Source organism: Roseibaca sp. Y0-43 (genome assembly GCF_020667835.1).
Lineage (GTDB): Bacteria > Pseudomonadota > Alphaproteobacteria > Rhodobacterales > Rhodobacteraceae > Roseinatronobacter.
Genome location: NZ_JAFMPR010000002.1, coordinates 109651 through 165357, shown reverse-complemented (window position 1 = coordinate 165357; position 55707 = coordinate 109651). Strand labels below are relative to the sequence as shown.

Here is a 55707-nt window from a genome sequence, read left to right as displayed (position 1 = left end):
GGCGAACGAGACGCTGATCGCCACCATCGAGGACAGTTTGCAGATTGCCGATGCGGGCCGCGCGAAGCGGGCCGCCGCCGAGGAAGAACTGGGCAAGATGGAAGAAGAGCTGCGCAAATCGCTGTCTTCGGCAACCGCGCGCGCCAATGCAGACGGCGCGGCAGATACGCAAGGGTGATGCATCATGGGCGGCGTGGCCGGCAAATTTGGTGTGACCGGGCTGGCCTGCTGCATGGCGCTGGCGCTGGCCGGGTGCACCCTTGTCGCGCCGCCCGCGCCCGCGCCTGCCCCTGACCAGAAGGCGGAAACAGCGCCCCCGGCGCGGCCCGACAGTGCCCCAAGCGCGGTCGCTGCGCATTTCGCGGCGACAGAGGCGCGCCGCATAGCCCAAGGCCTGTTGCGGATGGAACGCGCGCCGCGCGATCTGCCGATCTCGGCCAGCCTGATCGAACGTGCCTTTGTCGAGGTGGCGTTGCGCGACGAATACCAGATCGGGGCGGACCGGATCTTGCAGCAAAGCAGCCCCGCCGCGCTGCGCCGCTGGGAGGCACCGGTGCGTCTATCGCTGGAATTCGGCGCCTCGGTGCCCGCGGCCACGCGCGAGCGCGACAGCGGCATGGTGGCGCGCTTTGCCGCGCGCCTGTCGCGCGTGTCCGAACATCCGATCGCCGTCACCAACGGGCGGGGCAATTTCACCGTGCTGGTGCTGTCAGAGGACGAGCGCCGCGCCATCGCGCCGCGCCTGCGCGCGCTGGTGCCAGGCATAGATGCTGCCAGCCAAGCCTTGGTCGAAGACCTGCCGCTGAGCGTGTCCTGCCTTGTTCTGGCATTTTCACGCGATGGCACGAATACCTATTCCGACGCCGTCGCCATCATCCGCGCCGAACTGCCAGAGCGGACCCGCGACATGTGCTATTTCGAGGAAATCACCCAAGGCCTTGGGCTGGCCAATGACAGCCCCGTTGCGCGCCCCTCATTGTTCAATGACAGCGCCGAATTCGCGGTCATGACGGTGCTGGACGAGCAGCTTCTGCGCGTCCTCTACGACCCGCGCCTGCGTCCGGGAATGCGCGAGGCGCAGGCGCGCCCGATCGTGCGGATGATCGCGGCAGAGTTGATGGGCGGGCAGTCTTAGGCAATACTCAGCCACAGCAGACAGCCCCGGCAGATCGGGGCCAAGGAGAATTCATATGGTTTTCAGCTTCCTGAAGGGTCAGTTCATCGATGTCATCGAATGGACCGACGATTCCCGCGATACGATGGTCTATCGCTTCGAGCGCTACGGCAACGAGATCAAGTATGGCGCGAAGCTGACCGTGCGCGAGGGCCAGATCGCCGTTTTCGTGCATGAGGGGCAGTTGGCCGATGTGTTCGGGCCGGGCTTGTATATGTTGGAAACCAACAACATGCCCATCCTGACCAGTTTGCAGCACTGGGATCATGGGTTTTCCTCGCCCTTCAAATCGGAAATCTATTTCGTCAACACCCGGCGTTTTCCCGGCCTGAAATGGGGCACGCAGAACCCCGTCATGCTGCGCGACCCGGAATTCGGGCCGCTGCGCCTGCGCGCCTTTGGGTCGTATACCATCCGCGTAACCGATGCGCCGCGCTTCATGACCGAGATCGTCGGCACAGATGGCGAGTTCACCCAAGATGAGATCGCGGGCCAGATCCGCAATATCGTGGTGCAAAAGGTCAGCCGCGTACTGGCGGCCAGCGGCATTCCGGCGCTGGACATGGCCGCGAACACGGCCGATCTGTCGCGCATGGTGACAGAGGCGATTGCCCCCACCATCGGCGCTTACGGGCTGGAGATGCCCGAGCTTTACATCGAGAATATCTCGCTGCCGCAAGAGGTGGAAAAGGTTCTGGATCAGCGCACGGGCATGGGGATCGTGGGCGATCTGAACAAATACAGCCAGTTCTCTGCGGCGCAGGCCATGCAGAAAGCGGCAGAGGCCGGCGATGGCGGCATGGGCCAAGGGCTTGGCGCGGGTCTGGGCATGGCGATGGGCATGGGCATGGCGCAGGGCTTTGGCCAACCCGCACAAGCGGCGAGCGCCCCGCCCCCGCCGCCCCCTTCGGAAGCGATGTGGCACATTGCCGAGAATGGCCAGACGCGCGGCCCCATCCCGCAAAGCCAGCTTGCCGCGCAGATCACCCGCGACACGCTGGTCTGGACCGACGGGCAAAGCGGCTGGATGAAGGCCGGCGATGTCGCCGCCTTGCGCGGGCTGTTTGGCGCAACACCACCCCCGCCCCCGCCGCCTGTGCTGTAACTGAACGGCAGACTTGGGTATTTCTGACAAGATGAAGCCATGTAACGGCTTCCCTCGCCTGTAGCGGCAGCACGGACGCCATGACCACACTCGAAACCGAAAACCGCTTTCCTTGCGGCCAATGCGGGGCGTCGCTGCGCTTCACCCCCGGTCAGGGCAGCTTGACCTGCGAATATTGTGGCTTCGTGCAAGACGTGCCCGAAGTGTCGGACGACGCGCGCGCGCAAGCCTTGGCCACGCTCGACCTGCACACGGCGCTGGCCGAACGCCTGTCGCCCGAAGCGATGGAGGTTACGCGCGTGTCGCATTGCGACACCTGCGGCGCCGAGGTGCAGTTCGACCCCAATATCCACGCCGCCGAATGCCCGTTCTGCGCCAGCCCCGTGGTGGCCGATACCGGCACGCACCGGCATATCAAGCCGCAAGCGCTGCTGCCCTTCAAACTGGGACGCGACGCCGCGCAAGCCAAGATGCGCGACTGGCTGAAGGGCTTGTGGTTCGCGCCCAACGGGCTTGCCAAATACGCGCGCGAAACGGGCAAGCTGAACGGGCTATACCTGCCCTATTGGGCTTTCGATGCCGATACGAAAACCCGCTACACCGGCCAGCGCGGCACGCATTACTACGTCACCGTCGGCAGCGGCAAGAACAAGCGCACCGAACGGCGCACGCGCTGGACCCGCGCCTCTGGCCGGGTGGCGCGCGATTTCACAGATGTGCTGGTTGTCGCCAGCGAAGCCCTGCCCCGCCAGAACCTGCGCGCGCTCGAACCTTGGACCCTGTCCGATCTGACCCCCTATGCCGCCGATTACCTGTCGGGCTTTCGCGCCGAGGGCTACACGGTCGATCTTGGCCCCGGCTACACGATCGGCCAAGAGCGTATGGCCGATGTCATCCGGGGTGACATCCGCCGCGATATTGGCGGCGACGAGCAGCGCATCGACACGATGCACACCGATTACGCCGATGAGCGCTTCAAGCATATCCTGCTGCCGATCTGGATGGCCGCCTATCGCTACAAGGGGAAAAGCTACCGCTTCATCGTCAACGGCCAGTCGGGCCGCGTGCAGGGCGAGCGGCCCTATTCAGTCTGGAAGATCATGTTTGCGGTAACATTGGCGCTGGCTTTTGCCGCGGGCGTGTATTACGTCGCTGAGATGGGCGGATAACAGACGCGAGGAATGCCATGATCCTGTGCTGTGGCGAAGCTTTGATCGACATGCTGCCGCGCGAAACCGGCGCGGGCGAAGCCGCCTTTGCCCCCTATCCCGGCGGTGCGGTGTTCAACACCGCCATCGCCTTGGGGCGGTTGGGGGTGAAGGCGGGGTTCTTCTGCCCGCTCTCGGACGATCTGTTCGGGCAACGGCTGCGCGCGGCGCTTGACAGCTCTGGCGTGGATCATGCGCTCAGCCCCGCCGTGGACCGCCCCTGCACGCTGGCCTTTGTCACGCTGACCAATGGGCAGGCGCAATACGCGTTTTACGACACGGGCACCGCGCTGCGTGACATGGCGCTCGCGGAATTGCCGGTGCTGGATGACAGCGTGCGCGCGCTGTTTTTCGGTGGCATCTCGCTGGTGGGGGAACCCTGCGGCACGGGTTTTGCCACGCTCTGCGCCCATGCGGGCGAGCGCGTGGTCATGCTGGACCCCAATATCCGCCCCGGTTTCATCCGGGACGAGGCCGCCTATCGCGCGCGGCTGGATGCGATGCTGGCGCGCGCCGACATCGTCAAGGTGTCGGACGAAGACCTGCATTGGCTGATGGGCGCGGGCGATGTGGCCGATCTGGCGGGCGGCTTGCGCGCACGCGGCCCGCGCGTGGTGGTCGTGACCGAAGGGGCCGAGGGGGCGCGCGCCTTTCATGCGGGCGGCGTGGCCCATGCGGCGGCAAACCGGGTCGAGGTGGTCGATACCGTCGGCGCGGGCGATACGTTCAACGCGGGCTTTCTGGCGGCGCTGGATGACGCGGGGCTGCTCAGCCGTGACGCGGTGGCCCGGCTTGACCCTAGCGCACTGGAACAGGCCCTTGCCCTTGGCGCACAAACCGCCGCTGTGACCGTGTCGCGCGCGGGCGCAAACCCGCCTTGGCGGCACGAGCTGTAACATGCGCGCACTTGTGCAACGCGTGACCCATGCTCGGGTCGAGGTGGATGGCCAGATCATCGGCCAGACCGGGCCGGGCTTGCTGATCCTTGTCTGCGCCATGCAGGGCGACACGCAGGCGCAGGCCGAAACGCTGGCTGCGAAAATCCACAAGCTGCGCATTTTCCGCGATGACGCGGGCAAAATGAACCTTGCGCTGAAGGACACGGGCGGCGGCGCGCTTGTGGTCAGCCAGTTCACACTGGCCGCCGATACCCGCAGCGGCAACCGCCCCGGCTTTTCCAGCGCCGCGCCGCCCGCCGAGGGTGAGAGGCTCTATCAACATTTCGCCCAATGCCTGGGCGATCTGGGTGTTCAGGTCGAAACCGGTCAATTCGGGGCCGAGATGGCGGTGCATCTGGTCAATGATGGCCCGGTCACGATCTGGCTGGATACCGACACCTGGTCATGAATGACGATGGGTGATCTGCGCGTCGCCCGTGATCTCGCCCTCCACGGCCCCGACAATCCCGGCGGCATTGGCCTCGTCCGTGTCGATATGCATTTCGGTCGTGGCCTTGTCAGAGACGCGCAGCAGTACATGGGTAAAGGTCAGCCCCCGCGCGGTTTGGTCCAGCGTCACATCGACCATGTCGCCATTCTGCAAGCCCCATGCGCGGGCATCCTCGGTGGACATATGGATGTGGCGCGCGGCCACGATCAGGCCGTGCACATCGCATGACCCGGCAGGCCCGTGCAGGCGAATGCGCGCGGCACCTGCCAGATCGCCTGACTGGCGCACGGGCGCATCCACCCCCAGCGCGAAACTGTCGGTGCGCGACACCTCGACCTGGGTGTGCGGGCGCAAGGGGCCAAGGATGGCGACATGTTCCAGCCGCCCTTTCGGCCCTTCAACGCTGACACGCTCCACTGCCGCCCAATGCCCCTTCTGGCGCAAGGGGCGCGCCGGGGTCAGCGCATATCCGGGGCCGAACAGCGCATCGACCGCCGCGCGGTCCAGATGCACATGCCGGGCCGACACCGCGACAGGCATCTTGCGCGCGACCGGCGGCGCGCTTGCGCGCAGGGCTTGGGCCACCTCTTGCGCGATCATCAACTGCTCTGCGGTTTGGGTCACGATCACGGCCACGCGCGCGCCATGGGCCTGAATTTGCGGGGCGGCGCGGCCATCGAGCGTAACGGTCGCGTTCAGGTCATCATCCAGCCGCAAGCCCAGAAATTCCAGACCGTCGCAGATGCGCCGCCGCATAGAGGCCGAGTTCTCGCCAATCCCGCCTGTGAAGACCAGCGCATCCAGCCCGCCCATCGCCGCCGCATAGGCACCCACGTATTTGCGGGCGCGGTAGGCATAAAGGTTGATGGCAAGCTGCGCCTCGGCATCGCCCGCCGCCGCGCGCGCCTCAACCTCGCGCATATCGGCTTGGCCGGTCAATGCCAGAAGGCCGCTCTCGCGATACAGCGCATCCTCGATCTGCGCGATGCTCAGGCCCATCTGGCGGCCAAGAAAACCGAACAGCCCCGGATCCACATCGCCAGAGCGGGTGCCCATGACCAGCCCCTCCAAGGGCGTCAGGCCCATGGAACTGTCCAGCGATTTCCCGCCCGCGATGGCGCAGGCGCTGGCCCCATTGCCCAGATGCAGGCTGACCAGCCGCAACGCGCGCAAGGGGGTCTGCAAGGCTTCTGCCGCGCGCAGCGCCACGTATTTATGCGAGGTGCCGTGGAACCCGTAGCGCCGCAGCCCCGCCTTGCGCCACGCCTCTGGCACGGCATAGGTGGTCGCGCGGGGCGGGTTCGTCAGGTGAAAGGCCGTGTCGAACACACCCCATTGCGGCAGATCGGGCCAAAGCTGCGCGGCCATCTGGACCGCCGCCAGATTGGCGGGGTTGTGCAAGGGGGCAAGCGGGGTCAGCGCCCGGATTTGATCGAGCGTCGCAGGGTCCAGACGGGTCGCGCGGTCAAACCGGTCGCCGCCATGGGCGATGCGATGCGCGATCGCGTCGAACCCGCGCAGGCCGGCACGCTCCAACAGCTCTGGCACATGCGCCGTGGCCTCTGCCAGATCGCGCGGGGCGGCGCGGCGCTTGGCCTGCCCCGACAGTTTCAGATCGCACCCTTCGGCAGAGAAGCGGTCGAGCGTGCCGCGCAAAAGCTCTTGCGCCTTTGCCACAGACGCGTCGGACAGGTCGAACACCCCGAATTTCAAGGACGAACTGCCCGCGTTGAACACCAGAATCCGCATTCCCTGCCCCTTTTTGTCGACCGCCTGCACCGCGTTACACCGCAAAGACTTCAACAATTTGACACAAAGCCACAATAGGCGATGATACCACAAAGCGATAATCCCGAGGGCAGCATGATCCAGACCATCCCCACCACCCCGATTGACGGCCAGAAACCCGGCACTTCGGGCCTGCGCAAGAAAACTGCCATCTTTCGTCAGAAGCACTACCTGGAAAACTTCGTCCAGAGCATCTGGGACGGGATCGGCGGGGTCGCGGGCAAGGTGCTGGTGCTGGGCGGCGACGGGCGAGCCTTTAACCGCGAGGCGGTGCAGACCATTCTGAAAATGGCCGCCGCAAGTGGCGCGGCCAAGGTAATCGTGGGGCAAGACGGGCTTCTCTCGACCCCCGCCGCGTCGAACCTGATCCGCATTCGGCAGGCGGATGGCGGCGTCATCCTGTCGGCCAGCCACAACCCCGGCGGCGATGACGGCGATTTCGGGGTGAAGTTCAACACCGCCAATGGCGGCCCCGCGCCCGAAGGTGTGACCAACGCGATCTTCGACGCCAGCACCCGGATCACCGAGTTTCACATCATGGACGCGCCGGATCTGGACCTTGGCACCGTGGGTGACGTGCAGCTTGGGCAAATGGTTGTCGAAGTGGTGGACCCCGTTGCCGATTACGCGGCATTGATGGAAAAGCTGTTCGATTTCACCGCGATCCGCGCGCTTTTTAACAGCGGTTTCACCCTGCGCTTCGACGCGATGCACGCCATTACCGGCCCCTATGCGCGCGAAATCCTCGTCAACCGCCTGGGCGCGCCGGCTGAATCGGTGATGAATGCCGTGCCGCTGCCCGATTTCGGCGGTGGCCACCCAGACCCGAACCCGGTCTGGGCGCATGAGCTGATGGGGATCATGATGGGCGAAAACGCCCCAGATTTCGGCGCCGCATCCGATGGCGATGGCGACCGCAACATGATCGTGGGGCGCGGAGCCTATGTCACGCCGTCGGATTCGCTGGCGGTGATCGCGGCGAATGCGCATCTGGCACCGGGCTATGCGCAAGGGCTGGCGGGTGTCGCGCGGTCCATGCCCACAAGCGCCGCGCTCGACCGCGTGGCCGAAGCGCGTGGCCTGCCCTGCTATGCCACGCCCACGGGCTGGAAGTTTTTTGGCAACCTGCTGGATGCGGGCCGCGCCACGCTCTGCGGCGAGGAATCGGCAGGGACCGGATCGGACCATGTGCGCGAGAAAGACGGGCTTTGGGCGGTGCTGATGTGGTTGAACATCTTGGCCGCGAAGCGCCAGTCGGTGGCCGAGGTCATGGCCGCGCATTGGGCCGAATTCGGGCGCAACTACTACTCGCGCCACGATTATGAGGGCGTGGACGCCGCCGCGGCCGAAACCCTGATGGACGATCTGCGCGCGCGGCTGGACAAGCTGGCGGGCGAAGCTGCCGGCCCCTTGACCGTGACCACGGCCGAGGATTTTTCCTATACCGACCCGGTCGACGGGTCCGTGACCACACGCCAAGGCTTGCAAATCATGTTCGACGGCGGCGCGCGGCTGGTGCTGCGCCTGTCGGGCACAGGCACCGAAGGGGCGACGCTGCGTGTTTACATGGAAAGTTTTTCTGGCGAGCGTTTCGATCAAGACCCGCAAGCGGCGCTGGCCGATGTCATCGCCGCCGCAGAGGCGCTGGCCGGGATCAAGGCCCGTCTGGGCCGTGATGCGCCGGATGTGGTGACTTGAGGGGCTTTGCCCCGTTGGGGTGATTTGAGGGGCTTTGCCCCTCTGGTCCCTGCGGGACCATTCACCCCAGGATATTTCTGCAAGGATGAAATCAGCTTGCGGCTTGGGCGCTCAGCGTTTGCGCGGCTTCGACCGTCGCATCCAGCGCAAGCAGGATAGAGGCGTGGCGGTTGCGGTAATCGCGCGCGGGGATCAGCACCTCGTAGCCTTGGAAGGGCGCATCGGGGACGGGGCCGTTTTCCGTCAGCATGGCGTGAAGCTGGGCGCGGGCCTGCGCCAGTTCCCCGGCGCTGCGCCCGATCACGACCTGCCCAAGGATCGCCGCCGCCGCCTGCCCCAGCGCGCAGGCCTTCACCTCTTGCGCGAAGCGGCTGACGCGGCCGTCCTCCATGTCCAGATCCACCGTCACGGTCGAGCCGCAAAGCGGCGAGCGGCGTTTGACGCTGCTTTGCGGCGCGTCAAGCCGGCCCTGATGCGGAATGTCGGCGGCGAGCGCCAGGATGCGCGCGGAATAGAGTTTCATCATCTGGGCATTGTCGCTCATGGCTTTCCCCTGCCGGTCGCTCGGGCTATTGCTGTCACGAGACAAGGACATAGCCCATGAATTTCGATCCGCAAACCCTACGATATGATGACAAAGGCTTGATCCCCGCCATTGCGCAGGACGCTGTGACCCGCGAGGTGCTGATGGTGGCGTGGATGAATGCCGAAGCGGTCGCGCGCACGCTTGAAACCCGCCGCGTGACCTATTGGAGCCGCTCGCGGCAATCCTTCTGGGTCAAGGGCGAGAGTTCGGGCCATGTGCAGGAACTGGTCGATTTCCGGGTGGATTGCGACCGCGATTGCCTGCTGGTCATGGTCAAGCAGACCGGGCCCGCCTGCCACACCAATCGGCGCTCGTGTTTTTATACCGCCATTCGCGGCGGGTCCGAGGTGGAGTTGATGGCACCAGAGGCCGATTAAAGTCCGATCATGCGGCGGATGTCCTGCGGCGTCGCGCCGTCATCGCGGTAAGTGCGGATGGCGCGCGCATCGTCGCGTTTGGCCAGCCGTTTGCCTGCCGCGTCGCGGATCAGCCTGTGGTGGTGATAGATCGGTGCGGGCAGGCCCAACTGCTGTTGCAAGAAGCTTTGCAGGAAGGTCGCCTCGAACAGGTCTTCGCCCCGAATGACATGGGTGATGCCACAGGCCGCGTCATCCAGCACGACGGAAAAATGATAGCTCGCCGCCATGCCGGGCCGCGCCAGAACCGGGTCGCCCACATGGGCCAGCAGTTCATCGCGCGTAACCGTATGGGTGCCCGCATGGGCGGGGCCGGTTTCGGTGAAGCTGAGCGGCCCGTCCAGATTGGCCTTGGTCAGGTCATAGCGCAGCGCGTCGGTGGGGCGGCGGTCTGCATAAGGGCGGCCCCGGCAGGTGCCGGGATAGATGCGGCCGTCGGGACCGTAAGTGGGCACACCTTCCTGTGGGGCCGATGCGGCCGCGTCGATATCGGCGCGCGAGCAGCGGCAGGGGTAAACCGCACCGCGCGCCGCCACTGTCGCAAGGGCCGCGCGGTAGTCGTCGAAATGGTCGGACTGGCGGCGCACGGGTCCGTCCCATGTCAGGCCAAGCCAGCGCAAATCCTCGTAGATCAGCTCTTCCCATTCGGGCCGCGCGCGGGACTGGTCCAGATCATCTATGCGCAACAGGAACGCGCCGCCCTCGGCGCGCGCCATGTCATGTGCCAGAATGGCGGAATAGGCGTGACCCAAGTGCAGCGGCCCCGTTGGCGATGGCGCGAAGCGAGTCCGGAATGTCATGGTTTCAAACCCTTGCAAGCCATTCCTGACGTAACGCTTTAGGTCAGGCCGCTTGCGCCGGCATCTGCCCCAACCACATCTGCCAAGCGGTTTTCGCGCGGTCGGTATAGGCCTTGTAGCGGTCCTTGCGCCCGCGCCGACCGCCTTTCACACCGCCCACGGGCGGGAACAGCCCGAAATTCACGTTCATGGGCTGGAAGGTCTTAGCCTCTGCCCCGCCGGTGATATGATGAACAAGCGCGCCCATCGCGGTGTCTTGCGGCACGACCGGCAGCGTCTGGCCCAACAATTCCGCCGCGGCCATGCGCCCGGCCAGCAAGCCCATTGCCGCGGATTCGACATAGCCCTCGACCCCGGTGATCTGACCCGCAAAGCGGATATTCGGCCGTGAGCGCAAGCGCATTTGCGCATCCAGCAGCGTCGGAGAGTTCAGGAACGTGTTGCGGTGAATGCCGCCCAGACGCGCGAAGCTGGCATCCTCTAACCCCGGAATCATACGGAAAACAGAGGTTTGCGCACCATACTTCATCTTGGTCTGAAAGCCCACGATGTTGTAAAGCGTGCCCAGGGCATTGTCGCGGCGCAGCTGCACAACGGCATAGGGTTTTACATCGGGCGCGTGCGGGTTGGTCAGGCCCACGGGCTTCATCGGGCCATGGCGCAGCGTCTCGCGGCCGCGTTCTGCCATCACCTCGATCGGCAGGCAGCCGTCGAAATAGCCCGCCGTTTCGCCCTCGTGGAACTCGGTTTTCTCCGCCGCCAGAAGCGCGTCGATGAAGGCCTCGTATTGGTCGCGGTCCATCGGGCAGTTCAGATAGGCCTTGCGTTCTTCCTCGGTCTCGCCCTTGTCATAGCGGGACTGGAACCACGCTTTCGACAGGTCGATGCTGTCGAAATAGACAATCGGCGCGATGGCGTCGAAAAAGGCGAGCGCCTCGGCCCCCGTCTCTGCGGCGATGGCCTGCCCCAAGGCGCTGGAGGTCAACGGCCCGGTCGCGATGATCCACTGGCCCTGATCGGGCAGCGCCGTGATTTCTTCGCGCGCCACCGAGATGCGCGGATGCGCCAGCAAACGCTCGGTGACGGCTGCGGAAAACGCGTCGCGGTCCACGGCCAACGCGCCGCCCGCGGGCAGCGCATGGGCATCGGCCATTTCCATGATAAGCCCGCCCGCCGCGCGCATTTCCCAGTGCAGCAGGCCCACAGCGTTATTCTCATCATCATCCGAGCGGAAAGAGTTGGAACACACCATTTCCGCAAGGTTCTGGGTCTGGTGCGCAAAGGTGCCGACCTTGGGGCGCATTTCGTGGATGACCACGTCAATGCCCATATTCGCGGCTTGCCACGCGGCCTCTGACCCAGCCATGCCGCCGCCGACAATGTTCAGAACCTTGTCCATGCACTTCCCCTTTCGCGTTTCGCCCCAGATAACCGCGCCCCGGCGGTTTGGCAAATGCCCACATGAAAAAACGCCGCACATGCGTGGGGGCGCATGGCGGCGAAAGTCAGGTCAGGCACGGGCCGGCAAGCCCGCAAGCTCAGGCAAAGAGCGGCAGATAAAAGGCGGCAACCATCAGCACCACAAGCGCGACACTGCCGCACAAATCCTGCAAGAACATGATCCGGCCGGCTTTGCTTCGAAGCGATGACATGGGCAACCTCCTTTGCTCTGTTAACTGAATGTTCACATTTGTTCTGCATATAGTCAAGAACAAATTTGGAACATTAGCCGATCGAGAGGTATTGAATCGCCTTGTCCTGCTCCATCAGCCACAGCGCCACGCGCGCGGCGCGCCCGCGCGGGCTGGTCAGCTCTGGGTCGTCGGACAGCAATTTGCGCGCGTCGGTTTGCGCCAGCGCCATCAGCGCGGCCTGACGTTCTAGGTCGGCCACGCGAAAGCGCGGCAGGCCTGATTGCGCGGTGCCGATCAGGTCGCCCGCGCCGCGAATGGCCATGTCTTCCTCGGCTATGCGAAAGCCGTCCTCGCTGTCGCGCAGCAGCTTCAGGCGGCGCGCGGCGGTTTCGCCCAAAGGCGGCTCGTAGATCAGCAGGCAGGTAGAGGCATCGGCCCCGCGCCCGACACGGCCCCGAAGCTGGTGCAACTGCGCAAGGCCAAAGCTTTCGGCGCGCTCGATCACCATGATCGTGGCATTGGGCACGTTCACGCCCACCTCTATGACCGTGGTGGCGACCAGAAGCTGCGTGCGGCCCGCTGCGAAATCGGACATGGCGGCGTCTTTCTCTGCAGGGGGCAGTTGCCCATGCACCAGCCCGACCATGCCGTCGCCAAAGGCCGCGCGCAGATGCTCGAACCGGGTCTGGGCGGCGGTCAGCGTGCTGACCTCGCTGTCCTCGACCAGCGGGCAGACCCAATAGGCTTGCCGACCCTCGGCGATGGCGTGGCGCAATTTCGCCACCACCTCGTCCAGCCGGGCAGACGACACCAGCGCGGTCGTGATCGGTTTGCGGCCGGGCGGCTTTTCGTCCAGCACCGACACGTCCATATCGCCATATTGCGCCAAGGCGAGCGAGCGCGGGATGGGCGTGGCGGTCATGACCAGCACATCCGCCCCCTCGCCCTTGGCCGCAAGGGCCGCGCGTTGGGCGACGCCGAAACGGTGCTGTTCATCGACCACGGCCAGCCGCAGATCGGCGAAATCGACGCCTTTCTGGAACACCGCATGGGTGCCGACCAGGATGTCGATGCGTCCCTCGGCCAGATCGACCAGTTTCTGCGCCCGCTCCGCCCCCTTGTCGCGGCCCGCCAGCAACTCCAGCCGCACGCCCGCCGCTTGCGCCAAGGGGGTCAGGCTTTCTAGATGTTGCCGCGCCAGAATTTCCGTCGGTGCCATCAACACACCCTGCCCGCCTGCCTCTACCGCGATCAGCAGCGCGAGCATCGCAACCAGCGTCTTGCCCGCGCCCACATCGCCTTGCAACAGGCGGTTCATGCGGCGGGGGCTGGCCATATCGGCCGAAATCTCGGCCAGCGCGCGGGTCTGCGCGCCGGTCGGCGCATAGGGCAGACTGTCCAGAACGCGCGCTTGCAAGCGACCAGATCCTTGGGTCACGCGCCCCGGTTTGCGCCGCGCTCGCGCCCGCGCAAGCGCGAGCGTCAGTTGATGCGCAAACACCTCGTCATAGGCCAGCCGCGCCCGCGCCGGGGCCACTAGCGCCAGATCGGCCAGCGCGTGCGGCGCTTGCGCGCGGCGCACGGCCTCGGCCCAATCGGGCCAGCCTTTCTGCGCCTTCAGCGCCGGGTCGATCCATTCTTCCAGCGCGGGCACACGCTGCAACGCGCCGCCAATCGCGCGCGCCATCAGCTTTTGGCTAACGCCTGCGGTCAGCGCATGAACGGGCTCGAACTCCGGCAGGTCCGATGCCTCGTCGGGGCGCAGAACGTGGTCGGGATGGACCATCTGCGCGATCCCGTCGAACAACTCGACCTTGCCCGACACCACCCGGCGCTGCCCGGTTGGCAGCAGCTTTTGCAGATACTCGCCGCGCGCGTGGAAGAACACGAGCTGAAATTCCATCTCGGCATCTTGCACGAACACCCGGTAAGGCCGCCCGCGCGCCCGCGGCGCATGATGCGCGCCGACCACCACCTCGACCGTGGCAACCGCTGGAAAATCCAGCCCGCGCAAGCTGTTGCGCCTGCGCCGGTCGATCACGCCATGCGGCAAGTGAAACAACAGGTCGCGCGGCGTGGCAATGTCCAGCGCTTCGAAATTGCGCGCGGTTTTCGGGCCGATCCCGTCCAGCCCGTCGAGCGCGCCGAAGAGCGGGAACAGCACTTCGGGCCGCGCGGCCATGCTCAGGCGGCCCCGATCAGGGCAAGCCACGCGTCTTCGTCGATGACCTGAACGCCCAAGGCCGCGGCCTTGGTGGCCTTCGACCCCGCGCCCGGCCCGGCGATCAGCATGTCGGTCTTGGCAGAAACCGACCCCGCCACTTTTGCGCCCAAGGCTTCGGCGCGGGCCTTGGCCTCTGCGCGGGTCATCCGCTCCAGCGTGCCGGTGAAGACAAGCGTTTTGCCCGCCACGGGACTGTCGGTGCGGGCGCGCGTGGCCTCTTCGATGGTCAGGCAGGCGGCGAGCGCGTCGATTTCGTCGCCCTCGGCCTCGAACGCGGCCAGAATCGCTCGCGCCATGACCGGGCCGACCCCGTCGATCGACAAAAGGTCGCCATAGGCCACGCTGCCTGTGTCCTGCGCCTCTGCCATGGCCGCGCGCAAGGCGGGCCATGTGCCGTAATGTCCGGCCAAAAGCGCTGCCGAGGTTTCCCCGATATGGCGGATGCCGAGCGCGAACAAGAAGCGTGACAGAGGTATTTTCCGTTTATCCTCAATCGCTTCGAACAGCTTCTTCGCGCTGGTTTCGCCCCAGCCCTCGCGGTTTTTCAACTGGCGCACCTGGCCGGGGCCGAAACGGTCTTGCAAGGTGAAAATGTCGCGCGGCGTGGCGATCCAGCCGTCACGCCAAAACGCTTCAACCTGTTTCGCGCCGAGGCCTTCGATGTCGAATGCCGCGCGGCTGACGAAATGCTTCAGCCGTTCAACGGCCTGCGCGGGGCAGATCAGCCCGCCGGTGCAGCGGCGCACCGAATCTCCCGGCTCTCGGATGGCGGGGCTGGCGCATTCCGGGCAGGTCTGGGGGAATTCGTAAGGCGCGCTGCCCTCGGGCCGCTTGGACAGGTCCACATCGCGGATTTTCGGGATCACGTCGCCCGCGCGATAGACCTGCACCCAGTCGCCCACGCGGATGTCGCGGCCCTCGCGGATGGGCGCGCCCTTGGAATCGCGTCCGGCGATGTAATCCTCGTTATGTAGCGTCGCGTTCGAGACGACGACGCCGCCCACCGTGACCGGCGACAGGCGCGCAACGGGGCTGAGCGCGCCGGTGCGTCCGACTTGGATTTCGATCGCATCCAGCCGGGTCCAGGCCAGTTCGGCGGGGAATTTATGCGCAATCGCCCAGCGGGGCGTGGTCGAGCGCAGGCCAAGCCGGTCTTGCAGCGCCAGATCGTCCAGCTTGTAGACGACGCCGTCAATGTCATAGCCGAGCGTGGCGCGCTGCGCTTCGATCCGGGCGTAGGTTGCGAGCATGGCGTGCACGTTTTCGCAGGTCTGCATCAAAGGGTTGGTCTGGAAGCCGAGCTTGTGGAGCCGCGCGACCGCGTCCGATTGCGTGGCCGCCAAGGGGGCAGAGAGGTCGCCCCAGGCATAGGCGAAAAAGCGCAGAGGCCGCGCGCGGGTGATGGCCGGGTCCAGCTGGCGCAGCGATCCGGCGGCGGCGTTGCGCGGGTTGGCGAAGGTTTTCGCGCCCTGTTCGGCCTGCCGCGCGTTGAGGGCTTCGAAATCGTCATGCGCCATATAGACCTCGCCGCGCACCTCCAGAATGGCGGGGGCGCCGGTCAGCGCGGTCGGGATGTCGGGGATTTCGCGCGCATTCGCGGTCACATCCTCGCCGGTTTCGCCATCACCGCGCGTGGCGGCATGGACAAGCTGGCCGTCCTCGTAGCGCAGCGACAGCGACAGGCCGTCGATCTTGGGTTCTGCCGTGAAGGCCAATGGCGCATCCTCGGCCAAGCCAAGGAAGCGGCGAATGCCGGCGACGAATTCGGCGATGTCGTCATCGCTGAAGCCATTGGCAAGCGACAGCATCCGCTTGGCGTGGCGGATCTTGCCGAAAGCGGCGGCGGGTTCGGAGCCCACGCGCAACGACGGGCTGTCGTCGCGTTGCAGGCCGGGAAACCGCGCTTCGATGGCCGCGTTGCGTTGGCGCAGCGCGTCATAGTCGCCATCCGAGAGGAACGGCGCATCTTCGCCGTGATAGGCCGCGTCGGCGCGGGCGATCAGGTCGGACAGGCGCGCGAGTTCCTCGACCGCCTGATCCTGCGTCAGATCGGCCACGTCGATCCGGTCCGCCGTCCTGTCCGTCTTGCCCGCCATCTACGCCCCCCGCGCACGCCCAAGTCTTGCCTGACACAGGTGATAGGGCGCGGGCGGTCGCGCGTCCAGCCCCGCGAGGGTGGTCAGGCCGACAGGGCTTTGGCAGCGGCGGGTTGGGCCTGCACGACCGGATCGCGCAGCACATAGCCCCGGCCCCAGACGGTTTCGATATAGCTTTCGCCACCCGTCGCTTCGGCCAGTTTCTTGCGCAGCTTGCAGATGAAGACGTCGATGATCTTCAACTCCGGCTCGTCCATGCCGCCATAGAGATGGTTGAGGAACATTTCCTTGGTCAGCGTCGTGCCCTTGCGCAGGCTGAGCAGTTCCAGCATTTGGTATTCCTTGCCGGTCAGATGCACGACCTGCCCCTCGACCTCGACCGATTTGGCGTCGAGGTTCACGTTCAAAAGCCCCGTGCGGATGACCGATTGCGCGTGCCCCTTGCTGCGGCGGATGATGGCGTGGATGCGTGCGACCAGTTCTTCGCGGTGGAAGGGTTTGGTCAGGTAATCATCCGCGCCACCGCCGAAGCCGCGCAGCTTGGTGTCGGTGTCCAGATCGCCCGTCAGAATCAGAACCGGCGTATCCACCCGCGCAACCCGGATCTGGCGCAGCACATCCAGCCCGGCCATGTCGGGCAGGTTCAGGTCCAGCAAGATCAGGTCGTAATCGTATAACTTGCTGAGTTCGACCGCGTCTTCGCCCAGATCGGTGCAATAGACGTTGAAATTGGAATGGGTCAGCATCAGCTCGATCGAGCGGGCGGTGGTCGGGTCGTCTTCAACAAGCAGCACGCGCATAAGGGTTCTCCATTGTCGCCGTTCAGCCCAGTTTTAACCAAAAGCGTTAATTCTAGGTTACCGTGCGTTCATAAAGACCACATACTACCTAAGGTTGTCTATACCTTTGCAGCGCCGTGACTTTCAGCGCCTCTACCCCGTGGCTTTCGACCGCTTTTGCCCAGAGATCGAATTCCTCGTCCGACAGGTCATAGCGTTCCAGCGCGGCCTTGCGCGACAACAGCCCCGCGCCCACCGCCTGCACCACCACCGCCTTGCGGCTGGCAACCCAGCGGCGCGTGTCTTTTGGCGGCAGATCCGCCAATGTCAAAACCGTTCCATCCTCCAGACTGACCGCGCGCGGCCCGTCTACTTTCTTGATATACATTCGGCACCCTCCTTGGTCCTTCACCCGAGTGCCCAGAGAATTGCGCGGGAATGTTAAGCAGAGGTTGAATGCGGGGGTTGAGAATAGAGAGCATTTTCTTATATTTCGCGCTTGTTTTGCCGGAGCCTTCGCCGATGCCCTATGACACGCCGCTGAATTCGCTGGGCCTGCCCAAGCCCGTGGCCGAAACCCGCGTGGTTGTCGCCATGTCGGGGGGCGTGGATTCGTCGGTCGTGGCCGCCGAACTGGCGGCAGAGGGTTATGACGTGGTGGGTGTCACGCTTCAGCTATATGACCATGGCGCGGCCTTGGCCAAGAAGGGCGCGTGCTGCGCGGGCCGCGACATTCACGACGCCCGCCGCGTGGCCGAAGCGATGGGCTTTCCGCATTATGTTCTGGATTACGAATCGCAATTCCGCGAGGCCGTGATCGACGAATTCGCCGATGCTTACTTGGGGGGCGCCACCCCCGTACCCTGCATTCGCTGCAACGAGCGGGTGAAGTTCCGCGACCTGCTGGAAACCGCCAAGGACTTGGGCGCGGACTGCATGGCGACCGGCCATTACATCCAGCGCAAGCCCGGTGCTTTGAAAGCGGAGTTGCACCGCGCCGCCGACCCGGTGCGCGACCAAAGCTATTTCCTGTTTTCCACCACGCAAGAGCAGTTGGATTTCCTGCGCTTCCCCTTGGGCCATCTGGCGACCAAGGCGGAAACGCGCGCGCTCGCCGCGAAACACGGGCTGGCGGTGGCCGACAAGCCCGACAGCCAAGACATCTGTTTCGTGCCCGATGGCAATTATGCCGCCGTGATTGAAAAGCTGCGCCCCGGCGCGGGAGAGCCGGGCGAGATTGTCGATCTGGCAGGAAACGTGCTGGGCGTGCATGAGGGTGTGATCCATTACACGATCGGGCAGCGGCGCGGGCTTGGCATTGGCGGGCTGACGGAACCTTTGTATGTGGTCAAGCTTGACCCCGATGCCCGCCGCGTTGTCGTCGGCCCGAAAGAGGCGCTGGCCACACGCACTGTGCCGGTGCGCGAGATCAACTGGCTGGGCGATGCGCCTTTCGACAGCCAGCAAGAGTGGCACCTGTCGGTCAAGCTGCGCTCGACCCGCCCGCCTGCGCCCGCGATCATCCGGCCCCTGTCGGCAACAGAGGCAGAGGTGGAGTTGCTGACGGCAGAGGAAGGCATCAGCCCCGGACAGGCTTGCGTGTTCTACGATGGCGAAGGCACGCGCGTCTTCGGCGGTGGCTGGATCTGGAAAGGTCGCTGACATCTCTTCCATCGCGGAGGAGGTCTTGCAAGGTGAAGAGGAGGTCCGCGCATGGATAAGCGACCCTTGGTGATGTCTTGCGGCGACCCGTCGGGCATTGGTCCCGAAATTGCGGCCAAGGCTTGGGAAGCTGTGGGGGCAGACTGCCCCTTCGTCTGGCTGGGCGATCCGCGCCATTTGCCGGCGGGCGTGGCGTTCCGGATGGTCGAGGATGTGGCCGATTGCGGCGGCAGCGCCCTGCCCGTCTTGCCGGTCGCCTTCGCAGCCCATGCCCGTGCGGGACAGCCCGACCCCGCCAACGCGGCGGGCGTGATAGAGGCGATCCGCTACGGGGTGGAGCTGGTGCAATCGGGGTCCGCGCGCGGACTTGTGACCTGCCCGATCCACAAGGCGGCGTTGAAATCGGGCGCGGGTTTCGGATTTCCGGGCCATACAGAGTTTCTGGCGCATCTGGCGGGGGTGGACCGCGTGGTGATGATGCTGGCATCCGACGCGCTGCGCGTGGTGCCGGTCACGATCCATATTCCGCTGGCAGAGGTGCCGAGTGCCCTGACGCCCGAATTGCTGGAGCAGACGATCCGCATCACCCATGCGGCGCTGATCCGCGATTTCGGGATCGCCAGCCCGCGTTTGGCCGTGGCTGGGCTGAACCCCCATGCAGGCGAGGATGGCACGATGGGCCAAGAAGATCGCGACCTGATCGCGCCCGTTCTGGACCGCTTGCGCGCCGAGGGGCTGGACCTGCGCGGCCCGCTGCCTGCCGACACCATGTTCCACGGGGCCGCCCGCGCGCGCTATGACGCCGCGATCTGTATGTATCACGATCAGGCGCTGATCCCGATCAAGACGCTTGCCTTCGACGAGGGCGTGAATGTCACGCTGGGGCTGCCCTTCGTGCGAACCTCGCCCGATCATGGCACGGCCTATGACATCGCGGGCAAAGGCGTGGCCAAACCCGACAGCCTGATTGCGGCCATCCGCATGGCGTGGAATATGGGTGCATGATCGACGATTTGCCCCCCTTGCGCGATGTGATCCGCACGCATGATCTGCGCGCGAAGAAAAGCTTCGGGCAGAATTTCCTGCTGGACCTGAACCTGACCGCGCGGATTGCGCGGGCAGCGGGCGATCTGACGGGTGCCGATGTGCTGGAAGTGGGCCCCGGCCCCGGCGGGCTGACGCGTGGGCTGCTGGCAGAGGGCGCGCGCCGGGTGCTGGCGATTGAAAAGGACGCGCGCTGTCTGCCCGCTTTGGCAGAGATAGAGGCCGCCTATCCGGGCCGTCTGAGCGTGATCGAGGGCGACGCGCTGGCAGTCGACCCGCTCGCGCATCTGACACCGCCCATCAAGATCGTGGCGAACCTGCCGTATAACGTGGGCACCGAATTGCTGATCCGCTGGATGACGCCCGACACATGGCCCCCCTTCTGGGACAGCCTGACGCTGATGTTCCAGCGCGAGGTGGCCGAACGGATCGTGGCCAAGCCGGGGTCCAAGGCCTATGGGCGCTTGGCGCTGATGGTGCAATGGCGCGCCGATGCCAAGATCGTGCTGAACCTGCCGCCAGAGGCATTCACGCCGCCGCCCAAGGTCAGCTCTGCCGTGGTCCATATCGTGAAGCGCGACGCCCCGCGTTTTCCGGCAGAGGCGAAGGTGCTGGAGCGCGTGGTCGCCATGGCCTTCAACCAGCGGCGCAAGATGCTGCGCGCGGCGTTGAAAGGGCTGCACCCCGATATTGAAACGCTCTTGCACTCGTCAGGCATTGCGCCGACCGCGCGGGCCGAGGAGATCGGGCTGGAGCAATTCTGCGCTTTGGCGCGGGCGCTGAAGGACAACAGGTAAGGGGCCGAAGATGGCACAGGCAGAATTGCACATAGACTTGGGCGCATTGGCCGCGAATTGGCGGGCGCTGGACGCAATGACCGACGTTGAAACGGCGGCGACCGTCAAGGCCAATGGCTACGGTCTGGGCGCGGGGCGCGTGGCGGATGCGCTGGCCAAGGCAGGCGCGCGCCGCTTCTTCGTGGCCGTCGCCGAAGAGGGCGTGGCGGTGCGCGCGGCCATCGGCCCTGACCTGCCCATCCATGTCTATGGCGGGCATATGGCGGGCGATGCGGGCGTGATCCGCGACGCGGGGCTGATCCCGATGCTGAACTCTGTCGAGCAACTGACCCGCCATTTCGAAGCGCTTCCCGGCCACCCCTTTGGCATCCAACTGGACAGCGGCATGAACCGTTTGGGGATGGAGCCGGACGAATGGGCCTCGGTCGCAGAGATTGCGCTGGCGCAGGCGCCGGCGCTTATCATGTCGCATCTGGCCTGCGCGGATGAGCCTGACCACCCGATGAACACGCAGCAATTGGCCACCTTCCGCGAGCTGACCGATGGCGCGGGCGTGCCGCGCTCGCTCTCGGCCACGGGCGGCGTGCTTTTGGGCCGCGACTATCATTTCGACCTGACGCGTCCCGGCATCGGCCTTTATGGCGGCCTGCCCTTTGCAGAGGCGCAGGCGGTCGTGCGCCTGTCGATCCCGGTGATCCAGACGCGCATCGTGCAGGCTGGCGAAAGCGTGGGCTATGGCAACAGTTTTGTGGCCGACCGCGATCTGAGGGTGGCAACCATCGCGGCGGGCTATGCCGACGGTATTCAGCGCGCGCTGTCGCGGCGTGCCACGCTCTGGGCCGGTGACACGCCCTGCCCGCTTCTGGGCCGCGTGTCGATGGATTTGCTGACGATTGATGTCAGCGCCGTCGATGGCCCGGTCGCGGCGCTGGACCTGATCGGCCCGCATCAAGGCGTGGATGCCTTGGCCGATGTGATTGGCACCATCGGGTATGAGATGCTGACGGGACTGGGGCAGCGGTATAAGCGGGTGTATTCGGAGTAGCGAGGCAACCCGCGACCGCCCGCCCCCCAGGCGGGCGCGGGTTCCCCGCACCCATCTCGGGCGGTCGCGCGTTCTCGCTTTCACTTAGACTGCTTTGGCTGCTGCTTAGCCTCAGCCGACGACCCGGCCCTCTTCCAGCCGCAACATACGGTCCATGCGTTTGGCCAAGTCCATGTTATGCGTGGCAATGAGTGCTGATAGCCCCGTCTCGCGCACAAGGTCCATCAACGCGCCGAAGACCTGGTCGGATGTCGTGGGGTCAAGGTTCCCCGTCGGCTCATCCGCCAGCAACAGCCCCGGCGCATTCGCCAGCGCCCGGCAAAAGGCCACGCGCTGCTGCTCGCCGCCCGACAGCGCCGCGGGCCTGTGGTCGGCGCGCTTGCCCACGCCCACGCGGTCCAGAAGCATCCGCGCGCGGTCGCGGGCCTCGCTGGCCCCCACCCCGTTGGCCAGTTGCGGCAGCACGATGTTTTCCAGCGCCGAGAATTCGGGCAGCAGATGGTGGAACTGGTAGATGAACCCGATCTGCCCGCGCCGCGCCAGCGTGCGCGCATCATCGCCCAGCCGGGTCATGTTGGTGCCATCGACCAACACATCGCCCGTGTCGGGCGTGTCCAGCAGGCCCGCGATATGCAACAGCGTGGATTTGCCCGCGCCAGAGGGCGCGACCAGCGCAACCACCTCGCCCCGGTCCAGCGTGACCGACACATCGCGCAGAACCCGCACCTCATTGGGTTTGCCCGCGTTGTAGGTCTTGCAGATGGCGTTCAGCACCAAGGCCTGATCATTCATAGCGCAATGCCTCGACAGGGTTCATGCGCGCCGCGCGCCGCGCCGGGAAGATGGTGACGATGAACGAGAGCGACAGCGACAGCGCCACCGATTTCAGGACATCCTCCAGCCGCAATTCGGCCGGAAGCGCATAGATGCCGCGAATGGCCGGATCCCAGACCCCGCCGCCAGAGGCGTAGTTCACGAAGCTGAAGATCGGGTCGATATAGATCACGAACAGGCAGCCCAGCACCACGCCCGCGAGCGTGCCGAGCAGCCCGATACTGGCCCCGCAGATGAAGAACACCCGCAAGACCGACCCCTCGGTCAGCCCCATCGTGCGCAAGATGCCGATGTCGCGGCCCTTGTTCTTTACCAGCATGATAAGGCCAGAGATGATGTTCATCGCCGCGATCAGCACAAGGATCGAGAGGATCACGAACATGACGTTATCTTCGACCTCTAGCGCGCGCAGGAAAGAGCCCGCGCTGTCGCGCCATGTCCACAGCATCGCCCGTTCGCCGCCCACGCGCAAAAGCTGAGCGCGCAGCGCGTCGATATTGTCGGGGTCTTCGACCATCACCTCCATCTCGTCGGCCACGCCGTCGCGGTTGAAATAGACCTGCGCCTCGGAAAAGGGCATGTAGACGCGCGTGCGGTCGATGTCGTAGCGCCCGGCGGTGAAGATATAGACCACCTCGTAGGCTGAAATACGCGGGCTTGTGCCGAACGCCGTGCGCACCCCGTCCGGAGAGATCAGCCGAATGCTGTCGCCCACCCCCAGCCCCAGATCGCGCGCCACGCCAGAGCCGATGGCGACCCCGTCCGTGAAACGCGCAATGTCGCCAGAGGCGGTTTCGGGATTGGCCACGCGCGGGATGGTCAGCAGGTCGTCGGGCATGATGCCGAACACCTCGACCCCGGAATTGCGCCCGTTGGCAGACGCCATGACCTGCCCTTTCACCAAGGGCGCGACGCGGGTCACACCGGGAATGGCGGCCAGACGTTCGGCCAGGTCGTCATAGTCTTCGATGACGCGGCTGGTGCGGCCCGCTTCATCCACATGCACCGCCGAATAAACCGTGACATGGGCATTCGCGCCAAGGATCGTATCGACGAATTCGGTGCGAAAGCCGGAGCGCACGGCCAGAACCGCGATCAGCGCGAAAACCGCAAGCGTGATGCCCACGAAGGAAATGATCGACATCACGCTGACGCCGCCTTCGGCGCGGCGCGCGCGCAGGTAGCGCCAGGCGATCATCCATTCGAACGGGGCAAAGGGCGGGGTGTGGTTGGGCATCGTGGGCGGTGGTCCATATGTGGTATACCGCCTGTCTAGCCCCTGCACCGGCCAAGCGCAAAGGCAAAGCACGGCCCCGCGCGGCTCTGCCGCTCACGTCTGCGCGCGATTTCCGAAATTGCATTTCCGCGAAAAGCGTGGTCTGCTTTTCCGCATGGATGCGATCTTCATATGTCTGGCGCTGGCCATGCTGGCCCTGTTCGGGGCGGCAAGCCTTGTGATGGCATGGGCCACGGGGCCATGGGGCGGGCTGGCCTTTGCGGCACTGGGCGTTGCGCTCTGGCGCGCCACGGGCGGCGCAGGCCCGCGTTTGCCGGCGCATGATCCGCAGTTCAACGCCTTGCAACAAGCCCTGTCCCGAAAGCGCTAGCCCAATGCCAAGCTATCTGCGCGGCCAACGCGGCCTGTCCAGCATCACCACCGAATTGCTGGGCATCTACAAGCGCCAGACCGGCGATATTGCCGGCAATGTCACCTATGCCCGCGCGCAACAGGCCGATATGGTCAGCGCGCTGGAAGAGCTGCGCGGCGCGCCCTTGGTGGATTGCGACCTGCTGGAAATCGGCCCCGGACAAACCCGGCTGTTCCTGATGATAACCGGGCTGACGAACCGCGCGGTCGGGGTCGATATGGAACCCACGCCCGACCGGTTGCGCCTGTCGGACCTGTGGCGCATCTGGCGCGAGAACGGCGCCTTGCGCGCGGTCAAGACGTTGGGGCGGCACCTGCTGGGGATCGACCGCAAAACCCGCGCGGAACTGGCGCGCCAGCTTGGGGTGCGCGCGGCGCAGTTGAAAACGACCATCGTGGCGGGCGACGCGCATCACCTGCCCTTCGCTGACAATAGTTTCGACGCGGTCGTCTCGACCTCTGTGTTCGAACATCTGCCCGACCCCGCGCAAGCTGCCGCCGAGGTGGCGCGCGTGCTGCGCCCCGGCGGTGCGGCGCATATGATTACCCATCTTTACACCAGCCATACCGGCGCGCATGACATGCGCCTGTTCGTCGACCCGAAAGCCCTGCCGCCATGGCCGCATCTGCGCGATGCCACGCGCGGGCTGGTGCAGCCCAATTCCTACCTGAACGAGTGGCGGCTGGCCGAGTATCGGCGCGCCTTCGAGGATCACTGGCCGGGCCATGGCGACTGGCTGGGGATAGAGGAATACCCCTCGCAAGCCGATCTGGACGCGTTGCGCGCGGCGGGCGAGTTGCAGGGCTACGCGGACGAGGAATTGCGCGCCTCGGTTCTGGTGACAAGCTGGCGTAAACCGGGCTGACGGCGCGACGGCAGCGCCAAAACCGCCCCCGTCCGGACGTGCTTGCTTGACGGGCACGCCCCGCGCGGCTAGCCACGGATCACATGTAGTTGATCCGGACACCATTCATGACACCCCAAGAAGCCGACCTGCGCACCGCTTACCTTGATCTGATCGGGGCGGTCATTATCAACGAGATCTATAAAGACCCGCCCCTGCGCCGGACATTGGTGCAGAAAATCCGCCGCGCCTTTGGCGGCCATGCCACCCATTCCCGCGCCAAGGAGTTCAACGCCCAGAAGCGCGAAGTGGGTCAGGATTTCCCCTCGGTCGCGCATTCCATGATCGGGCGCAAGCGCATGGCGAACTTGCGCGCGCGCTGCTCTGACGCGATAGAGCGCGGCATTCCCGGAGATTTCATCGAAACCGGCGTGTGGCGGGGCGGTGCCTGCATCTATATGCGCGCGATTCTGAAAGCCTATGGCGACACCGAGCGCAAGGTCTGGGTGGCCGACAGCTTTGCCGGTCTGCCGCCGCCCGACACAAGCGTGCATTCCTATGACAAGGGCGATCGTCATTACAAAGTGCCCGTGCTGGCCGTTTCGCTGGAAGAAGTGCAGAACAATTTCCGCGTCTACGGCCTGCTGGACGATCAGGTGCAGTTCCTGAAAGGTTGGTTCAGCGAGACCCTGCCCACCGCGCCCATCGACAAGCTGGCCGTGCTGCGGCTGGATGGCGACATGTATGACAGCACCATGGACGCGATGAAGGCGCTCTATCACAAGGTCAGCATCGGCGGCACGGTCATCGTCGATGATTACCACGCCGTGCCAGCCTGCCGCAAAGCGGTGCATGATTTTCTGGAAACCCATGCCCCCGACGATATTGCCGATATTCAGGAAATCGACGGCACCGGCGTGTGGTGGGAGCGTCGCCTGAAAACCGCCTGACGCGGAACGGACCGGATAAACAAAGGCGCGGCGGGTTCCTCCCACCGCGCCTTTTTTTCATCCTATGAAGTAACGTCAGCCCTTGGGGCCGATCATGTCCTCGGGGCGCACGACGCGATCGAAGGTCTCTTCATCGACAAACCCAAGCGCGATGGCTTCTTCCTTCAGCGTGGTGCCATTCTTATGCGCGGTCTTGGCGACCTTGGTCGCGTTGTCATAGCCGATGGTGGGCGCCAGTGCCGTCACCAGCATCAGCGATTCCTTCATCAGCTTGTCGATCCGCTCGACATTGGCCTTGGTGCCCACGACCATGTTGTCGGTGAAGCTGCTGGCGGCATCGCCCAAAAGCTGCATGGATTGCAGCACGTTATAGGACATCATCGGGTTATAGACGTTCAGCTCGAAATGACCCTGCGACCCGGCAAAGCCAACCGCCGCGTCATTGCCCATGACATGCGCGCAGACCATGGTCAGGGCTTCGGCCTGCGTGGGGTTGACCTTGCCGGGCATGATGGAACTGCCCGGCTCGTTTTCCGGCAAGATCAGCTCGCCGAGGCCCGAGCGCGGGCCAGAGCCCAGCAACCGCATGTCATTGGCGATCTTGAACAGGCTGGCCGCCACGGTTTTCAGCGCGCCAGAGAACATGACCATCGCGTCATGCGCGGCCAAGGCCTCAAACTTGTTGGGTGCGGTGACAAAGGGCAGATCGGTGATCTTGGCGATATGGGCGGCGACGCCCGTATCCCAGCCCTTGCGCGTGTTCAGACCCGTGCCGACCGCCGTGCCGCCCTGCGCCAGCTCATAAATATGCGGCAGGCACATCTCGACGCGCGCAATGCCCATTTTGACCTGATGCGCATAGCCCGAGAATTCCTGCCCCAGTGTCAGCGGCGTCGCGTCTTGCGTATGGGTGCGGCCGATCTTGATGATGTCCTTGAATTCCTCGGACTTCTCGACCAGCGCAAGGTGCAGCTTGGTCAGACCCGGCAACAGCACATCGCGCGCCAGCATCCCGATTGCGACATGCATCGCGGTCGGGAATGTGTCATTGCTCGACTGGCCCATGTTGCAATGATCGTTCGGATGCACCGGGTCCTTGGACCCCATCATCCCCCCCAGAATTTCGATCGCGCGGTTCGAGATCACCTCGTTCGCGTTCATGTTGCTTTGCGTGCCCGACCCGGTTTGCCACACCACCAGCGGGAAATTATCGTCGAACTTGCCCTCGAACACTTCGGTTGCGGCCTGCACGATGGCCCCGCCGCGGCGGTCGTCCAGCGTGCCCTGTTCCATGTTGACCAGCGCGCAGGCCCATTTGATCGCCCCCAGCGCGCGGATGATCGGCACCGGCTGACGTTCCCAGCCGATGGGGAAATTCAGGATGGATCGCTGTGTCTGTGCGCCCCAATACTTGTCGGCGGGCACCTCCAGCGGGCCAAAGCTGTCGGTTTCGGTGCGGGTCTGGGTCATGGCGGCGCTCCTTGCGGCTGATTTGCCTTCGCTTAGCGCCAGAGCGCGCGAAGATCAATCGGCATACCGCCGCATACCGCTATTTCCGGAACTGATCCAGACTGACGACATCCGCGCTTTTCTCTTCGCGCGGGGCGTCTTCCATCATCGGCGCTTCGATGTCGTCGTCATCCTCTTCGTCGTCGTCATCATGCTGCAACTCGAACCGCAGCCCGAATTCGACCGACGGGTCCACGAAGGTCGAGATGGCGTCGAAAGGGATATACAAAGGTTCCGGCGAGTTGCCGAAATTGAGCGTGATGGCAAAGCCGTTCGGGTCCACGACAAGGTTTTCGAACCAATGCTGCACGACCAGCGTGATCTCATCCGGGTAACGCTCACGCAGCCAGTCGGCCATTTGCATGTCCGGGTGCTCGGTATCGACGGTGATGAAGAAATGATGCTCGCCCGGCAGACCATCTTGCGCGACACGCTCCATGACCGACCGGATCAGGCCGCGCATGGCGTCATGCATCAGGTTGCCATAGTCGATTTCGCCGCTCATACTGGTTCGCCCTTCAATCCTTCTGCGCCCACCATACCCAACTGTGACCCGATTGAAAGGGGCGCTGTGCGACTGCAGCAGAAAATGCAGGAGGAAAGTGCAGGCTTCTGTTGCCAGGTGCCTGCGAACCCCGCCTTACGCTGCTAGGCGCAAGGGCTTAAGTTTCGGTCTTGTGACAGCTTACGCTGCGACTGCGACCGGAGCACGGTTGTCATTTGCAACTGTACGTTTTGCACCGATAACGGTGGTGGCTCACCGAGGCAAAGCTAACCCCTTTACACGTTCGTCGATCCTGTTTCGGCCCCAGAATCCCCAAATGAAGGATATTGGTGGAGCCGCCGGGTACCGCCCCCGGGTCCGATCCGCTTATTCCGAGCGCGTTTATGCCCATAGTCCCTTGCGAGACACCTCAGATGTAAGCGCGGTGCGCGCGTGATGCAAGGGTGTGCACTTCCGCATTTCGTGATCGCGGGGCAGCGTGTCGGGCTTGCCTTTTTGAGAATGAATTGCATTTTCTTTGCTATTGCGAGTTATTCGCAACTCACCTATGTTCCAACCGAAGGAGATACCTATCCATGCGTGCCGCGACACGTTTCCTGTCCAGCCTCGCCCTTGCGGTCTTGGCCGCCCTGCCCGCCGCTGCCCAGGACCGGCTGGAGGTGGTGGCGACCACCGGCATGATCGCCGACACCGCCCGCGCCATCGGTGGCGATCTGGTCGAGTTGACCGCGCTGATGGGTCCGGGTGTGGACCCCCACGCCTTCCGCCAGACGCGCACTGACATCGTGGCGCTGGCGCAGGCCGATCTGGTGCTGTGGAACGGATTGTTCCTTGAAGCGCAAATGGAGGATTTCCTGCTGGAACTAGGCGAGACCGGGCATGTCGTGGCCGTGGCCGAGACCATTCCGCAAGACCGCCTGCTCGCACATGAGGATTACGAGGGCCGCTTCGACCCGCATGTCTGGATGGACCCGACACTTTGGTCAGAGGTCAGCCTCGTGGTCCGGGATGCCCTGATCGAGGCACATCCCGAAGGCACAGACACGTTCACCGCGAATGCCGACGCTTTTCTGGCGCAGCTTGAGCAGCTTGAGACCTATTCGCGCGATGTGCTGTCCTCTGTGCCCGAAAGCGCGCGGGTGCTGCTGAGCGCGCATGACGCGTTCGGCTATTTCGGCGCGGCCTACGGGTTCGAGGTGGTCGGCATTCAAGGTATCTCGACCGTGTCCGAGGCCGGGTTGCAACGCATTTCCGAACTGGTCGATATGCTGGTCGCGCGCGACATTCGCGCGGTGTTCGTCGAAACCTCGGTCAGCGACCGCAACATTCGCGCGCTGATCGAAGGGGCCGCCGCCCAAGGCCACGAGGTCACGATCGGCGGCGCGCTTTATTCCGACGCGATGGGCCAGGAAGGCACCTATGAGGGAACTTATATCGGCATGATCGATTCCAACGTGACCACCATCGCCCGCGCGCTGGGCGGCACCGCCCCTGAGGCCGGATTGACAGGATCGCTGACGCAATGACCGCCCTGCCCGCCCATAGCCCTCTTGCCGTGCGCGGGTTGAGTGTAACCTATGGCGACAAACCCGCCGTCGAGGATGTGGATGCCACCTTCCCGGCGGCGGCGCTTTCGGCCATCATCGGGCCGAACGGGGCGGGCAAATCCACCTTCCTGAAAGCCTGCCTTGGCGTGGTCCCGCGCCTGAGCGGCGAGGTCGCGATTTTCGGCCAGACTTTTGAGGACGCGCGCGCCCGCGTCGCCTATGTGCCGCAACGTGCGAGCGTGGATTGGGATTTCCCGGCCACCGTGCTGGACGTGGTGCAGATGGGCCAATACCGCCGCGCGGGCCTGTGGGGCCGCTTGTCGGGCGCGGCACGCGTGCAGGCGCTGGCCTGTCTGGACCGCGTGGGCATGACCGATTTCGCCAAACGCCAGATCGGGCAACTCTCTGGCGGGCAACAACAGCGGGTGTTTCTGGCGCGCGCCTTGGCGCAAGAAGCCGATCTTTACCTGCTGGACGAACCGTTTGCGGGCGTCGATGCCGCAACCGAGCGCGCCATTGTCGAGGTGCTGCGTAGCCTGCGCGCGGCCGGCAAATCGGTGATCGCGGTGCACCATGATCTGGCCACCGTGGCCGAGTATTTCGACCATGTGTTCCTCATCAACGTCACGCGCCGGGCCGAGGGGCCGGTCGCGACCGCCTTCACCGCCGAAACGCTGCACGCGACCTATGGCGGGCGCTTGGCGCCGATGGGCACAGGCCTACGCAGCCAAGAGGCCGCCGAATGACGCAATTCTGGGACGCGCTGACGCTGCAAGCGGGCTATAACGCCGCGCTGGTGGCGCTTGGCGCGGCCATGCTGGGCTTGGCTGCGGGTGCGGCGGGCAGTTTCGTGACCTTGCGCAAACGCGCGCTCGTCTCGGACGCGACCGCGCATTCGTCGCTGCCGGGCATTGTGCTGGCCTTCATGCTCATGGTTGCCATGGGGGGCGAGGGCCGCGCGCTCTTCGGGCTGCTGACAGGCGCGGCGCTCAGCGGGTTGACGGGGCTTCTGGTCATCTCTTGGATCACCCGCCGCACCCGCCTGGCCGAAGATGCGGCCATGGGTGCCGTCCTTGGCACGTTTTTCGGCCTTGGCATCGTGCTGCTGACCGTGGTGCAGAACATGCGCGCGGGGCGGCAGGCGGGGCTGGAAGAGTTCCTGCTGGGCGCGACCGCCGGAATGCTGCGCGAGGATGCGATCCTGATCGCGCTGGGCGGGGCCATGGTTCTGGGCGTTTGCTGGGCAATGCGCCGCCCCATGACGTTGGTCGCGTTCGATGCGCCCTATGCCGCCACGCTGGGCTATAACACCCGCGCGATCGACCTGCTGATCATGGGGCTGGCCATGGCCGTGACCGTCATAGGGCTGAAGCTGGTGGGGCTGGTGCTGATCGTGGCGCTGTTGATTATCCCGCCCGTCGCCGCGCGGTTCTGGACCGAAAGCGCTGCGCGCATGGTCTGGATCGCGGGCGGTATCGGTGGCGCGGGGGCGTATCTGGGGGCGGCCATCTCGGCCAGCGCGCCGAACCTGCCCACCGGCCCGATCATTGTTCTGGTGCTGACCGCCGGGTTCACGCTGTCAATGCTGCTGGCCCCCGCACGCGGCACGCTCTGGGCCGCGCTGCGCCATGCACGGATGCGCCGTCGCCTGCAACGGGGGGCATGATGGGCGCGGAATTCGTGCAATTCTCGCTGACACCGATCCTGATCGGCATTTTCGCCGCCATGGCTTGCGCGCTGCCCGGCAATTTCCTGATCCTGCGCCGCCAAGCCATGATCGGCGATGCGATCAGCCATGTCGTGCTGCCCGGTATCGTCATGGGCTTTCTGGTCAGCGGAACGGTCGCGGCGGGGCCGATGGGTTTGGGTGCAGCAGGCGCGGCCATCATCGCCGTGGTGCTGATCGAAGCCATCCGCCGCTTTGGCAGGGTCGAGCCGGGCGCGGCGATGGGGGTGGTGTTCACCTCGATGTTTGCCGCGGGCGTGCTGTTGCTGGAGCAATCCGGCAGTTCTGGCGTGCATCTCGACGTGGAACACGCGCTGATGGGCAATCTGGAGCAGCTGATCTGGCTGCGCGCCAGCGGGTGGGCCTCGGTGCTCGACCCCGCCGCTTGGGCCAGCCTGCCCCCGGAATTGCCCACCATGGCGCTGACTTTCGCCCTGATCGGCGCGCTGACGCTGGCCTTTTGGCGCTGGCTGAAAATCGCGACCTTCGACGAAGGCTTCGCGCGGTCCTTGGGCATTCCTGCGGGTGCGCTGGGTTTCGGGCTGGTCATCAGCGCCGCTTTGGCGGCGGTAGCGGCGTTTCAGGCGGTCGGGTCCATCCTTGTGATCGCGATGTTCATCTGCCCGCCGGCAGCCGCGCGGCTGATGACCAACAGCCTGAGCGCCCAGATCTGGTGGTCGCTGGCCTTCGCAGCCCTGTCTGCCATCCTTGGCTATGTGTTGGCAGGCTATGGCCCGCTATGGCTGGGCGCGCGCGACGCGGTGAGCGCGGCGGGGATGATCGCGGTCGTCTCTGGGGTGATTCTTGGACTTGCGGTGCTGTTCGGGCCACACCGCACCGGCGCGCGAGCGGTCTGAGCGCTTTAGCCGCCCTGCATCATTTTTTCATGCACCGCCTGCATGCCCCGCGCGGCCATATCGCTCACCTCATCTGCATGGGTGTGAAGCGCTGCGACCATTTCCGGGTCGTCCGAGGTCTGGGTCACAACAATGCCCGCATCGGTCAACTCAATCTCGGTCGAAATCGCCTCCGGTCGGGCGAAGAAAATATCCAGCGTCGGGCTTTGGATAAAGACCTGCGGGTCGCGCCCCTCTTCCACCCGCGCGATCATGCCGGTGACATGGCTGACAAGGGCCGCCATCACATCGGGATCGGTCGCGCGTGTCACGGTACGAATGCCATTCGGCAAATGCGTGACCTCGCGCTCGAGCGTCTGGAAATTGCGGAACATGATGGCCATTTCCGCGCTTTCCTGCGCGGTCGCATCCAGCCCGCGCAGGCCTGGCATGGTCGCCTCGTCATGCATATGGCCGGGGTCGGCCCCGTGCATCCCGCCATGCCCCATACCGTGCCCCATGCCCTGCGCCTGAAGCGCAGAGGCCGCAAGACACAGCACCAGCGTTCCGCCGATCCGTATCGAGGTGAAGTAACGACGCATGAACAACCCTCCAAGTGACGGGGGCATTCTGACCCGTGCGGTGCCCTCTGGCAAGCGCCCTTGGCGCTCAGCCCGGCAGCTTGTCGCGCAGGAAGGACAGCGCCAGCGACAGCCCGTCATGGGCAATGCCATGCGCGGTGCCCTTCGAGATGTGGCTGTAGGTCTCGAACCCTTCGGCAACCAGCGCATCGGCCGCCTCTGGCATGGACGCGACTGGCACCACATCGTCTTGGTCTCCATGCACCAAAAGCACTGGCGGGCGGCTGATAGTTTCAGCGCCCAGAAGTTCTGGAGCTAGCAATCGCCCAGAAAAACCCACCAGCGCTCCAACAGGCTGCGCGCGGCGCGGTGCGACATGCAGCGACAGCATGGTGCCTTGGGAAAAGCCCACAAGCGCCAGCGCGTCGGGGGTCAGCCCCTCTTTTTCCAAAATACCATCCAGAAAGGCGTTGAAATCATCCGCCGCCGCCAACAGGCCCGCGCGGGCCTGCTCTTCGCTGGACCCGTCGATCCACGGGATCGGGAACCACTGGTAGCCGAACGGGTTGGCGACGCTCTGCTCTGGTGCGTCGGGGGCGAAGAACACGGTGTTGGGCAGATGCGGGCCAAGCGGGTCGGCCAGCCCCAACAGGTCGGACCCGTCCGCGCCATAGCCATGCACGAAGACGACTGCCGATGTGGCCTTGCCCCCGCTGGACGGCCCGCGCCGTTCCGATGTCAAAACCCGTGTCATGCAATGCCTTCCCTATCGGTTTCCACGCGGTAATACGCCCACAACAGCCCCGCCGCAACCGTCCGCCACGGCGACCATGCTTCGGCCATGCGCCGCAGCGCCGCTTCGCGCGGGCGGTCGGGCAAATGGAACAGGCGGCGCGCGGATTCTTGCAGCGCCAGATCGTTGGGCGCAAAGACATCGGCGCGGCCAAGGCTGAACATGGCGTAGATCTCGGCGGTCCAGCGGCCAATGCCCGTGACCTGCACCAGCGTCGCGACGACCTGATCGTCGGGTGCTGTGCGCAAGGCGTCGAAATCTATGCCCGCACCCGCCAGCGCGCGGGCATACCGCACCTTTTGGCGCGACAGGCCCGGCGCGCGGAGTGTGTCGTCATCGGCAGCCAGAACCGCGTCGGGTGTCGTCAGCCCTGCCCTTTCCAGCCGCGCCCAGATCGCGCGGGCGGCGTGCGTGCTGACCTGTTGCCCCACGATCGCGCCCAACAGATGCGCGAACCCATCCGGGCGACGGCGCAGGGGTGGCACACCGGTCAGCCTCAGCGCATGGGCAAAGCGCGGCTCTTGCGCGGCCAGCCACGCGGCCCCTTCGGCCATGCAGTCCTCTGATGTCAGGATGCGACCAACCGCCGCCGGATCGTTGCACATGTAAAACACCACTTTCAAATGGAATATATCCGCGCTAATCCTGCGCGCATGAGCGATACGATTGCAACCCCGTCCACCGAGGCCCGCGCCAAGCGCAACGTGGCCGTCCTTGTCGCGGCACAGGCCGTGGTGGGCGCGCAACTGCCGATCATGTTCATCATCGGCGGTCTGTCGGGGCAAATGCTGGCCCCGAACCCCTGTTGGGCCACGCTGCCGATTTCCATGATCGTGCTGGGGTCGATGCTGGCGGCGACGCCCTTATCGGCCATCATGCAAGCCTATGGGCGGCGTGCCGGGTTCTGGCTGGCCTGTGTCAGCGGCGGAATCGGCGCTTTGCTCGCCTCTTACGGGCTTTATGCCGGGTCGTTCTTGATCTTCTTGTTGGGCAGCCTGTTTTCCGGCGTCTACATGTCGGCAAATGGCTTTTACCGCTTCGCCGCCGCCGATATGGCCAGCCCCGAATACCGCCCCAAGGCGATTTCCTTCGTGATGGCGGGGGGGCTGTTGTCGGCCATTTTCGGCCCACAACTCGTTTCCGCCACGTCGGACGCGATGGCGGTGCCGTTTCTGGCGACATACCTGACGGTGATCGCGCTGAACATCGGCGGTGTGCTGCTTCTGAGCTTTCTGGACATCCCGACACCGCCGAAAGCCGAGGACGGCGCGCCCAAGGGCCGCTCTGTGCAAGAGTTGCTGACAAGCCCGTTGATCGCCGTCGCGATCATCTGCGGAACCGTTTCTTACGCGCTGATGAACCTTGTCATGACCTCGACCCCCCTGGCGGTGGTGGGCTGCGGGTTCGACACCGGGGACGCGGCCAACATCGTGTCAGCGCATGTGTTGGCCATGTATGCGCCCTCTTTCTTCACCGGCCACCTGATCGCGCGTTTCGGCTCTCGCATGATCGTGGCGGTGGGGCTGGTCATTCTGGCGCTGTCGGGCGCGGTGGCCATGTCCGGGGTCGAGCTAGAGCAGTTCTACATCGCCCTGATCCTTTTGGGGCTTGGGTGGAATTTCGGCTTTATCGGGGCCACCACGATGCTGACCGCCGCCTATTCGGTCGAAGAGCGCGGACGCGTGCAGGGGCTGAACGACATGATCGTGTTCGGCGGGGTGTTCTTGGCCTCGCTCAGTTCCGGCAGCCTGATGAACTGCTCTGGCGGGACCACCGAAACCGGCTGGCAGCTTGTGAACATGGCGATGCTGCCCTTCCTTGTGCTGGCAGGCGGCGCGCTGATCTGGCTGGCCGCGCGCCCCAAAGAGGCGTAACCCACCACTCCCCACCTGACGCAACGTGACGGCGCGTGCCCCTTGCGCGGCCCCGTCGCTGGTGCTTTGGTATGGCCCAACACGGAACGCACCGGAACGGGAGGGGGAAGGGATGCGGGATTTTCGAACGGCAGAGGATGTGCGCGCGGTCGAGGCCGAGGGCACTTGGGACACGCGCGCCATGCCGGCATCGGTCTATCAGGCGATCACCCGCGCCCGCGATCTGTGGGGCAACCGGCCCGCGATCTCTTTCCAGTTATTCTCTGACCCAAAGGCCCGCGCGGAAACCCTGTCTTGGGCCGAATTGCACAGCCGCGTGACGCAAGCTGCAAACCTGTTTCGCAGCCTTGGGGTGCAGGAAGACGACACCATCGCCTATGTGCTGCCCACGCTGAACGAAACCGCGATCGCGCTTCTGGGTGGCATGACCGCGGGGCGGGTGAACCCGATCAACCCGCTGCTGGAACCTGAAAAGATTTCCGCCATCCTGCGCGAAACACGCGCCAAGGTCGTGGTCACGCTGCGCGCCTTTCCGAAAACCGACGTGGCGCAAAAGGTGGCCGAAGCCGTGGCTTATGCGCCGGATGTAAAGCACGTGCTGGAAGTGGACCTGCTGCGCCATCTGTCGCCGCCCAAAAGCTGGATCGTGCCGTTGATCCGCCCCAAGGTCGAGGTGCACCACCACGCCAAGGTGCAGGATTTCAACGCCGCCATGTTCGAATGCAGCAAGGCGCTGTCCTTCGCCACGCCAGAGCTGGACCGCGTCGCCGCCTACTTCCACACTGGCGGCACCACCGGCACCCCCAAGGTCGCGCAACATCGCTTCGGCGGCATGATCTATAACGGATGGCTGGGCGCAGAGATGCTGTTCACCGAGAAAGACGTGCTCTTGTGCCCGCTGCCGCTGTTCCATGTCTTTGCCGCCTACCCCATCCTGATGAGCTGCATTATGTCCGGCGCGCATATGGTCTTGCCCACGCCGCAAGGCTATCGCGGCGATGGTGTTTTCGACAATTTCTGGAAGCTGATCGAGCGCTGGAACGTGACCTTCATGATAACGGTGCCGACCGCTTTGTCGGCGCTTATGCAGCGCCCGGTCGATGCCGATGTCTCCAGCCTGCGCACCGGCATTTCCGGCTCTGCCCCCTTGCCGAAGGAGCTTTATCGCCGCTTCGAGGACGCGACCGGCGTGCAGATTTCCGAAGGCTACGGGCTGACGGAAGCGACCTGCCTTGTGTCCTGCAACCCGGTGGACGGGATGAAGAAGGTGGGCTCTGTCGGCCTGCCCCTGCCCTACACGCAGGTGCGCATCCTGCGCGAAGATCAAGGCGGCTTCGTCGAATGCGCGACCGACGAGGTGGGCGAGATCTGCATCTCGTCGCCCGGTGTGTTCGAAGGATCTACCTATACAGAGGCCGAGAAAAACGCCGATCTGTTCGCCGAGGGCCGCTTCCTGCGCACGGGCGACCTGGGGCGTCTTGATGCCGATGGCTATCTCTGGATCACCGGGCGCAAGAAAGACCTGATTATCCGGGGCGGCCATAACATTGACCCCGCAGAGATCGAAGAAGCGCTGCTCACGCACCCGGCCGTGGCCTTCGCCGGAGCGATCGGCCAGCCCGATGCGGTGGCCGGTGAAATTCCTTGCGCCTATGTCGAGCTGATCGCGGGCGCAGAGGCCAGCGCGGACGAGTTGATCGAGCACGCCACTCCGCGCATCACCGAACGCGCAGCCATCCCGAAATACATAGAGGTGCTGCCCGAACTGCCCAAAACCGCCGTCGGCAAGGTGTTCAAGCCCGACCTGCGCAAACAGGCCATCACGCGCGTGGTAAATGCAACGCTGGAAGACGCGGGGCTGAATGCCAGCGTGGTCGATGTGGTCGAGGACAAGAAACGTGGCCTTGTCGCCCAAATCCTGACCGATGCACCCGACGACCCGAAGCTGATCGCCGCGCTTGACCGCTTCGCCCTGCCTTGGGACGCGAAATAGAGTCTTTGCCGCAACATCGGCGCGGCAAAAGAAAACCCCGCGCCGTCAGCGCCTTGACAGGATGACGCGGGCCTGAGACTCTGCTGCCAAAAGATATAAAATCTTGAGGCAGAACATGAGCATTCAGACAAAAGCCGCGTTTGCGGTCGCCTGTTCGGCGTTGCTGGCGGCCTGTGGTGGCGGTGGCGATGGCGGCGGTGCGCCCGCCCCGGTCGCGGCCCCCAACAGCTTTACCCTTGGCACCAACGGCACCATTCAAGAAGCCCGCGCCGATATTTCGCGCGGCGAGGATGGCCGCATCATGCTGACCATGACCGAAGGCCCGATGGAAGGCACGACCGTGCTGTGCGTGGACCAAACCATGGGGCGCTGTCAGGTCGTCGGCGGCCCCGAAGGCACCAGCGGCGAAGGCACCCTGGTGCAACGCTTGGCCGGGAATTACGCCTTCGTCGGCAATTTCGCGATCCTGCAACTGGAAAACGGCGCCTTGGTCAGCAACAACCAGCTTGTCTATGGCGGGCTGCCAGAACATGCGGACCAGACGGTCGCGTTGCCCGAGGGGCAGGTCAGCTATACCGGGCGTTTCGAAGCGGGTTATGGGCTGGCCAACGAGGAAGCTGGGCTGATGTCGGGCACCGCAAGCCTGCTTGCCGATTTCAACGCCGGGCGCATTTCCGGCGCGTTCGAAGGCGCGACGGGGGCCGGCACCGGTGTCTCGGCCAGCTTCAACAACCTGACCATCGACGCGACGAACGGGCAATTCACCTCGACCGATGACACGGTCATCCTGTTCCAGGGCGTGGAAGCCGGCGGGGCTATTCACGGCGCGTTTTACGGCCCCAATGCCGACGAAGCGGCGGGCATCTTCAATTTCGGCAACGACCAGGGCGGCATGAGCGGTATCTTCCTGACCTGTCAGGGCGATACGGCGGGCTGTTTGGAATAAGCCAAGGCCTCCTCAAGAAAAACGCGCGCAGCCAAGGGCTTGCGCGCGTTTTTTCATGTCGCTTTCAAAGCAGGTGGTCGGGGCGATAGGATTCGAACCTACGACCTACGGTACCCAAAACCGTCGCGCTACCAGGCTGCGCCACGCCCCGACAGGGATGCTTTACTCGGCCCGTGCCGCGCTGAAAAGAGCGAATTGGCCACTACACAGGTTTTTTGTGCCCCGGTTTTGCGCGTGCAAGGCACAGGGTGTCGCGCAGGGCACGCTAGTTTGGCGCGCTGCCCTCGCAGGGCCAACTGGCAGTGGCTTGATCCAGTCGGGGATGGCGCAGCTCGCTGCCCACCTCTATGCCGATGGCGCGCGCCATACCGCCATTCACTTCCAGCACCATCAACACATTGTCTCCGCCGGGGATGGGGGTTTCATCCAGCGGGCGGGCCTCGTGGTGGATATGGGTGACAATGCCGGTCGGGTCCACGAACAGCATATCCAGCGGGATCAGCGTGTTGCGCATCCAGAAAGACGCGCGCGTGGGCGCTTCATAGATGAACAACATCCCCGCAGAGCGCGGCAGGCTTTCGCGGAACATCAACCCTTGCGCGCGGCTTTCCGGCGTGTCGACCACTTCGACCGAGAAACGCGCCTGCCCCCAGTCGCCGCGCAAATCCACCCGCTCTGGCGCGCACTCGGCGCGGGCGACGGGTGCCAGCGCCAGAACCGCCAGCAATGCTGCGGTCAGCAGGGAAAGCGCGCGCCTAGTCATCATGCAGCGCGGCTTCCCAAGGTTCGATCAGGGCGGCCATGCGGCCCCGTTCGCCATCGACCACGCGAATGGCAATCGCCTCTCCGGGCAGCAATTCGGCCAGTCCTGCACGGCGCAGGGTTTCCATATGAACAAAAACATCTTCCGGCTTGCCGAAGCAATTGGCAAAGCCAAAGCCCTTGACCTTGTCGAACCATTTCACGCGCGCAGGTTCCAGCGGAACCGAACGGTCCACAAGCTGCGCGCGCTCGGATGCGGCCTCGCCTTCGGCACTTTCGTCCAGCGGCGGCAGCACAGCGAACACCTCGGACACCTGGTAGCCGCGCGCGGTCTTTTGCACGGCCACGGTCATCCGGGCATTGTCGCAGACAGAGCTTAGCCCGAAATTCCGCAGCGCATTGGCATGAAGCAAAATATCCGGCCCGTCTTCATGCGTGGTCAGGAATCCGAAGCCCTTTGCCGGGTCAAACCATTTCACAGTTCCCTGCACTTTTTCATCAGGGTCGTATTCGAAAGCCATCCTTGGTCTCGCTCGTCATATAGGCGCGCGACGCGCAGTCGTTCGTGTCTGTAAAGGGGGCAGCCGGGAACGCAGGCTGAAACAAACTCTGATCGTGCCGCTCAGGGAGCGAGCCTTGTGACCGACCAATTACCAGAGGGGTCAGACTTGCGCCACTGAAACCGGTCGTGCAAGCGGAAAGCGCCGTCGGCCCAGAACTCTATCTCGACCGGCTCAATCCTTATGCCACCCCAGAACGGGGGCCGCGGCGGGTTGGTGCCGTGACGCGCCGTTTGCCGCGCCACCTCTGCCATGAGCGATGTGCGCGAGTCCAGCGGTTGCGACTGCGCCGAGGACCACGCCCCCAGCCGGCTTTTCAACGAGCGCGAGGCGTAATAGGCATCCGCCTCTGGCCCGTCATAACGTGAGGTGTGGCCCCGCACCCGGATTTGACGACGCAAGGATTTCCAGTGCAGCACGAAAGCCGCCGTGCCGCTGGCCTCTATCTCGCGGCCCTTGGCGCTGGTGTAATTGGTGTAGAAGACAAAGCCATCATCGAGGATGTCCTTCAACAGGACCATCCGCACATTCGGCATTCCTTGCGGATCGACCGTCGCCAAGGCGATGGCATTGGGGTCGTTCGGCTCCAGCGGGTCGGCTTCGGCCAGCCAGCGGCGGGCGATCTCGAAGGGCGATTGCCCGGCAAAAATTCCATCCCGCTCGCTCACATGTCCCTCTTGTCGTTAACTCACGGCCCCGCCGCAGCCCTGCGGCATTCTGACCGTGTTAACATGTAACATATGCCCGGCCCAAGGCAACCGCTGCCCGACCATTTCGCCAAAGCGAACCTTGCAGGCTTTCGGACTATGGCCTAATGCTTTCCCACGTTTTTCTAGGAGCAGCACCATGTCAGCGTTGATGAGCGGCAAACGTGGCCTGATTATGGGCCTTGCGAATGACAAATCCATCGCTTGGGGCATTGCCAAAATTCTGGCCGATCACGGCGCGGAACTGGCCTTCAGCTACCAGGGCGACGCGCTGAAAAAACGCGTGCTGCCCTTGGCCGAAAGCCTTGGCACGCCGCATCTGTTCGAATGCGACGTGACCGACATGGCGTCTGTCGATGCGCTGTTCGAAGGGCTTGAAAAGCTGTGGAGCAAGATTGACTTCGTCGTCCATGCCATTGGCTTTTCTGACAAATCCGAATTGCGCGGCCGCTATGTCGACACCAGCCGCGACAATTTCAACATGACGATGGACATCTCTGTCTATTCCTTCACCGCCGTCTGCGCCCGCGCCGCGAAACTCATGCCCGAGGGCGGCAGCCTGCTGACCATGACCTATTACGGTGCCGAACAGGTCATGCCGCATTACAACGTCATGGGCGTGGCCAAGGCGGCGCTGGAAGCGTCGGTCAAATACATTGCCGAGGATCTGGGCAAGGACGGCATTCGCTGCAATGCCATCAGCGCCGGACCGATCAAGACGCTGGCGGCAAGCGGCATCGGCGATTTCCGCTATATCATGAAGTGGAACGAGTTGAACTCGCCGCTCCGCCGCAACGTGACGCAGGAAGAGGTCGGCAAGGCCGCGCTTTACCTGCTCTCCGATCTGGGCAGCGGCACCACGGGCGAGAACCTGCATGTCGATGCGGGCTATCATGTCGTGGGCATGAAAGCGGTCGATGCGCCCGATATCGACGTTGTCACCGGCAAGAAGGACGCCTGAGCCATGTCTGACCGTTTGCCCCATGAAAAAGGCTTCCATATCTCTTGGGACCAGATCCACCGTGACAGCCGCGCGCTGGCATGGCGGCTGGACAAACACGGCCCCGATGGCGGCGACTGGCGCGCCGTGGTCGCCATTACGCGCGGCGGTCTGGCGCCCGCAATGATTATCGCGCGCGAGCTGGACATTCGCGTGGTCGACACGATCAGCGTGAAATCCTACAGCCACCAGACGCAGGCCGAAGCGCAGGTTTTGAAAGCGCCACAGGCCGAGATCATGGGCGCGGATGGCGAGGGCGTGCTGATCATCGACGATCTGGTCGATACCGGCAAAACGCTGGAACTGGTGCGCAAGATGTATCCCAAGGCGCATTTCGCGACCGTCTACGCCAAGCCGCAGGGCCGCGCGATGGTCGACAGCTTCATCACCGAAGTCAGCCAGGATACATGGATCTTCTTTCCGTGGGATATGGCGCTGCAATATGTCGAACCCTATCGCGGCACCTGAGCGTTAAGCGCGGCTAAACCAGTTGTGACTAGACTCCGGGCTGGAATGCGCCATCTGTCGGCCATCACCAGTGAAGGAGTCGTCATGCCGCGCCTGACCCGCCTTGTCCTTGCCGCCACGGCCATGGCCTGTGCCACGCCGCTTGCCGCGCAAGAGAATGCCTTGTCGTTTTCGCTGACCGGCGGCGCGCGGGTTGCGCCCGACTATTTCGGCGCTTCCGGCTATGGCGTGTCGCCCGCCATCAGCTTCGGGTTTCAGGGGTTGCGCTTCGGCGGCACGCAGCTGGGCGACCCGGACGGCCCGCGCGTCTTTGCGCCCGGTGCCGGGCTGCGCGGCTCGTTCCGCTTCATTGGCGAGCGTGAGGGCGTGAACGAGCTGGCGGGCATGAACGACGTCGATGCCGCGCTGGAACTGGGGATCGGCGCGCATTACACCGCCGATATGTGGCAGGTCTTTGCGGATCTGCGTTATGGCGTTGTCGGTCACAAGGGCATTACGGGCGAGCTTGGCGGAAACCTGATTTACCGCGCGCCAAGCGGTCTGGTGCTGAATGCCGGCCCGCGCGCCGAATTCGGCTCTGGCCGCTTTACCAACACCTATTTCGGGGTCACACCGGCGGAATCCATCGCCTCTGGCCTTGCAGCCTACACCGCGTCGGGCGGGGTGTATTCGGTGGGCTTTGAAATGGGCGCTTACCAACCGCTGGGCGCGGATTGGGGCCTGACCGGCACGCTGCGCTATGACCGTCTGCGCGGCGATGCGGCGCGCTCGCCCATCGTGGCCCAAGGCAGCCGCGACCAGATCAGCGCCGAAATCGGGCTGACACGGCATTTCAACCTGCGTTTCTAAGGCAATCGGGGCGCGGGCAGTGCTTGCCCCTGCCCCGCGCATTCTCTAGACAGGCGCAAACAACTTTTCCTCGCTGATCGAGAGTGCGTGCATGTCGTCGAAGAAGAATTCCAAGGGCAAGAAACTTGGCGCCGGTCTGCTGATGGGTCTTCTGGCGCTCAGCCTGCTGGGCTTTGGCGTCGAAGGCTTCGGCACCGCGCGGCAGACCATCGGCACGGTGGGCACGCGCGACATCACCGCCGATGACTACGCGCGCACGCTGCAAAACGACCTGCGCGCGCTGCAAGCGCAGCTTGGTCAGCCCATCACCATGGAACAGGCGCGGCTTTTCGGTCTGGACCAGCGCGCACTGGAGCAATTGATCGACCGCGCCGTGCTGGACACAGAGGCCGAGCGCTTGGGCGTGTCCGTGGGCGACCCGACCGTGCAGGCCGAGATTGTCGCCATCCCGAATTTCCAGGGGCTTGATGGCAGTTTCGACCGCGAAGCCTACCGCTTCGCGCTGCAAAACTCTGGCCTGACAGAAGCCGAATTCGAAACCTCTATCCGCGGGGAAATCGCACGTTCCATCCTGCAACTGGCCGCCATCGGCGGGGCAAGCGCCCCCGAGGGGCTGGTCGCGCCGCTGTTGAACTACCAGGGCCAGACGCGCGACTTCACTGTGCTCAGCTTGGGCGTGGACGATCTGGACAGCCCCGTGGGCCAGCCGGATGACGCGGCGCTGACCGCCTATTACGACGGCAATATCGACCGCTATACCCAGCCCGCCGGGAAGCGGCTGGACTACGCGTGGATAACGCCCGAAATGCTACTCGACACGCTGGACGCCGACGAGGCAGAGCTGCGCGCCGCCTATGACGCGCGCGCGGCGCAATACCGCCAGCCCGAGCGCCGTTTGGTCGAGCGGCTGATCCTTCCGGACATGGACGCCGCAGAAGCCGCCGTCGCACGCATCGCATCGGGCGAGGCCACATTCGAGGTCATCGTCGCCGAGCGTGGCCTGTCGCTGGATGACACCGATCTGGGCGATGTCACCCAAGAGACACTCGAAGAAGCCGGCGACGCCGTTTTCGCGCTGACAGAGCCGGGCATTGCCGGCCCGGTCCAGACCGATCTTGGCCCGGCGATCTTTCGCATGAACGCGATTTTGGCCGCGCGCGAAACCAGTTTCGAGGAGGCGCGCGACGAATTGCGCGACGAGGTGTTGATGGACCGTGCGCGCCGCGTGCTGGGTGACAATCTGGACCTCTATGAAGACCTGCTTGCCGGTGGCGCGAGTGTCGCGCAACTGGCCGAGGAAACAGAGATGCAGGCGGGCCAGATCGACTGGCGCCCCGGCACCCAAGAGGGCATCGCCGCCTATGACGAGTTCCGCGAGGCCGCCGCCAGCATTCAGGCCGGCGATTTCGCCGAGATCACCATCCTCGCCGATGGGGGCATGTTCGCGCTGGAACTGGTGGAAGAGCTGCCTGAAGCCCCGCGCCCGCTGGACGAGATTCGCACGCAAGTGGTGCAGGATTGGCAAAACGCCCAGATCGAAGAGCGCCTGATGGCGCAGGCCCAAACCCTGCGCGCAGAGGTCGAGGGCGGCACCGCGATTGACGCGCTGGGGCTGGACAGCCTGCGTTTTGCCGACCTGTCGCGCACCGACCCGGTGCCCGACCTGCCGCGCGCGGTTCTGACCGAAGCCTTCGCGCTGGACGAGGGCGCGCTCAGCATCGTGTCAGAAGGCACGCGCGTGCATCTGGTGCAATTGCACGCGGTCGCGGCCCCTGACCCCGGTCTGGACAGCACAGAGCAGATCCGTCGCGCGCTGGAAGCGCAGATCACCCAAAGCTACACGCAGGATCTGTTCGGCTATTTCAGCTCGGCCTTGCGCGAAGGGCAGCCGATCCAGCTGAACCAGCAGATGATCGACGCCGTGCAGCAGAGCTTCTGAGCCATGGCCACCCTCACCCCCGAATTCGACCGGTTCGAGGCCGCCTGGGCCCGCGGCGAGAACCAGCTTGTCTATATGCGGCTGGCCGCCGATCTGGATACGCCCGTCTCGCTTTACCTGAAACTTGCGGGCGGGGCGCGTGACAGTTTCATCCTCGAATCCGTGACCGGGGGCGAGGTGCGCGGGCGCTATTCGATCATCGGCATGAAACCCGATCTCGTCTGGCAGTGCCGGGGCACGGCTGCGCGGTTGAACCGTCAAGCGCGGTTTGACCCAGAGGCATGGGAAGATCAGGACACAGCGCCGTTGGACAGTCTGCGCGCGCTTCTGGCCGAATCGCGCATCGACATTCCCGACGACCTGCCCGCCGCCTGCGCGGGGCTGTTCGGCTACCTGGGCTATGACATGATCCGGCTGGTCGAGCACCTGCCGAATGTGAATCCCGACCCCATCGGCGCGCCCGATGCGCTGATGCTGCGCCCCTCGGTCGTCGCGGTGCTGGACGGGGTGAAGGGCGAGGTGATCGTCGTCGCACCCGCTTGGGCGGCCAGCGGCCTGCCCGCGCGCGCGGCCTATGCGCAGGCTGCCGAACGCGTGATGGATGCCGTGCGCGATCTGGAACGCGCCCTGCCCGGCACGCCCCGCGAATTGACAGAGGCCGACGCCCCCATCGGCGCGCCTGTGTCGAATTTCGCCAAGGCCGACTATCTTGCGGCGGTCGAGAAGGCCAAGGATTACATCCGCGCGGGCGACATTTTTCAGGTCGTGCCCTCGCAACGCTGGTCGCAGCGTTTTGCGCTGCCACCCTTCGCGCTCTATCGTTCGTTGCGGCGGATGAACCCCTCGCCCTTCATGTTCTATTTCGATTTCGCACTGTCGGATGGCCCGTTTCAGGTGATCGGGGCCAGCCCGGAAATTCTGGTGCGGCTGCGCGATGGCGAGGTGACGATCCGCCCCATCGCGGGCACCCGCCCCAGAGGGGCGACGCCCGAGGAAGACCGCGCGCATGAGGCAGACCTTTTGGCCGACCAGAAAGAGCTGGCCGAACACCTGATGCTGCTGGATCTGGGCCGCAACGATGTGGGCCGTGTCGCCCGCATCGGCACCGTGCGCCCGACAGAGGAATTCGTGATCGAACGCTATAGCCACGTCATGCATATCGTCTCGAACGTGGTGGGCGAATTGGCCGAGGGACAGGATGCGCTCTCTGCCCTGCTGGCAGGTCTGCCCGCCGGCACGGTCAGCGGTGCGCCCAAGGTCCGCGCGATGGAGATCATTGACGAGCTGGAGCCGGAAAAGCGCGGCGTCTATGGCGGCGGCGCGGGCTATTTTTCGGCCGGGGGCGAGATGGACATGTGCATCTGCCTGCGCACTGCCGTTCTGAAGGACCAGACGCTTTACATTCAGGCCGGGGGCGGTGTGGTCTATGACAGCGACCCGCAAGCCGAATACGAGGAAACCGTGAACAAGTCCCGCGCCCTGCGCCGCGCGGCGGAAGAAGCCGGGCGCTTCGCGCGCGGCAACGGCTAAAACAGCCGGAAGGACAAGCCCCATGCCCCATGCCAAGACCACGCCCTTCGCCATGCCCCTGCCAGAGGCCTTGGCCCATGTCGACCGTGTCTTCGGCATTGACGCCATTCTGGCCGATGAGGGCACGGACATCCTGAAGCCCTATTACGTGCAGTCAGAGCCGGGCTACAAACGCGTGCATTCGGAAAAAGGCTGTATGCACATGGCGCTGAACCCCGACGGGGTTTACACCGCCGACGGGTATTTCGCCCAGATCCGCGACGTGGCGTATCAGATCCGGCAGGTGCAGGGCACAAGCGTGCTGGAACTTGGCAGCGGCATGGGGTTCAACACCATAGCCCTTGCCCCCGATCATCCGGATGTGCAGTTCACCGGGCTGGACCTGATGGAGCATCACGTCAAGACGGCCAACAAAGACGCGGGCCATCTGCCCAACGCGACGTTCCGGCAAGGCAGCTACACCGATATACCGGCGGATCTGCACGGCGCGGATGTGGTCTTTGGGCTGGAAACACTGTGCTATGCCGAAGATCTGGACGCGGTCGCGGCGCAGATCGCGGGCGCGATGGCACCGGGCGGGCGCTTCGTGATGTATGACGGCTTTCGCCGCGCCGATTTCGACGCCGCCCCCGAAGACGTGCGCACCGCCGCGCGCCTGTTCGAGGTGACGACCGCCGTGACCGGCGGCTTTCACATGATAGAGGCGTGGGAAGCGGCCCTGACCCGCGCGGGGCTGGTGGTCTTGCGCAGCGAAGACCTGACCGACCAATCCATCGCCGGGATGCGCTATTTGCACAACCGCGCGGCCAAGTTCTTCCGCTCTTGGAAATACCGCGTGCTGAAACATGTCATGCCGAAATACCTGATCCGCAACGCGGTGGCGGGGCTGGTCGGCCCTTACATGATCGAAGGGGCCGGGCCGAACTCTGGCGACACGATGGGCGCGATCACCTATTCGGTGCTGATGGCGGAAAAGCCGCGCTAGGTTTTCGCTTCCCTGTGCGCGCCTGCGGGACTATATGGCGCGCATGTCGCAAAACCCGCCCTCGCTTCGCCCCGATCTCGCCCCGCGCGCGCAATTGCGCGACGCAGCCCCGCGCCCCAACCAGCCGACCATCGGCATGGTCAGCCTTGGCTGCCCCAAGGCGTTGGTCGATAGCGAACGCATCCTGACCCGCCTGCGCGCCGAGGGCTACGCGATCAGCCCCGATTATGCCGGCGCGGATGCGGTAATCGTGAACACCTGCGGCTTTCTGGACAGCGCCAAGGCGGAATCCCTCGATGCGATTGGCGAAGCCTTGGCCGAGAATGGCCGCGTGATCGTGACCGGCTGTCTGGGGGCAGAGCCCGACTACATCACCGGGGCGCACCCCAAGGTGCTGGCCGTGACCGGGCCGCACCAATATGAGCAGGTGCTTGATGCCGTGCACAAGGCAGTGCCGCCAAGCCCCGATCCCTTCATCGACCTGCTGCCCGCCAGCAGCGTCAGCCTGACGCCCCGGCATTACAGCTACCTAAAGATTTCAGAGGGTTGCAACCACAAGTGCAAGTTCTGCATCATCCCCGACATGCGCGGGCGTCTGGTCAGCCGCCCCGCCCATGCGGTGCTGCGCGAGGCGGAGCGGCTGGTCGATGCGGGCGTGCGCGAATTGCTGGTGATCTCTCAGGATACCTCTGCCTATGGCGTGGACCTGAAACATGCCGAAGAGCGCGGCCACCGCGCCCATATCACCGATCTGGCGCGCGATCTGGGGTCTTTGGGCACATGGGTGCGGCTGCATTACGTCTACCCTTACCCGCATGTGCGCGAGCTGATCCCGCTTATGGCCGATGGCTTGGTGCTGCCCTATCTGGATATTCCGTTCCAGCACGCCCATCCCGACACGCTCAAGCGCATGGCGCGCCCCGCCCATGCCGAGCGCACGCTGGACCATATCGCGGCATGGCGCGACATCTGTCCCGACATCACCCTGCGCTCGACCTTCATCGTCGGCTATCCGGGAGAGACGGAAGCGGAATTCCAGACGCTTCTGGATTGGCTGGACGAGGCGCAGCTCGACCGCGTGGGTTGCTTTCAGTATGAAAACGTCGATGGCGCACGCGCCAATGCCCTGCCCGACCATGTGCCCGACGAGGTGAAGGCAGAGCGCTGGGAACGCTTCATGCAAAAGGCCCAAGCCATTTCCGCGGCAAAACTGGCCGCCAAGGTAGGACAAGTGATGCAGGTCATCGTCGACGAGATCGACGAGGACGGCATCGCCACCTGCCGCACCAAGGCCGACGCGCCCGAAATCGACGGCAACCTTTTCATCGACGACGGGACCGAGGGGCTGGCCCCCGGCGACATTGCCACGGTCGAGGTGGACGAGGCCGGGGACTATGACCTGTGGGGCACGCGGGCCGATCACGGGTAAAGGGGCGCGGGGAGCAGAGCGCCCCGCCACCCTATCTATCGGACGAGTTTCCCGGCCATCTCCAGGTAGCTTTGGGCGTGCTCTTTCAGCCGCGCGGCATTCGTGCTTTCGGACCAATGGTGCACGATTTCCAACTGCACCGCGATCGCGGTGCTTTCCGCGATCATCTTGGCCAGCGCATCTTCCAGCGTATAGGTCAGCTGGTGGATGTCTTCCATGTCATCGGCGGAGAGGTCGGGCTTGCCCAGAATTTCCGCCAGATGCGCGTTGTGGCTTGTGAAATTGGCCAGGGCGTCTTCCAGCGTGGCAGAGGGTTGCGGGGCGTAGTGATCGACCGTGTCGCTGGCCAGCGCCGGGGGCACGAGAGAGAACGCCACGAGGGCGACGAAAGCGGCATGTTTCATGCGCAGGATCCTTTCAAGCTGTCGGTTCATGTCAGACGTGGCTGGAACCGATGCCCTTGGCTGCGCTAACCTGAGTGTTTTTATCAGGTTTTATATGGCCCCGCAATCGCTAAAGCAGGCGCGTTTAAGATCACTCTGGCGCGGGGAGTTTTCGCATCGTGTAGGCGTCGTATTGCACCGCCAGCCAATCGGCCGCGCAGGCATCGACCTCTGTCAGCTTCTGGCGCTCGGCCTCGCGCATTCGGGTCGACCGCATCAGCATGATCCGCCGCGCCAGCGCCGCCTGCCCCCGCGGGCTTTCGGCAAAGACGGCATCTGGGACCAGCGCGGCCACGGGGCTGCCCAAGGTCACGAGCGCCTCGTAATCGCCAAGCGCTGTGTAAAGCGCCATCACGCAAGATGCTTGCGTGGCCGCGCATTGCGCCGCGCAGACCGCGCGAAGCGGCAAGGCGGGCGTGGAATGCGCCAGCCAGTCTTGCAAGGCCTGTGCCTGTGGCGCGCCATTGGGACCAAAGCGCTGCTGCGGATCGCCCGGATGCAGCCGCGCCGCGTCGTGCTCGCGCAGCACGCGGGTTTCGGACAGCATCAGCAAGGCGGGCGGATACCAGTCGCGCGCCAGAACATCCGGCGCAAAGCCGGTATCCTGCCGTTTGACAAGCGTCAGCAAGGCCTCTGCCAGCGCACGCGGCTCTTGCGCGCGGGCGAAGGTTTCGGCGGTGTCCAGACTGGCCTGCATCGACCACAGATCGCGCCACGCCTGTGCCAACGGGTCGCCCCCGGCTGCCGCCACATCGACCCAGCTGCGCCCCGACATGCCGCCGGGGGCGCGCAAAAGCTCCAGCCGCTCGGCGCGGGTCAGGGCCGCGACCGCCGGCCCCTGCAATTCCGTCGACTTGTCGACCAGACCAAGGAAAAGCTGCGCGTCGGTATCACCCGCGCGCGCAAGCCCGGCCAAGGCGCGCAACCCGTCCAGCTCGCTGCCTTCCAACCATTCGGCAATCGCGGCCTGCCGCTCCTCTGGCGTGTTTTGCGCGGCCAGACCACCCGTCAGCCCCACGGCCAGCAGCGCCGCACAGGCCAGCCTGCGCCATGCGGTGCCGATGCGGTAACGGATGCCTGCCTGTGTCATGCCTTGGGATGTCCTCTGCCCTTGGGCCTGACTATGCCGTGCGGCGTGCGCGGCAACAACCCGCAACCTACTGCGGATCACGGCTTTGCGTTGCCGAATGGTCCAGAAAGCCACCCAGAAAAAACCCGCCCAATCCGGGCGGGTCAGTCACCCGCGCGTCGGCGGGACAGGGAGGAAAGTGTTCCCGACCACTCTGTCGAAAACATGTATATCTATATGATCTATCCAGCGGTCTTGCCTTGATCTGGATCAAGACCGCATTGGCGCGCATACCGCCCCGAAACCGCAACAATAGCCGCCTTGGCGCGCGATTGACCAAGATTGCGGAACAGCGGCCCCCGTGCGCCCCGAATTTGACACGATCTTGCCCCGCCACGGCCATATGCCATTTGCGCCATGACCGGGCGCTCTGTAGGTTTGCAGCCACTCGAAACCGGCAGGACAGCGATGAGCGACATTGACCTTTCCACCGCGCGCACAGAGGCCGAATGGCTGGCCCGTCTGGATGAACTGGGCGATGAGCTGGGCTGTTTCACGCCGCTGGGCGCCCATCACGCGGCGTTTTTTGCCGATGGGGACGACACGCTCATCGTCAGTTTCGAAACCATCGCGGACTGCCGCGCCACCGGGCCAGACCACAAGCCCCTTGGCCTGCTGGTGGCCGAGGCGCATGGCTGGTCGCATCTGGGCCTGATCGCGCGCGCGCCGCGCTGGTATCGTGACCGCGAGGTGCTGGATTTCTTCGACGCGCAGATCGACGAAGGGTTTTTCGAAAGCTTCAAGCGGGTGCTGTTCTATGGCGCGGGCATGGCGGGATATGCAGCTTGCGCCTTTAGCCTCACGGCACCGGGCGCAACAGTGCTGGCCATTGCCCCGCAAGCCACGATTGACCCAGAGATCGCCCCTTGGGACCACCGCTTCACTTGGGCGCGGCGGCTGGATTTCCGCACGCGCTTCGGTTTCGCGCCCGATATGCTTGACGGCAGCCGCAACGCCTTTGTGCTGTATGACCCCGCGCAGACAGAAGATTCGATGCACGCGGCCCTGTTCCGCCGCCCCTTCGTGCATATGATCCGCAGCCCCAACCTTTTTGGCCCGACCCCGCAGGCGCTGGCCCGGATGGGGCTGTTGACGCCGTTGATCGAACTGGCCGCCGTCGGGCGTCTGACGGGGCTGAAAGCGGCGAACCTGTTGCGCAAGCGGCATGACGACCCGACCTATCTGCGCGCGCTGACCCATGCCATCGCCAAGACCGAGCGCCCCGGCCTGACCGCCATCGCCGCGCGCCGGGCGATGGAACGCCGCCGCCCGGCCAAGGCACTGGCTGAACCGGTCGCCTGACGCCTCACCCCCCGGCCCTTCAGGATAGCGCCGCCCCAGCGTCAAACAGACCCTGTGCGGCCATGAACAGGACAGCGCGCGCCGGTGCGGCTATATTGAGCGCTGGTTCACAGGGAGGTCCGCTCATGTCCGACACTGAATTCCGCAAGATCCAGACCCAAGGGGTGCATCACATCACGCTGATCGGCGCGGATCGGCAGACATCCATTGAGTTCTGGGAAGGGGTTCTGGGGATGCCGTTTATCTTCGACCAGCCCAATTTGGACAATGCCGACGAAGGGCATCTGTATTTCGACCCCGGCGACGGGCGGCTGATAACCATCTTCACCAATGAAAACCGCAAGCCAGACCCCAAGGCGGTGCCGGAAGATACCGGCAGCCTGCACCATCTGGCGTTCAACGTGTCGCAGGCCAGCTTCTGGCAGGTGGCCAAGCGGCTGGATGCGCGCGGTGTCAAGCATTCCGGCCCCGTGGATCGCGGCTTCATGGATTCGATCTATTTCCGCGACCCGCTGGGCCTGCGCATCGAATTGGCCAGCTACCGGTTCGAGCCGCCCGAAGGCACGCGCCATGCCGATGTGATGATCGAAGCCCACCGCATTCGCGTGGCCCGCGGCGACCGCAACATCCAGCGCGAGCATTTGGCCGATGCGATAGAGCTGCTGGTCGAGCGGCGGCAACAGTCGCTCAGCGCGGACCGGGGCGCGAAGAAGGGGTATTGAGGGCGCTTGCCCCTGCCTTTGCGAAGCCTTACACCGGGCGCAAACCGCAGATGCCAAAGGACCGCGACCCATGCGCCTGACCCGCTATTTCCTGCCCGTGCTGAAGGAAACCCCGTCCGAGGCGCAGATCGTCAGCCACCGGCTGATGCTGCGCGCGGGCATGATAAAACAGGCGAGCGCCGGCATCTATTCGTGGCTGCCCTTGGGCTACAAGGTTCTCAAGCGCATCGAGCAGATCGTGCACGAGGAACAAATCCGCGCGGGCCATATCCCGATGCTGATGCCCACGCTGCAATCGGCCGATCTGTGGCGCGAAAGCGGGCGCTATGACGATTACGGTCAGGAAATGCTGCGCATCAAGGACCGGCATGACCGCGACATGCTATATGGTCCGACCAATGAAGAGCTGATTACCGACATCTTCCGCAGCCATGTCGGCAGCTACAAGGATTTGCCGCTGACGCTGTATCACATCCAGTGGAAATTCCGCGACGAGGTGCGCCCGCGTTTCGGCGTGATGCGCGGCCGCGAATTCCTGATGAAGGACGGCTATAATTTCGACATCGACAAGGACGCGGCGCTTCACGCCTATAACCGCCACCTTGTCAGCTACCTGCGCAGCTATGAACGCATGGGCCTGCAAGCCATCCCGATGCGCGCCGATGGTGGCCCGATCGGTGGCGATTACACGCATGAATTCCTAGTGCTGGCCGAAACGGGCGAGTCGGAGGTGTTCTATGACAGCGAGATTACCGACCTGAAATTCGGCGACCGCGCGGTGGATTATGACAGCGTGGCAGCGTGTCAGGCGGTGCTGGAGGAATTCACCTCGCGCTACGCCCGCACGGATGAAACCCATGACGAGGCGCTGTTCCACAGCCAAGTGCCCGAAGCACGACGCCGCTCCGCGCGCGGGATCGAGGTGGGCCAGATCTTCTATTTCGGCACCAAGTATTCCGAGGCGATGGGCGCGACCGTCGTCACCCCCGATGGCAGCCGCGTGCCGGTGCATATGGGCAGCCACGGGATTGGCGTTTCGCGCCTGCTGGGCGCGATCATCGAAGCAAGCCACGATGACAAGGGCATCATCTGGCCCGAAGGTGTCACCCCCTTCCATTGCGGGATCGTGAACCTGAAACAGGGCGACACGGCGGCGGACGCGGCCTGTGAAAACCTGTATAAAGCCCTGAGCGCCACGGGGTTGGAGCCGCTTTACGACGACCGCTCGGAACGCGCGGGCGCGAAATTCGCAACGATGGACCTGATCGGCCTGCCATGGCGGATTACCGTTGGCCCGCGCGGGTTGGAAAAGGGTGTCGTGGAACTCACCTCGCGCCGCACGGGCGAAAGCGAAGAGATGTCGCCAGAGGCGGCGCTGGACCGTTTGGCCCAGATATACGCAAACGTATAAAACACTAAAAACCCGCCACTTGGGCGGGTTTTTTAATGTCAATTTGTCAGAGAACCCTTAGCCCGCCTTACGCGCTTCCATCGCATCCGCGAACCGCTCGAACAGGTAGAAGCTGTCCTGCGGGCCGGGGCTGGCCTCTGGGTGGTGCTGCACGGAAAACACCGGCTTGCCCTCGACCTGAATGCCGCAATTCGACCCGTCGAACAGCGAGGTATGCGTTTCCACCACGCCCTTGGGCAGGGTTTGCGCATCGACTGCGAAGCCGTGGTTCATGGACGTGATTTCGACCTTGCCGGTGGTGTGATCCTTGACCGGGTGGTTCGCGCCATGATGGCCGTGGTTCATCTTGATGGTCTTCGCGCCAAGCGCCAAAGCCAGCATCTGGTGGCCAAGGCAAATGCCAAAGACCGGCAGGTCGGCTTTCAAAACGTCCTGAATCATCGGCACGGCATATTCGCCGGTTGCCGCCGGGTCGCCCGGCCCGTTCGACAGGAACACGCCATCGGGGTTCAGCGCCAGCACATCCTCTGCGGTGGCGGTGGCGGGCAGCACGGTCACATCGCAACCGGCAGAGGCCAGACAACGCAGGATATTGCGTTTTGCGCCATAGTCGATGGCGACGACCTTGTGTTTGGGGTCGGTCTGGCGGGTATAGCCCTCGGGCCATGCCCACCGCATTTCATCCCAGCGGTAGCTTTGCGCACAGGTCACGTCGCGCGCCAGATCAAGACCCACAAGCCCTTTCCACGCGCGTGCTTTCGCGACCAACGCTTCCAGGTCGAACACCCCATCGGGGTTATGCGCCAGCGCCACATGCGGCGCGCCTTGCTGGCGGATCGCGCGGGTCAGACGGCGGGTATCGACCCCGCCGATGCAGATGCGCCCGCGCCGTTCCAGCCAGTCGACCAGATCACCCTGCGCGCGCCAGTTCGATGGCGCGGTCGGATCCCATTTCACGACCATGCCGGCGGCGACGGGTTCGGCGGTTTCGTCATCTTCCACCGTCACACCGGTATTGCCGATATGCGGGAAGGTAAATGTCACGATCTGGCCCGCATAGGACGGGTCGGTCATGATTTCCTGATAGCCGGTCATGGCGGTGTTGAAGCAAAGCTCTGCCACCGTCTCTCCGGTTGCGCCGAAGCCGCGCCCGTAAAAGATGGTGCCATCGGCCAGAGCAAGACATGCGGTGGGTTTGAGTGACTGGGCACACATTGCGACGCGACTCCCGGCTGGCCTGATTTCGGCGCAACCTATGGGGCGGGGCGAAAAGAATCAAGCGAAACCGCGTTTGGCAAGAATGCGGCATATATCACTGTTTTAAAACGTTTTATTTCGCATTGCCGCCGTTGCGGCAGATGCCTAATATGGCGATCTTGTCGCCAACCACATTGAAAAGGGGCCACGCATGTCCATGCGCGAGACGATCACAACCGCGCTGAAGGCCGCGATGAAAGAGCGCGATGCCGACCGACTGGCCGCGCTGCGGCTGATTAATGCCGCCATCAAGGACCGCGACATTGCCGCGCGCGGCGAAGGCGCGCCAGAGGTGTCGGATGCCGAGATCATCACCGTGCTGACCCGCATGGTCAAACAGCGCCGCGAATCGGCGCGCGCCTATGAAGAAGCCGCCCGGCTGGACCTGGCCGAAAAGGAACTGGCCGAGATCGCGGTGATCGAGGATTTCTTGCCCCGCCAGATGGACGATGCCGAGATCGAGAAAGCTGTTGCAAGCGCCATCTCCGAGACCGGCGCGTCCAGCGTCCGCGATATTGGCCGGGTGATGGGCATTTTGAAAACCCGTCACGCGGGCGAGATGGATTTCGCCAAGGCCGGCGCCGCGGTCAAGGCGCGGCTGGGCTGACCGGCCCGGTCCGGGGCCGTTACACGCAATAGTGTCGCCGATAGTGTCACTCGGGGGCCATTTCCCGCCGATCGGGCCGCCGCGCCCCCTTTACCGCCGACCCTGCCCCGCCCTATAAGGCGCGAAACCATCTGGACCGGGTGGCCTTGCAGCGGAAATCTGCGGCCCCGGCGCAAACACGGAACTTATCAGTATGAACCCTTTTGCCAGCCTGTTCACGTCCGACATGGCCATCGACCTGGGCACCGCGAATACGCTGGTCTATGTCAAGGGGCGCGGGATCATCCTGAACGAGCCGTCGGTGGTGGCCTATCACATCAAGGATGGCCGCAAGGCGGTTCTGGCCGTGGGCGAGGATGCGAAACTCATGCTGGGGCGCACGCCCGGCAGTATCGAGGCGATTCGCCCCATGCGCGACGGCGTGATCGCGGATTTCGATGTGGCGGAAGAGATGATCAAGCATTTCATCCGCAAGGTTCACCGCAACACGTTGTTTTCCAAACCCAAGGTCATCGTCTGCGTGCCCTACGGGGCGACGCCCGTGGAAAAGCGCGCGATCCGGCAGTCGGTTCTGT

At 64.5% G+C, this 55707-nt stretch carries 54 protein-coding genes, 1 tRNA gene, 1 other RNA gene and 1 pseudogene (2 of these 57 cut by a window edge); 34 read left to right on the top strand and 23 right to left on the bottom strand.

What is annotated here, in order from left to right; translation table 11 throughout:
* The 6 genes from J1C52_RS03110 to dtd form a co-directional block, all read left to right on the top strand.
* On the top strand, positions 1-178 hold the 3' end of the coding sequence (locus J1C52_RS03110; protein WP_227426464.1) for a toxic anion resistance protein. Its footprint begins 1004 nt before the window's first position; 178 of the gene's 1182 nt are visible here — the last part of the coding sequence; its start codon lies off the left edge, out of view; its stop codon occupies positions 176-178.
* A 6-nt stretch (positions 179-184) separates the two neighbouring features.
* Entirely contained in the window at positions 185-1135 is a 951-nt protein-coding gene (locus J1C52_RS03105; protein ID WP_227426463.1) for a DUF2927 domain-containing protein, read from the top strand.
* 55 nt (positions 1136-1190) lie between these two features.
* Positions 1191-2279 carry an SPFH domain-containing protein gene (locus tag J1C52_RS03100; protein ID WP_227426462.1) on the top strand — a complete coding sequence of 363 codons (1089 nt, stop codon included), beginning with the start codon at positions 1191-1193 and terminating at the stop codon, positions 2277-2279.
* Positions 2280-2359: 80 nt separating this feature from the next.
* On the top strand, positions 2360-3448 hold the full coding sequence (locus J1C52_RS03095) for a primosomal protein N' (replication factor Y) - superfamily II helicase (RefSeq protein ID WP_227426461.1): 1089 nt from the start codon (positions 2360-2362) through the stop codon (positions 3446-3448).
* 17 nt (positions 3449-3465) lie between these two features.
* A complete protein-coding gene (locus J1C52_RS03090) occupies positions 3466-4383 on the top strand; it encodes a carbohydrate kinase family protein (RefSeq protein ID WP_227426460.1) in 918 nt (305 codons plus the stop codon).
* A 1-nt stretch (position 4384) separates the two neighbouring features.
* Positions 4385-4834: a D-aminoacyl-tRNA deacylase gene (gene dtd / locus J1C52_RS03085; RefSeq protein WP_227426459.1), complete on the top strand. Its 450-nt coding sequence runs from the start codon at positions 4385-4387 to the stop codon at positions 4832-4834.
* Here the strand turns inward: dtd and J1C52_RS03080 are convergent.
* Positions 4829-6625 carry an acetate/propionate family kinase gene (locus J1C52_RS03080; RefSeq protein WP_227426458.1) on the bottom strand — a complete coding sequence of 599 codons (1797 nt, stop codon included), beginning with the start codon at positions 6623-6625 and terminating at the stop codon, positions 4829-4831. The two genes, dtd and J1C52_RS03080, sit on opposite strands and share 6 nt — an antisense overlap.
* A 114-nt stretch (positions 6626-6739) precedes the next feature.
* Between J1C52_RS03080 and J1C52_RS03075 the strand changes: the two genes are divergently transcribed.
* Entirely contained in the window at positions 6740-8362 is a 1623-nt protein-coding gene (locus J1C52_RS03075) for an alpha-D-glucose phosphate-specific phosphoglucomutase (RefSeq protein WP_227426457.1), read from the top strand.
* Between the two features lie 91 nt (positions 8363-8453).
* On the opposite strand, the gene J1C52_RS03070 is transcribed toward J1C52_RS03075, so the two are convergent.
* Positions 8454-8906, bottom strand: a complete 453-nt coding sequence (locus tag J1C52_RS03070; RefSeq protein ID WP_227426456.1) for an iron-sulfur cluster assembly scaffold protein — start codon at positions 8904-8906, stop codon at positions 8454-8456.
* A 56-nt stretch (positions 8907-8962) separates the two neighbouring features.
* Here J1C52_RS03070 and hisI point away from each other — a divergent pair, with 56 nt between their 5' ends.
* On the top strand, positions 8963-9325 hold the full coding sequence (gene hisI / locus J1C52_RS03065; RefSeq protein WP_227426455.1) for a phosphoribosyl-AMP cyclohydrolase: 363 nt from the start codon (positions 8963-8965) through the stop codon (positions 9323-9325).
* On the opposite strand, the gene gluQRS is transcribed toward hisI, so the two are convergent.
* The 6 genes from gluQRS to J1C52_RS03035 all read right to left on the bottom strand — a co-directional run bounded on the left by gluQRS (position 9322) and on the right by J1C52_RS03035 (position 17285).
* Positions 9322-10164: a tRNA glutamyl-Q(34) synthetase GluQRS gene (gluQRS, locus tag J1C52_RS03060; protein ID WP_227426454.1), complete on the bottom strand. Its 843-nt coding sequence runs from the start codon at positions 10162-10164 to the stop codon at positions 9322-9324. The genes hisI and gluQRS overlap by 4 nt on opposite strands.
* Positions 10165-10207: 43 nt before the next feature.
* Positions 10208-11563: a methylenetetrahydrofolate--tRNA-(uracil(54)-C(5))-methyltransferase (FADH(2)-oxidizing) TrmFO gene (trmFO, locus tag J1C52_RS03055; protein WP_227426453.1), complete on the bottom strand. Its 1356-nt coding sequence runs from the start codon at positions 11561-11563 to the stop codon at positions 10208-10210.
* 326 nt (positions 11564-11889) lie between these two features.
* Positions 11890-13980, bottom strand: coding sequence for an ATP-dependent DNA helicase RecG (gene recG / locus J1C52_RS03050; RefSeq protein ID WP_227426663.1), 2091 nt, complete (start codon positions 13978-13980; stop codon positions 11890-11892).
* A gap of 2 nt (positions 13981-13982) precedes the next feature.
* Positions 13983-16118, bottom strand: a complete 2136-nt coding sequence (gene ligA, locus J1C52_RS03045; protein ID WP_227426452.1) for an NAD-dependent DNA ligase LigA — start codon at positions 16116-16118, stop codon at positions 13983-13985.
* A gap of 83 nt (positions 16119-16201) precedes the next feature.
* The gene (gene ctrA / locus J1C52_RS03040; RefSeq protein WP_227426451.1) at positions 16202-16918 is read right to left on the bottom strand and encodes a response regulator transcription factor CtrA; all 717 of its coding nucleotides are present in this window, start codon (positions 16916-16918) and stop codon (positions 16202-16204) included.
* A gap of 88 nt (positions 16919-17006) precedes the next feature.
* Positions 17007-17285 carry a DUF1153 domain-containing protein gene (locus J1C52_RS03035; protein ID WP_227426450.1) on the bottom strand — a complete coding sequence of 93 codons (279 nt, stop codon included), beginning with the start codon at positions 17283-17285 and terminating at the stop codon, positions 17007-17009.
* 134 nt (positions 17286-17419) lie between these two features.
* Here J1C52_RS03035 and mnmA point away from each other — a divergent pair, with 134 nt between their 5' ends.
* From mnmA to alr, 4 genes are read left to right on the top strand one after another with little or no spacing between them, the layout of a single operon-like run.
* Positions 17420-18559 carry a tRNA 2-thiouridine(34) synthase MnmA gene (gene mnmA, locus J1C52_RS03030; protein ID WP_227426449.1) on the top strand — a complete coding sequence of 380 codons (1140 nt, stop codon included), beginning with the start codon at positions 17420-17422 and terminating at the stop codon, positions 18557-18559.
* Positions 18560-18610: 51 nt separating this feature from the next.
* Positions 18611-19564, top strand: coding sequence for a 4-hydroxythreonine-4-phosphate dehydrogenase PdxA (gene pdxA, locus J1C52_RS03025; protein WP_227426448.1), 954 nt, complete (start codon positions 18611-18613; stop codon positions 19562-19564).
* Positions 19561-20400, top strand: a complete 840-nt coding sequence (gene rsmA, locus J1C52_RS03020) for a 16S rRNA (adenine(1518)-N(6)/adenine(1519)-N(6))-dimethyltransferase RsmA (protein ID WP_227426447.1) — start codon at positions 19561-19563, stop codon at positions 20398-20400. Before pdxA ends, rsmA begins: the two co-directional genes overlap by 4 nt.
* 10 nt (positions 20401-20410) lie before the next feature.
* On the top strand, positions 20411-21445 hold the full coding sequence (gene alr, locus J1C52_RS03015) for an alanine racemase (protein ID WP_227426446.1): 1035 nt from the start codon (positions 20411-20413) through the stop codon (positions 21443-21445).
* Between the two features lie 111 nt (positions 21446-21556).
* On the opposite strand, the gene J1C52_RS03010 is transcribed toward alr, so the two are convergent.
* Both J1C52_RS03010 and J1C52_RS03005 read right to left on the bottom strand, forming a co-directional pair.
* A complete protein-coding gene (locus J1C52_RS03010; protein ID WP_227426445.1) occupies positions 21557-22237 on the bottom strand; it encodes an ABC transporter ATP-binding protein in 681 nt (226 codons plus the stop codon).
* Complete coding sequence (locus tag J1C52_RS03005; protein ID WP_227426444.1) at positions 22230-23516, bottom strand: lipoprotein-releasing ABC transporter permease subunit; 1287 nt, start codon at positions 23514-23516, stop codon at positions 22230-22232. The genes J1C52_RS03010 and J1C52_RS03005 overlap by 8 nt, the downstream gene beginning before the upstream one ends.
* 154 nt (positions 23517-23670) lie before the next feature.
* Between J1C52_RS03005 and J1C52_RS03000 the strand changes: the two genes are divergently transcribed.
* The 3 genes from J1C52_RS03000 to J1C52_RS02990 all read left to right on the top strand — a co-directional run bounded on the left by J1C52_RS03000 (position 23671) and on the right by J1C52_RS02990 (position 25722).
* Positions 23671-23886 (top strand): hypothetical protein, encoded by a 216-nt coding sequence (locus J1C52_RS03000; protein ID WP_227426443.1) that lies wholly within the window; start codon positions 23671-23673, stop codon positions 23884-23886.
* A gap of 4 nt (positions 23887-23890) precedes the next feature.
* Positions 23891-24793 carry a class I SAM-dependent methyltransferase gene (locus tag J1C52_RS02995; protein ID WP_227426442.1) on the top strand — a complete coding sequence of 301 codons (903 nt, stop codon included), beginning with the start codon at positions 23891-23893 and terminating at the stop codon, positions 24791-24793.
* Positions 24794-24900: 107 nt separating this feature from the next.
* Positions 24901-25722: a TylF/MycF family methyltransferase gene (locus J1C52_RS02990; RefSeq protein WP_227426441.1), complete on the top strand. Its 822-nt coding sequence runs from the start codon at positions 24901-24903 to the stop codon at positions 25720-25722.
* A gap of 75 nt (positions 25723-25797) precedes the next feature.
* On the opposite strand, the gene fumC is transcribed toward J1C52_RS02990, so the two are convergent.
* From fumC to ssrA, 3 genes are all read right to left on the bottom strand, one after another.
* A complete protein-coding gene (gene fumC / locus J1C52_RS02985) occupies positions 25798-27192 on the bottom strand; it encodes a class II fumarate hydratase (RefSeq protein WP_227426440.1) in 1395 nt (464 codons plus the stop codon).
* Between the two features lie 79 nt (positions 27193-27271).
* The gene (locus J1C52_RS02980; protein WP_227426439.1) at positions 27272-27736 is read right to left on the bottom strand and encodes an SspB family protein; all 465 of its coding nucleotides are present in this window, start codon (positions 27734-27736) and stop codon (positions 27272-27274) included.
* Between the two features lie 96 nt (positions 27737-27832).
* Positions 27833-28181, bottom strand: a transfer-messenger RNA (tmRNA) gene (gene ssrA, locus J1C52_RS02975).
* A 130-nt stretch (positions 28182-28311) separates the two neighbouring features.
* Between ssrA and J1C52_RS02970 the strand changes: the two genes are divergently transcribed.
* The 4 genes and pseudogenes from J1C52_RS02970 (at position 28312) to J1C52_RS02955 (ending at position 31866) form a co-directional block, all read left to right on the top strand.
* Positions 28312-29262, top strand: coding sequence for a metal ABC transporter solute-binding protein, Zn/Mn family (locus tag J1C52_RS02970; RefSeq protein WP_227426438.1), 951 nt, complete (start codon positions 28312-28314; stop codon positions 29260-29262).
* Complete coding sequence (locus tag J1C52_RS02965) at positions 29259-30029, top strand: metal ABC transporter ATP-binding protein (RefSeq protein ID WP_227426437.1); 771 nt, start codon at positions 29259-29261, stop codon at positions 30027-30029. The genes J1C52_RS02970 and J1C52_RS02965 overlap by 4 nt, the downstream gene beginning before the upstream one ends.
* Positions 30026-30934: pseudogene (locus J1C52_RS02960) on the top strand (metal ABC transporter permease); the annotation flags it as partial. The gene J1C52_RS02965 and the pseudogene J1C52_RS02960, both read left to right, overlap by 4 nt.
* An 11-nt stretch (positions 30935-30945) precedes the next feature.
* Positions 30946-31866 carry a metal ABC transporter permease gene (locus J1C52_RS02955; protein WP_227426436.1) on the top strand — a complete coding sequence of 307 codons (921 nt, stop codon included), beginning with the start codon at positions 30946-30948 and terminating at the stop codon, positions 31864-31866.
* Between the two features lie 5 nt (positions 31867-31871).
* Here the strand turns inward: J1C52_RS02955 and J1C52_RS02950 are convergent, their stop codons facing one another.
* The 3 genes from J1C52_RS02950 to J1C52_RS02940 all read right to left on the bottom strand — a co-directional run bounded on the left by J1C52_RS02950 (position 31872) and on the right by J1C52_RS02940 (position 33824).
* On the bottom strand, positions 31872-32447 hold the full coding sequence (locus J1C52_RS02950) for a hypothetical protein (protein WP_227426435.1): 576 nt from the start codon (positions 32445-32447) through the stop codon (positions 31872-31874).
* Positions 32448-32514: 67 nt separating this feature from the next.
* On the bottom strand, positions 32515-33180 hold the full coding sequence (locus tag J1C52_RS02945; protein ID WP_227426434.1) for an alpha/beta hydrolase: 666 nt from the start codon (positions 33178-33180) through the stop codon (positions 32515-32517).
* The gene (locus tag J1C52_RS02940) at positions 33177-33824 is read right to left on the bottom strand and encodes a DNA-3-methyladenine glycosylase family protein (protein WP_227426433.1); all 648 of its coding nucleotides are present in this window, start codon (positions 33822-33824) and stop codon (positions 33177-33179) included. Before J1C52_RS02940 ends, J1C52_RS02945 begins: the two co-directional genes overlap by 4 nt.
* A gap of 48 nt (positions 33825-33872) precedes the next feature.
* Between J1C52_RS02940 and J1C52_RS02935 the strand changes: the two genes are divergently transcribed.
* The 3 genes from J1C52_RS02935 to J1C52_RS02925 all read left to right on the top strand — a co-directional run bounded on the left by J1C52_RS02935 (position 33873) and on the right by J1C52_RS02925 (position 38032).
* Entirely contained in the window at positions 33873-35093 is a 1221-nt protein-coding gene (locus J1C52_RS02935) for an MFS transporter (protein ID WP_227426432.1), read from the top strand.
* 112 nt (positions 35094-35205) lie between these two features.
* Positions 35206-37086: an acyl-CoA synthetase gene (locus J1C52_RS02930; RefSeq protein WP_227426431.1), complete on the top strand. Its 1881-nt coding sequence runs from the start codon at positions 35206-35208 to the stop codon at positions 37084-37086.
* Positions 37087-37201: 115 nt separating this feature from the next.
* Positions 37202-38032: a transferrin-binding protein-like solute binding protein gene (locus J1C52_RS02925; protein WP_227426430.1), complete on the top strand. Its 831-nt coding sequence runs from the start codon at positions 37202-37204 to the stop codon at positions 38030-38032.
* 74 nt (positions 38033-38106) lie between these two features.
* Here the strand turns inward: J1C52_RS02925 and J1C52_RS02920 are convergent.
* The 4 genes from J1C52_RS02920 to pdxH all read right to left on the bottom strand — a co-directional run bounded on the left by J1C52_RS02920 (position 38107) and on the right by pdxH (position 40022).
* Positions 38107-38183, bottom strand: a tRNA-Pro gene (locus tag J1C52_RS02920).
* 114 nt (positions 38184-38297) lie between these two features.
* Positions 38298-38795 (bottom strand): DUF192 domain-containing protein, encoded by a 498-nt coding sequence (locus J1C52_RS02915; protein WP_370633225.1) that lies wholly within the window; start codon positions 38793-38795, stop codon positions 38298-38300.
* Positions 38788-39315, bottom strand: a complete 528-nt coding sequence (locus J1C52_RS02910) for a cold-shock protein (RefSeq protein WP_227426428.1) — start codon at positions 39313-39315, stop codon at positions 38788-38790. The genes J1C52_RS02915 and J1C52_RS02910 overlap by 8 nt, the downstream gene beginning before the upstream one ends.
* Positions 39316-39416: 101 nt before the next feature.
* Positions 39417-40022 carry a pyridoxamine 5'-phosphate oxidase gene (gene pdxH, locus J1C52_RS02905; protein WP_227426427.1) on the bottom strand — a complete coding sequence of 202 codons (606 nt, stop codon included), beginning with the start codon at positions 40020-40022 and terminating at the stop codon, positions 39417-39419.
* A 178-nt stretch (positions 40023-40200) separates the two neighbouring features.
* Between pdxH and fabI the strand changes: the two genes are divergently transcribed.
* The 7 genes from fabI (at position 40201) to rimO (ending at position 48261) form a co-directional block, all read left to right on the top strand.
* The gene (gene fabI, locus J1C52_RS02900; RefSeq protein WP_227426426.1) at positions 40201-41022 is read left to right on the top strand and encodes an enoyl-ACP reductase FabI; all 822 of its coding nucleotides are present in this window, start codon (positions 40201-40203) and stop codon (positions 41020-41022) included.
* Positions 41023-41025: 3 nt separating this feature from the next.
* On the top strand, positions 41026-41529 hold the full coding sequence (gene gpt, locus J1C52_RS02895) for a xanthine phosphoribosyltransferase (RefSeq protein WP_227426425.1): 504 nt from the start codon (positions 41026-41028) through the stop codon (positions 41527-41529).
* Positions 41530-41613: 84 nt separating this feature from the next.
* The gene (locus J1C52_RS02890; RefSeq protein WP_227426424.1) at positions 41614-42378 is read left to right on the top strand and encodes a MipA/OmpV family protein; all 765 of its coding nucleotides are present in this window, start codon (positions 41614-41616) and stop codon (positions 42376-42378) included.
* A 91-nt stretch (positions 42379-42469) separates the two neighbouring features.
* A complete protein-coding gene (locus J1C52_RS02885; protein ID WP_227426423.1) occupies positions 42470-44317 on the top strand; it encodes a SurA N-terminal domain-containing protein in 1848 nt (615 codons plus the stop codon).
* A 3-nt stretch (positions 44318-44320) separates the two neighbouring features.
* Positions 44321-45847 (top strand): anthranilate synthase component I, encoded by a 1527-nt coding sequence (trpE, locus tag J1C52_RS02880; protein WP_227426422.1) that lies wholly within the window; start codon positions 44321-44323, stop codon positions 45845-45847.
* Positions 45848-45869: 22 nt separating this feature from the next.
* Positions 45870-46832 (top strand): class I SAM-dependent methyltransferase, encoded by a 963-nt coding sequence (locus tag J1C52_RS02875; protein WP_227426421.1) that lies wholly within the window; start codon positions 45870-45872, stop codon positions 46830-46832.
* Between the two features lie 43 nt (positions 46833-46875).
* The gene (gene rimO / locus J1C52_RS02870; RefSeq protein ID WP_227426420.1) at positions 46876-48261 is read left to right on the top strand and encodes a 30S ribosomal protein S12 methylthiotransferase RimO; all 1386 of its coding nucleotides are present in this window, start codon (positions 46876-46878) and stop codon (positions 48259-48261) included.
* A gap of 35 nt (positions 48262-48296) precedes the next feature.
* On the opposite strand, the gene J1C52_RS02865 is transcribed toward rimO, so the two are convergent.
* Both J1C52_RS02865 and J1C52_RS02860 read right to left on the bottom strand, forming a co-directional pair.
* Entirely contained in the window at positions 48297-48665 is a 369-nt protein-coding gene (locus J1C52_RS02865) for a DUF6746 family protein (protein ID WP_227426419.1), read from the bottom strand.
* 130 nt (positions 48666-48795) lie between these two features.
* On the bottom strand, positions 48796-49794 hold the full coding sequence (locus J1C52_RS02860) for a hypothetical protein (RefSeq protein WP_227426418.1): 999 nt from the start codon (positions 49792-49794) through the stop codon (positions 48796-48798).
* Between the two features lie 447 nt (positions 49795-50241).
* Between J1C52_RS02860 and J1C52_RS02855 the strand changes: the two genes are divergently transcribed.
* From J1C52_RS02855 to proS, 3 genes are all read left to right on the top strand, one after another.
* Positions 50242-51135 (top strand): phosphoadenosine phosphosulfate reductase, encoded by an 894-nt coding sequence (locus J1C52_RS02855; protein ID WP_227426417.1) that lies wholly within the window; start codon positions 50242-50244, stop codon positions 51133-51135.
* A 125-nt stretch (positions 51136-51260) separates the two neighbouring features.
* A complete protein-coding gene (locus J1C52_RS02850) occupies positions 51261-51857 on the top strand; it encodes a VOC family protein (protein ID WP_227426416.1) in 597 nt (198 codons plus the stop codon).
* Between the two features lie 70 nt (positions 51858-51927).
* Entirely contained in the window at positions 51928-53268 is a 1341-nt protein-coding gene (gene proS / locus J1C52_RS02845) for a proline--tRNA ligase (protein ID WP_227426415.1), read from the top strand.
* Positions 53269-53325: 57 nt separating this feature from the next.
* Here proS and carA read toward each other — a convergent pair whose 3' ends face one another.
* The gene (carA, locus tag J1C52_RS02840; RefSeq protein WP_227426414.1) at positions 53326-54483 is read right to left on the bottom strand and encodes a glutamine-hydrolyzing carbamoyl-phosphate synthase small subunit; all 1158 of its coding nucleotides are present in this window, start codon (positions 54481-54483) and stop codon (positions 53326-53328) included.
* 193 nt (positions 54484-54676) lie between these two features.
* On the opposite strand from carA, the gene J1C52_RS02835 reads away from it, so the two are divergent.
* Both J1C52_RS02835 and J1C52_RS02830 read left to right on the top strand, forming a co-directional pair.
* Entirely contained in the window at positions 54677-55132 is a 456-nt protein-coding gene (locus J1C52_RS02835) for a GatB/YqeY domain-containing protein (protein WP_227426413.1), read from the top strand.
* A 193-nt stretch (positions 55133-55325) separates the two neighbouring features.
* On the top strand, positions 55326-55707 hold the 5' end (the start) of the coding sequence (locus tag J1C52_RS02830; protein ID WP_121093746.1) for a rod shape-determining protein. 656 nt of this gene lie beyond the right edge of the window; 382 of the gene's 1038 nt are visible here — the first part of the coding sequence; it begins with the start codon at positions 55326-55328; its stop codon lies beyond the right edge, outside the window.

Coding starts and splice junctions, on each gene's coding strand:
- J1C52_RS03105 (WP_227426463.1), top strand. CDS start 185: ATGGGCGGCGTGGCCGGCAAATTTGGTGTGACCGGGCTGGCCTGCTGC.
- J1C52_RS03100 (WP_227426462.1), top strand. CDS start 1,191: ATGGTTTTCAGCTTCCTGAAGGGTCAGTTCATCGATGTCATCGAATGG.
- J1C52_RS03095 (WP_227426461.1), top strand. CDS start 2,360: ATGACCACACTCGAAACCGAAAACCGCTTTCCTTGCGGCCAATGCGGG.
- J1C52_RS03090 (WP_227426460.1), top strand. CDS start 3,466: ATGATCCTGTGCTGTGGCGAAGCTTTGATCGACATGCTGCCGCGCGAA.
- dtd (WP_227426459.1), top strand. CDS start 4,385: ATGCGCGCACTTGTGCAACGCGTGACCCATGCTCGGGTCGAGGTGGAT.
- J1C52_RS03080 (WP_227426458.1), bottom strand. CDS start 6,625: ATGCGGATTCTGGTGTTCAACGCGGGCAGTTCGTCCTTGAAATTCGGG.
- J1C52_RS03075 (WP_227426457.1), top strand. CDS start 6,740: ATGATCCAGACCATCCCCACCACCCCGATTGACGGCCAGAAACCCGGC.
- J1C52_RS03070 (WP_227426456.1), bottom strand. CDS start 8,906: ATGAGCGACAATGCCCAGATGATGAAACTCTATTCCGCGCGCATCCTG.
- hisI (WP_227426455.1), top strand. CDS start 8,963: ATGAATTTCGATCCGCAAACCCTACGATATGATGACAAAGGCTTGATC.
- gluQRS (WP_227426454.1), bottom strand. CDS start 10,164: ATGACATTCCGGACTCGCTTCGCGCCATCGCCAACGGGGCCGCTGCAC.
- trmFO (WP_227426453.1), bottom strand. CDS start 11,563: ATGGACAAGGTTCTGAACATTGTCGGCGGCGGCATGGCTGGGTCAGAG.
- recG (WP_227426663.1), bottom strand. CDS start 13,980: ATGGCCGCGCGGCCCGAAGTGCTGTTCCCGCTCTTCGGCGCGCTCGAC.
- ligA (WP_227426452.1), bottom strand. CDS start 16,118: ATGGCGGGCAAGACGGACAGGACGGCGGACCGGATCGACGTGGCCGAT.
- ctrA (WP_227426451.1), bottom strand. CDS start 16,918: ATGCGCGTGCTGCTTGTTGAAGACGACCCGACCACCGCCCGCTCGATC.
- J1C52_RS03035 (WP_227426450.1), bottom strand. CDS start 17,285: ATGTATATCAAGAAAGTAGACGGGCCGCGCGCGGTCAGTCTGGAGGAT.
- mnmA (WP_227426449.1), top strand. CDS start 17,420: ATGCCCTATGACACGCCGCTGAATTCGCTGGGCCTGCCCAAGCCCGTG.
- pdxA (WP_227426448.1), top strand. CDS start 18,611: ATGGATAAGCGACCCTTGGTGATGTCTTGCGGCGACCCGTCGGGCATT.
- rsmA (WP_227426447.1), top strand. CDS start 19,561: ATGATCGACGATTTGCCCCCCTTGCGCGATGTGATCCGCACGCATGAT.
- alr (WP_227426446.1), top strand. CDS start 20,411: ATGGCACAGGCAGAATTGCACATAGACTTGGGCGCATTGGCCGCGAAT.
- J1C52_RS03010 (WP_227426445.1), bottom strand. CDS start 22,237: ATGAATGATCAGGCCTTGGTGCTGAACGCCATCTGCAAGACCTACAAC.
- J1C52_RS03005 (WP_227426444.1), bottom strand. CDS start 23,516: ATGCCCAACCACACCCCGCCCTTTGCCCCGTTCGAATGGATGATCGCC.
- J1C52_RS03000 (WP_227426443.1), top strand. CDS start 23,671: ATGGATGCGATCTTCATATGTCTGGCGCTGGCCATGCTGGCCCTGTTC.
- J1C52_RS02995 (WP_227426442.1), top strand. CDS start 23,891: ATGCCAAGCTATCTGCGCGGCCAACGCGGCCTGTCCAGCATCACCACC.
- J1C52_RS02990 (WP_227426441.1), top strand. CDS start 24,901: ATGACACCCCAAGAAGCCGACCTGCGCACCGCTTACCTTGATCTGATC.
- fumC (WP_227426440.1), bottom strand. CDS start 27,192: ATGACCCAGACCCGCACCGAAACCGACAGCTTTGGCCCGCTGGAGGTG.
- J1C52_RS02980 (WP_227426439.1), bottom strand. CDS start 27,736: ATGAGCGGCGAAATCGACTATGGCAACCTGATGCATGACGCCATGCGC.
- J1C52_RS02970 (WP_227426438.1), top strand. CDS start 28,312: ATGCGTGCCGCGACACGTTTCCTGTCCAGCCTCGCCCTTGCGGTCTTG.
- J1C52_RS02965 (WP_227426437.1), top strand. CDS start 29,259: ATGACCGCCCTGCCCGCCCATAGCCCTCTTGCCGTGCGCGGGTTGAGT.
- J1C52_RS02955 (WP_227426436.1), top strand. CDS start 30,946: ATGATGGGCGCGGAATTCGTGCAATTCTCGCTGACACCGATCCTGATC.
- J1C52_RS02950 (WP_227426435.1), bottom strand. CDS start 32,447: ATGCGTCGTTACTTCACCTCGATACGGATCGGCGGAACGCTGGTGCTG.
- J1C52_RS02945 (WP_227426434.1), bottom strand. CDS start 33,180: ATGACACGGGTTTTGACATCGGAACGGCGCGGGCCGTCCAGCGGGGGC.
- J1C52_RS02940 (WP_227426433.1), bottom strand. CDS start 33,824: ATGTGCAACGATCCGGCGGCGGTTGGTCGCATCCTGACATCAGAGGAC.
- J1C52_RS02935 (WP_227426432.1), top strand. CDS start 33,873: ATGAGCGATACGATTGCAACCCCGTCCACCGAGGCCCGCGCCAAGCGC.
- J1C52_RS02930 (WP_227426431.1), top strand. CDS start 35,206: ATGCGGGATTTTCGAACGGCAGAGGATGTGCGCGCGGTCGAGGCCGAG.
- J1C52_RS02925 (WP_227426430.1), top strand. CDS start 37,202: ATGAGCATTCAGACAAAAGCCGCGTTTGCGGTCGCCTGTTCGGCGTTG.
- J1C52_RS02915 (WP_370633225.1), bottom strand. CDS start 38,795: ATGACTAGGCGCGCGCTTTCCCTGCTGACCGCAGCATTGCTGGCGGTT.
- J1C52_RS02910 (WP_227426428.1), bottom strand. CDS start 39,315: ATGGCTTTCGAATACGACCCTGATGAAAAAGTGCAGGGAACTGTGAAA.
- fabI (WP_227426426.1), top strand. CDS start 40,201: ATGTCAGCGTTGATGAGCGGCAAACGTGGCCTGATTATGGGCCTTGCG.
- gpt (WP_227426425.1), top strand. CDS start 41,026: ATGTCTGACCGTTTGCCCCATGAAAAAGGCTTCCATATCTCTTGGGAC.
- J1C52_RS02890 (WP_227426424.1), top strand. CDS start 41,614: ATGCCGCGCCTGACCCGCCTTGTCCTTGCCGCCACGGCCATGGCCTGT.
- J1C52_RS02885 (WP_227426423.1), top strand. CDS start 42,470: ATGTCGTCGAAGAAGAATTCCAAGGGCAAGAAACTTGGCGCCGGTCTG.
- trpE (WP_227426422.1), top strand. CDS start 44,321: ATGGCCACCCTCACCCCCGAATTCGACCGGTTCGAGGCCGCCTGGGCC.
- J1C52_RS02875 (WP_227426421.1), top strand. CDS start 45,870: ATGCCCCATGCCAAGACCACGCCCTTCGCCATGCCCCTGCCAGAGGCC.
- rimO (WP_227426420.1), top strand. CDS start 46,876: ATGTCGCAAAACCCGCCCTCGCTTCGCCCCGATCTCGCCCCGCGCGCG.
- J1C52_RS02865 (WP_227426419.1), bottom strand. CDS start 48,665: ATGAAACATGCCGCTTTCGTCGCCCTCGTGGCGTTCTCTCTCGTGCCC.
- J1C52_RS02860 (WP_227426418.1), bottom strand. CDS start 49,794: ATGACACAGGCAGGCATCCGTTACCGCATCGGCACCGCATGGCGCAGG.
- J1C52_RS02855 (WP_227426417.1), top strand. CDS start 50,242: ATGAGCGACATTGACCTTTCCACCGCGCGCACAGAGGCCGAATGGCTG.
- J1C52_RS02850 (WP_227426416.1), top strand. CDS start 51,261: ATGTCCGACACTGAATTCCGCAAGATCCAGACCCAAGGGGTGCATCAC.
- proS (WP_227426415.1), top strand. CDS start 51,928: ATGCGCCTGACCCGCTATTTCCTGCCCGTGCTGAAGGAAACCCCGTCC.
- carA (WP_227426414.1), bottom strand. CDS start 54,483: ATGTGTGCCCAGTCACTCAAACCCACCGCATGTCTTGCTCTGGCCGAT.
- J1C52_RS02835 (WP_227426413.1), top strand. CDS start 54,677: ATGTCCATGCGCGAGACGATCACAACCGCGCTGAAGGCCGCGATGAAA.